General features: G+C 72.4%; 51 protein-coding genes and 1 riboswitch (2 of these 52 running past the window's edge). Of the genes, 34 read left to right on the top strand and 17 right to left on the bottom strand.

The genetic code is table 11. The annotated features are described in order from the left end of the window. On the bottom strand, positions 1-642 hold the beginning of the coding sequence (locus AMK16_RS14370; protein ID WP_073914557.1) for a leucyl aminopeptidase. It extends 894 nt beyond the left edge of the window; 642 of the gene's 1,536 nt are visible here — the first part of the coding sequence; its start codon is at positions 640-642; its stop codon lies off the left edge, out of view. A 346-nt stretch (positions 643-988) separates the two neighbouring features. Between AMK16_RS14370 and AMK16_RS14365 the strand changes: the two genes are divergently transcribed. From AMK16_RS14365 to AMK16_RS14345, 5 genes are all read left to right on the top strand, one after another. After that, the gene (locus AMK16_RS14365) at positions 989-3,016 is read left to right on the top strand and encodes a hypothetical protein (RefSeq protein ID WP_073914555.1); all 2,028 of its coding nucleotides are present in this window, start codon (positions 989-991) and stop codon (positions 3,014-3,016) included. A gap of 101 nt (positions 3,017-3,117) precedes the next feature. Further along, on the top strand, positions 3,118-4,668 hold the full coding sequence (gene pelF, locus AMK16_RS14360; protein WP_073914553.1) for a GT4 family glycosyltransferase PelF: 1,551 nt from the start codon (positions 3,118-3,120) through the stop codon (positions 4,666-4,668). Next, positions 4,665-6,257 carry a hypothetical protein gene (locus AMK16_RS14355; RefSeq protein ID WP_079191504.1) on the top strand — a complete coding sequence of 531 codons (1,593 nt, stop codon included), beginning with the start codon at positions 4,665-4,667 and terminating at the stop codon, positions 6,255-6,257. Before pelF ends, AMK16_RS14355 begins: the two co-directional genes overlap by 4 nt. Positions 6,258-6,307: 50 nt before the next feature. After that, positions 6,308-6,970 (top strand): spherulation-specific family 4 protein, encoded by a 663-nt coding sequence (locus AMK16_RS14350; RefSeq protein WP_073915992.1) that lies wholly within the window; start codon positions 6,308-6,310, stop codon positions 6,968-6,970. Continuing rightward, complete coding sequence (locus AMK16_RS14345; protein ID WP_079191503.1) at positions 6,967-7,872, top strand: endo alpha-1,4 polygalactosaminidase; 906 nt, start codon at positions 6,967-6,969, stop codon at positions 7,870-7,872. The genes AMK16_RS14350 and AMK16_RS14345 overlap by 4 nt, the downstream gene beginning before the upstream one ends. A gap of 80 nt (positions 7,873-7,952) precedes the next feature. Here AMK16_RS14345 and AMK16_RS14340 read toward each other — a convergent pair whose 3' ends face one another. From AMK16_RS14340 to AMK16_RS14320, 5 genes are all read right to left on the bottom strand, one after another. Further along, a complete protein-coding gene (locus tag AMK16_RS14340) occupies positions 7,953-9,176 on the bottom strand; it encodes a sensor histidine kinase (protein WP_073915987.1) in 1,224 nt (407 codons plus the stop codon). Positions 9,177-9,308: 132 nt separating this feature from the next. Next, on the bottom strand, positions 9,309-10,028 hold the full coding sequence (locus AMK16_RS36210) for a hypothetical protein (protein WP_073914551.1): 720 nt from the start codon (positions 10,026-10,028) through the stop codon (positions 9,309-9,311). Then, positions 10,025-11,917 carry a phosphatidylglycerol lysyltransferase domain-containing protein gene (locus AMK16_RS14330; protein ID WP_079191502.1) on the bottom strand — a complete coding sequence of 631 codons (1,893 nt, stop codon included), beginning with the start codon at positions 11,915-11,917 and terminating at the stop codon, positions 10,025-10,027. The genes AMK16_RS36210 and AMK16_RS14330 overlap by 4 nt, the downstream gene beginning before the upstream one ends. 115 nt (positions 11,918-12,032) lie before the next feature. After that, complete coding sequence (gene cobT / locus AMK16_RS14325; protein ID WP_073914546.1) at positions 12,033-13,094, bottom strand: nicotinate-nucleotide--dimethylbenzimidazole phosphoribosyltransferase; 1,062 nt, start codon at positions 13,092-13,094, stop codon at positions 12,033-12,035. 103 nt (positions 13,095-13,197) lie between these two features. Next, positions 13,198-14,403, bottom strand: a complete 1,206-nt coding sequence (locus tag AMK16_RS14320; protein ID WP_073914543.1) for a bifunctional adenosylcobinamide kinase/adenosylcobinamide-phosphate guanylyltransferase — start codon at positions 14,401-14,403, stop codon at positions 13,198-13,200. 103 nt (positions 14,404-14,506) lie between these two features. On the opposite strand from AMK16_RS14320, the gene AMK16_RS14315 reads away from it, so the two are divergent. Further along, complete coding sequence (locus AMK16_RS14315) at positions 14,507-14,719, top strand: hypothetical protein (protein ID WP_073914541.1); 213 nt, start codon at positions 14,507-14,509, stop codon at positions 14,717-14,719. Positions 14,720-14,849: 130 nt separating this feature from the next. On the opposite strand, the gene AMK16_RS14310 is transcribed toward AMK16_RS14315, so the two are convergent. Next, positions 14,850-15,593: a class I SAM-dependent methyltransferase gene (locus tag AMK16_RS14310; protein WP_242438725.1), complete on the bottom strand. Its 744-nt coding sequence runs from the start codon at positions 15,591-15,593 to the stop codon at positions 14,850-14,852. Positions 15,594-15,670: 77 nt separating this feature from the next. Then, positions 15,671-16,279: a DUF3043 domain-containing protein gene (locus AMK16_RS14305; RefSeq protein ID WP_107417138.1), complete on the bottom strand. Its 609-nt coding sequence runs from the start codon at positions 16,277-16,279 to the stop codon at positions 15,671-15,673. A 274-nt stretch (positions 16,280-16,553) separates the two neighbouring features. On the opposite strand from AMK16_RS14305, the gene AMK16_RS14300 reads away from it, so the two are divergent. Both AMK16_RS14300 and pspAA read left to right on the top strand, forming a co-directional pair. Next, positions 16,554-17,345, top strand: coding sequence for a PspA/IM30 family protein (locus tag AMK16_RS14300; RefSeq protein ID WP_073914538.1), 792 nt, complete (start codon positions 16,554-16,556; stop codon positions 17,343-17,345). A gap of 13 nt (positions 17,346-17,358) precedes the next feature. After that, positions 17,359-17,637, top strand: a complete 279-nt coding sequence (pspAA, locus tag AMK16_RS14295; RefSeq protein ID WP_073914535.1) for a PspA-associated protein PspAA — start codon at positions 17,359-17,361, stop codon at positions 17,635-17,637. Positions 17,638-17,765: 128 nt separating this feature from the next. Here pspAA and AMK16_RS14290 read toward each other — a convergent pair whose 3' ends face one another. Further along, positions 17,766-18,584, bottom strand: coding sequence for a hypothetical protein (locus AMK16_RS14290; protein ID WP_073914533.1), 819 nt, complete (start codon positions 18,582-18,584; stop codon positions 17,766-17,768). A gap of 85 nt (positions 18,585-18,669) precedes the next feature. Between AMK16_RS14290 and AMK16_RS14285 the strand changes: the two genes are divergently transcribed. From AMK16_RS14285 to AMK16_RS14275, 3 genes are all read left to right on the top strand, one after another. Beyond that, positions 18,670-19,491 (top strand): adenosylcobinamide-GDP ribazoletransferase, encoded by an 822-nt coding sequence (locus tag AMK16_RS14285; RefSeq protein ID WP_073914530.1) that lies wholly within the window; start codon positions 18,670-18,672, stop codon positions 19,489-19,491. Between the two features lie 65 nt (positions 19,492-19,556). After that, entirely contained in the window at positions 19,557-20,279 is a 723-nt protein-coding gene (locus AMK16_RS14280) for a response regulator (RefSeq protein ID WP_073914528.1), read from the top strand. A gap of 145 nt (positions 20,280-20,424) precedes the next feature. Next, positions 20,425-23,565: an efflux RND transporter permease subunit gene (locus AMK16_RS14275; RefSeq protein ID WP_073914525.1), complete on the top strand. Its 3,141-nt coding sequence runs from the start codon at positions 20,425-20,427 to the stop codon at positions 23,563-23,565. A 103-nt stretch (positions 23,566-23,668) separates the two neighbouring features. Here the strand turns inward: AMK16_RS14275 and nadA are convergent, their stop codons facing one another. Beyond that, on the bottom strand, positions 23,669-24,856 hold the full coding sequence (gene nadA, locus AMK16_RS14270) for a quinolinate synthase NadA (RefSeq protein WP_073914523.1): 1,188 nt from the start codon (positions 24,854-24,856) through the stop codon (positions 23,669-23,671). Positions 24,857-25,150: 294 nt separating this feature from the next. On the opposite strand from nadA, the gene erpA reads away from it, so the two are divergent. Next, positions 25,151-25,507: an iron-sulfur cluster insertion protein ErpA gene (gene erpA, locus AMK16_RS14265; protein ID WP_030010511.1), complete on the top strand. Its 357-nt coding sequence runs from the start codon at positions 25,151-25,153 to the stop codon at positions 25,505-25,507. Positions 25,508-25,582: 75 nt separating this feature from the next. On the opposite strand, the gene AMK16_RS14260 is transcribed toward erpA, so the two are convergent. Both AMK16_RS14260 and AMK16_RS14255 read right to left on the bottom strand, forming a co-directional pair. Further along, entirely contained in the window at positions 25,583-27,028 is a 1,446-nt protein-coding gene (locus AMK16_RS14260) for a hypothetical protein (RefSeq protein ID WP_073914520.1), read from the bottom strand. Positions 27,029-27,180: 152 nt separating this feature from the next. Beyond that, positions 27,181-27,417: a hypothetical protein gene (locus AMK16_RS14255; protein ID WP_073914518.1), complete on the bottom strand. Its 237-nt coding sequence runs from the start codon at positions 27,415-27,417 to the stop codon at positions 27,181-27,183. Positions 27,418-27,550: 133 nt separating this feature from the next. Here AMK16_RS14255 and AMK16_RS14250 point away from each other — a divergent pair, with 133 nt between their 5' ends. Next, positions 27,551-28,525, top strand: coding sequence for a carbohydrate kinase family protein (locus AMK16_RS14250; protein ID WP_073914515.1), 975 nt, complete (start codon positions 27,551-27,553; stop codon positions 28,523-28,525). A 45-nt stretch (positions 28,526-28,570) separates the two neighbouring features. Here AMK16_RS14250 and AMK16_RS14245 read toward each other — a convergent pair whose 3' ends face one another. Further along, positions 28,571-29,953 carry a cysteine desulfurase/sulfurtransferase TusA family protein gene (locus tag AMK16_RS14245; protein WP_073914513.1) on the bottom strand — a complete coding sequence of 461 codons (1,383 nt, stop codon included), beginning with the start codon at positions 29,951-29,953 and terminating at the stop codon, positions 28,571-28,573. A gap of 362 nt (positions 29,954-30,315) precedes the next feature. On the opposite strand from AMK16_RS14245, the gene ctaC reads away from it, so the two are divergent. The 4 genes from ctaC to AMK16_RS14225 all read left to right on the top strand — a co-directional run bounded on the left by ctaC (position 30,316) and on the right by AMK16_RS14225 (position 34,790). Continuing rightward, complete coding sequence (gene ctaC, locus AMK16_RS14240) at positions 30,316-31,290, top strand: aa3-type cytochrome oxidase subunit II (RefSeq protein WP_073914510.1); 975 nt, start codon at positions 30,316-30,318, stop codon at positions 31,288-31,290. Further along, positions 31,287-33,023, top strand: a complete 1,737-nt coding sequence (gene ctaD / locus AMK16_RS14235; RefSeq protein WP_073914508.1) for an aa3-type cytochrome oxidase subunit I — start codon at positions 31,287-31,289, stop codon at positions 33,021-33,023. The genes ctaC and ctaD overlap by 4 nt, the downstream gene beginning before the upstream one ends. Next, entirely contained in the window at positions 33,020-33,418 is a 399-nt protein-coding gene (locus AMK16_RS14230) for a cytochrome c oxidase subunit 4 (protein ID WP_073914505.1), read from the top strand. Before ctaD ends, AMK16_RS14230 begins: the two co-directional genes overlap by 4 nt. A 124-nt stretch (positions 33,419-33,542) precedes the next feature. Then, positions 33,543-34,790: a L,D-transpeptidase gene (locus tag AMK16_RS14225; protein ID WP_073914504.1), complete on the top strand. Its 1,248-nt coding sequence runs from the start codon at positions 33,543-33,545 to the stop codon at positions 34,788-34,790. A 120-nt stretch (positions 34,791-34,910) separates the two neighbouring features. Here the strand turns inward: AMK16_RS14225 and AMK16_RS14220 are convergent, their stop codons facing one another. Beyond that, the gene (locus AMK16_RS14220; RefSeq protein WP_073914501.1) at positions 34,911-35,315 is read right to left on the bottom strand and encodes a hypothetical protein; all 405 of its coding nucleotides are present in this window, start codon (positions 35,313-35,315) and stop codon (positions 34,911-34,913) included. Positions 35,316-35,514: 199 nt separating this feature from the next. Here AMK16_RS14220 and ctaE point away from each other — a divergent pair, with 199 nt between their 5' ends. From ctaE to AMK16_RS14190, 6 genes are all read left to right on the top strand, one after another. Further along, entirely contained in the window at positions 35,515-36,135 is a 621-nt protein-coding gene (gene ctaE, locus AMK16_RS14215; protein WP_008738823.1) for an aa3-type cytochrome oxidase subunit III, read from the top strand. A gap of 76 nt (positions 36,136-36,211) precedes the next feature. Continuing rightward, complete coding sequence (qcrC, locus tag AMK16_RS14210) at positions 36,212-37,021, top strand: cytochrome bc1 complex diheme cytochrome c subunit (protein WP_073914500.1); 810 nt, start codon at positions 36,212-36,214, stop codon at positions 37,019-37,021. Next, positions 37,018-38,076 (top strand): cytochrome bc1 complex Rieske iron-sulfur subunit, encoded by a 1,059-nt coding sequence (qcrA, locus tag AMK16_RS14205; RefSeq protein WP_073914497.1) that lies wholly within the window; start codon positions 37,018-37,020, stop codon positions 38,074-38,076. The genes qcrC and qcrA overlap by 4 nt, the downstream gene beginning before the upstream one ends. Then, positions 38,073-39,704, top strand: coding sequence for a cytochrome bc1 complex cytochrome b subunit (gene qcrB / locus AMK16_RS14200; RefSeq protein ID WP_073914495.1), 1,632 nt, complete (start codon positions 38,073-38,075; stop codon positions 39,702-39,704). Before qcrA ends, qcrB begins: the two co-directional genes overlap by 4 nt. Before the next feature lie 201 nt (positions 39,705-39,905). Continuing rightward, entirely contained in the window at positions 39,906-40,970 is a 1,065-nt protein-coding gene (gene trpD, locus AMK16_RS14195; RefSeq protein WP_073914493.1) for an anthranilate phosphoribosyltransferase, read from the top strand. Positions 40,971-41,135: 165 nt separating this feature from the next. After that, positions 41,136-41,252, top strand: a riboswitch (SAM riboswitch). A gap of 215 nt (positions 41,253-41,467) precedes the next feature. Next, positions 41,468-42,889, top strand: a complete 1,422-nt coding sequence (locus AMK16_RS14190; RefSeq protein ID WP_073914491.1) for an aminotransferase class V-fold PLP-dependent enzyme — start codon at positions 41,468-41,470, stop codon at positions 42,887-42,889. A gap of 97 nt (positions 42,890-42,986) precedes the next feature. Here the strand turns inward: AMK16_RS14190 and AMK16_RS14185 are convergent, their stop codons facing one another. Together AMK16_RS14185 and AMK16_RS14180 are read right to left on the bottom strand one after the other, a co-directional pair. Continuing rightward, positions 42,987-43,268 (bottom strand): Lrp/AsnC family transcriptional regulator, encoded by a 282-nt coding sequence (locus AMK16_RS14185; protein ID WP_073914489.1) that lies wholly within the window; start codon positions 43,266-43,268, stop codon positions 42,987-42,989. Next, on the bottom strand, positions 43,265-43,999 hold the full coding sequence (locus tag AMK16_RS14180) for a rhomboid family intramembrane serine protease (RefSeq protein ID WP_073914487.1): 735 nt from the start codon (positions 43,997-43,999) through the stop codon (positions 43,265-43,267). Before AMK16_RS14180 ends, AMK16_RS14185 begins: the two co-directional genes overlap by 4 nt. A 113-nt stretch (positions 44,000-44,112) precedes the next feature. Between AMK16_RS14180 and AMK16_RS14175 the strand changes: the two genes are divergently transcribed. From AMK16_RS14175 to AMK16_RS14150, 6 genes are all read left to right on the top strand, one after another. Then, positions 44,113-44,352 (top strand): hypothetical protein, encoded by a 240-nt coding sequence (locus tag AMK16_RS14175; RefSeq protein WP_073914485.1) that lies wholly within the window; start codon positions 44,113-44,115, stop codon positions 44,350-44,352. A 40-nt stretch (positions 44,353-44,392) separates the two neighbouring features. Next, entirely contained in the window at positions 44,393-45,757 is a 1,365-nt protein-coding gene (locus AMK16_RS14170; RefSeq protein WP_073914482.1) for an NYN domain-containing protein, read from the top strand. A gap of 252 nt (positions 45,758-46,009) precedes the next feature. Further along, the gene (locus tag AMK16_RS14165) at positions 46,010-47,038 is read left to right on the top strand and encodes a C40 family peptidase (protein ID WP_073914480.1); all 1,029 of its coding nucleotides are present in this window, start codon (positions 46,010-46,012) and stop codon (positions 47,036-47,038) included. Positions 47,039-47,259: 221 nt separating this feature from the next. Next, positions 47,260-48,303 (top strand): C40 family peptidase, encoded by a 1,044-nt coding sequence (locus tag AMK16_RS14160; RefSeq protein ID WP_073914478.1) that lies wholly within the window; start codon positions 47,260-47,262, stop codon positions 48,301-48,303. Positions 48,304-48,426: 123 nt separating this feature from the next. Next, positions 48,427-49,554, top strand: a complete 1,128-nt coding sequence (locus AMK16_RS14155) for a hypothetical protein (protein ID WP_107417137.1) — start codon at positions 48,427-48,429, stop codon at positions 49,552-49,554. A 35-nt stretch (positions 49,555-49,589) separates the two neighbouring features. Continuing rightward, the gene (locus AMK16_RS14150) at positions 49,590-50,732 is read left to right on the top strand and encodes a glycosyltransferase family 4 protein (protein ID WP_073914476.1); all 1,143 of its coding nucleotides are present in this window, start codon (positions 49,590-49,592) and stop codon (positions 50,730-50,732) included. Positions 50,733-50,908: 176 nt separating this feature from the next. Here the strand turns inward: AMK16_RS14150 and AMK16_RS14145 are convergent, their stop codons facing one another. Continuing rightward, a complete protein-coding gene (locus tag AMK16_RS14145) occupies positions 50,909-52,705 on the bottom strand; it encodes an AMP-dependent synthetase/ligase (RefSeq protein ID WP_073914473.1) in 1,797 nt (598 codons plus the stop codon). 230 nt (positions 52,706-52,935) lie between these two features. Between AMK16_RS14145 and AMK16_RS14140 the strand changes: the two genes are divergently transcribed. From AMK16_RS14140 to AMK16_RS14120, 5 genes are all read left to right on the top strand, one after another. After that, positions 52,936-53,751: a metallophosphoesterase family protein gene (locus AMK16_RS14140; RefSeq protein ID WP_443333565.1), complete on the top strand. Its 816-nt coding sequence runs from the start codon at positions 52,936-52,938 to the stop codon at positions 53,749-53,751. 106 nt (positions 53,752-53,857) lie between these two features. Further along, entirely contained in the window at positions 53,858-54,301 is a 444-nt protein-coding gene (locus AMK16_RS14135; RefSeq protein ID WP_073914469.1) for an SRPBCC family protein, read from the top strand. Positions 54,302-54,323: 22 nt separating this feature from the next. Beyond that, positions 54,324-55,523 carry an ArsA family ATPase gene (locus AMK16_RS14130; protein WP_073914468.1) on the top strand — a complete coding sequence of 400 codons (1,200 nt, stop codon included), beginning with the start codon at positions 54,324-54,326 and terminating at the stop codon, positions 55,521-55,523. Positions 55,524-55,628: 105 nt separating this feature from the next. After that, entirely contained in the window at positions 55,629-56,093 is a 465-nt protein-coding gene (locus AMK16_RS14125) for a DUF5304 domain-containing protein (protein WP_073914465.1), read from the top strand. 61 nt (positions 56,094-56,154) lie between these two features. Beyond that, positions 56,155-56,568, top strand: partial view of an ROK family glucokinase gene (locus AMK16_RS14120; RefSeq protein WP_073914464.1) — the 5' portion only. Its footprint extends 528 nt past the window's final position; the window shows 414 of its 942 coding nt (coding positions 1-414); its start codon is at positions 56,155-56,157; its stop codon lies beyond the right edge, outside the window.

Raw genomic sequence — 56,568 nt, 5'->3', positions numbered from 1 at the left:
CGCGACGGCGGCGAAGGCCTCGGGGGTGAGGTCGTTCGGCGGGGTGTTGATCAGGTCGCGGGCGATGTTGACCTCGGTCGCGACGACCGTGGCGCGCTCCGCCGCGGCCTTGTGCTCCTTGTCGCGCGGCTTGGCGCCCAGCAGGACCACCTCGGCGAGCGGCTGCTTGGGACCGGCGGCCTTGTCGCCGCCGGCCTTCTTCTCGCCGCCCTGGTAGGCGGTGAAGGCGTAGGCGCCCAGCAGGGCGCCCTCGGCGACGGCGGTGACGGCCGAGGCGTCGTCCAGGGGGAGGGCGAAAGCGGCCTTCTTGGTTCCGTGCAGGGCGCGGGCGGCGGCGCCGGCGGCGCGGCGCAGCGCCTCCTCGTCGAACGACTCGTCCTGCTCCGGGACGGAGCCGAGCCCGACCGCCAGCACGACCGGGACCTTCAGGCCAGCCGGGGCCGGCAGCTTGGTGATCTCGCCTTCGACGCCCGAGGCACCGAGCGCGTCGAGCACGGCGGCGAGCTTACCGTCGTACGCCTTGTCCACGGCCTCGGCTCCTGCGGCCACGACCGGGCCCTTGGGGCCCTTCGCGACACCGACGACGAGGGCGTCGGCGCGCAGCGTCGCCGCGCCGGCAGTGCTGAGAGTCAGAGCAGTCACGGTGGTGAAGTCTCGCTTCCGTTTGTAAGTGTGGGCCGAGTGGGTGGACGGCCATCCGCAGCGATCGTATTCGGGGCCCGACGGCCGCCGGAAACGAGCCTACGCGCACGCACTCATCCGTACGCCACTCGAAGGTTTGGCAAGTTGTTCGATCAAGAGGCCACCGGGTTCACCCGTCCGTGGACTCTGCTCCAGGTTTGCCCCGTAGACCGGAGGACGTCCGAGAGACTCGGTCCACTCTCGCAAGGGGACGCGGGGTTCCTTTGCATGATTTCCACAGAGCCTCCCCGGCCCGGCCGACCGCCACAGGCCGTGTCGAGGGATGCCTGCGGGGGGAAAGGCCGAAATGGTCAACAAGAACCGGATGAACAGGGTCGCCGCCGCCATGGCAGCGGCAGCCCTGGTGTCCGTGGCAGTACCCGCCGCGACCGCCCAGGCGGCCACGGCTCCGCGCATCGACCTGAAGGTGCTGGTCGTCGACGACGGCGGCAGCTCGGTCGAGGCGATCACGACGGAACTCCGGGACACCGGGGTGCCCTTCACCCGCGTGGCGCTGGGCACGGCGAACCGCCCGGTCATCGACGCCGCCTACCTCGCCGACACCGTGGACGGCCGCCCGCGCGCCAAGTACCAGGGAGTCGTCCTGCCCAACGAGAACCCCTTCGGGGAGGGGTCGGCCGAGATGGTCGCGCTCACCGCGTACGAGACGGCCTACGGGATCCGCCAGGTCGACGCCTACACCTGGGCCCACCCCGGCGTCGGGCTGGAATACACCGACAACGGCGGCTTCAGCGGGCAGCTCGACGGCACCCGGGCCGCGGTCACCGCGGCCGGCACGGCGGGCCCCTTCGGCTACCTCGGGGGCCAGGTCGCCTTCGAGGACAACTCGCCCCTCGTGCCCGAGAGCTTTGGGTTCATGGGCAAGCCCCGGGCGGGCTACACCAGTTACCTCGACGCGCCCGTCGGGTCCGGCCGGGCCTCACTGGTCGGCGAGTACGCCCACGACGGCCGCAGCGAACTCGTGGTCACCTTCGGCTACAACCAGTACCAGCAGCAGTTCCGGCTGCTGGCCCGCGGCATCGTCGACTGGCTCACCCAGGGCGTCCACCTCGGCCAGAGCCGCAACTACTTCGCGGTCCACGTCGACGACGTCTTCGCCCCGGACGCCCGCTGGAGCAAGGAGCTCAACTGCACGCCTGGCGACTACGCCTGCCCGGGCGGCGAGGGCAAGGAGAGCACCATCCGGATGACCGCCGCCGACGCCCGCTACCTGGCGCAGTGGCAGCAGACCAAGGGCTTCAAGCTGGACCTGCTCTTCAACGCGGGCGCCGGGGAGGAGTGGAAGACGCAGAACGGCGGCACCGACGCCCTCACCGCGCAGCTGGTCGCCGACCGGGCCGGGTACCGCTGGATGAACCACACCTACACCCACCCCTTCCTCGGCTGCGTCCAGAACACCGACACCGTTCCCTGGACCTGCACCAGGAACGCGCAGGGCGCGGTCAACTGGATGAGCCGGGCCGAGATCTCCGCGCAGATCCGCGACAACAACAACTGGGCCGCGGCCAAGGGCATCACGACCGACCGCTCCGAGCTCGTCACCGGTGAGCACTCGGGCCTCAAGACGGCCCCGCAGCAGCCCCAGGACAACCCCAACCTGGCCGGCGCGCTCGCCGACAACGGCGTCAAGTGGGCGGGCAGCGACAACTCCCGCGAACCCGCCCAGCGGGCGGTCGGCGCCGCCCTCACCGTGCCCCGTCACCCGATGAACGTGTACTACAACACGGGCACCAACGCGGAGATGGCGGACGAGTACAACTGGATCTACGCCGCCCGCGCGGCCGGCGGCAGCGGACTGTGCGAGGACAACCCCGCCACCTCCACCTGCCTGCCGGCCGCGCTCGACGTGAACACCGGCTACCTGCAGTACATCGCCCCGCAGGAGGCCCGCACCGCCCTGCGCCACGTGCTGGCCAACGACCCCCGCCCCCACTACGTCCACCAGTCCAACCTCGCCGAGGACCGCACCCTCTACCCCGTGCTCGACCAGGTCCTCGACACCTACCGCGCCCTCTACGCTCCCAGCGCGCCGCTCGTCAACCAGAGCATGAAGGGCACCGGCGTCGAGCTGAGCCGCCGCACCGCCTGGGACAAGGCGCTCGCGGACGGCAAGGTGACCGCCTACCGCATCGGCACCGCCGTCACCGTCAAGGCGCCCTCCGGGACCGTCGCCCCGGTGACCGCCCCCAACGGGACCAGGAAGCAACTGCTGCTCGGCACGGCCGACTTCGGCACCGCCTACGCGGGCACCCGCTCCACCTGGACCGCACCCGAGCCGCTGCAGAGCGCCGTCACGCTCAGGCTGCCCGGCTGACCGTCCGGGTCATCCCGCAAGCAGTCACCGGTACCACCTAGCGCCGGCGCTCCGCGAACAACGGGCGCCGGCCCCTTTTCCGTCCTGGGGGGACACACCGCATGAGCCATGGGCGTCATGTCACCATGCTCACCGAAGGCACCTACCCGCACGTCCACGGGGGCGTCAGCACCTGGTGCGACCAGCTGGTCCGCGGCATGCCGGAGGTCGACTTCAACGTCATAGCCCTGACCGGCTCCGGACGCGAGCCGGTCACCTGGGAACTGCCGCGCAACGTCTACCGCCACACCGCCGTCCCGCTCTGGGGGCCGCCCCCCTCACGCGGCCGGCGCGGGCGCCGCCCGGCCCTGCGGGGCCGGACCCACCGCCGCTTCACCGAGACCTACGAAGCCTTCCTGCTCTCCCTGCTCGACCCGCGCCGCGGCGGCTTCTCCGAAGCCCTGCGCGAACTGACCCTCCTCGCCCGGGCCGGCCGCCTCGCCCCGGCCCTGCGCTCCGAGTCCGTCCTGCGGCTGCTGATGAGCGTGTGGACCCGCCCCGCTCTCGGCACCGCCGCCGCCCAGCCCACCATCCACGACGCGCTCACCGCCACCGACCTGCTCGAACACGCCCTGCGGCCGCTCAGCGTGCGCATCCCGCCCGACAGCGTCGCGCACGCCGTCAGCAGCGGCCTCGCCACCCTCCCGGCGCTCGCCGCCAAGTACCTCGACGAGGTCCCCTTCCTCCTGACCGAGCACGGCATATACCTGCGCGAGCGCTACCTCGGCTACCGCAGCGCCGCGCAGCGCTGGCCCGTCAAGGCCCTCCTCCTCGGCTTCTACCGCGAGCTCAACTCCGAGGGGTACCGGCAGGCCGACCTGATCACCCCCTGCAACCAGTACAACCGCCGCTGGGAGGAGCGCGGGGGCGCCGACGCCGACCGCATCCGCACCGTCTACAACGGCGTCGACCCGCACGCCTTCCCCGAGGCCGGGCCCGAACCCGAGGTGCCCACCCTCAGCTGGTGCGGCCGCATCGACCCCATCAAGGACCTGGAAACCCTCATCCGCGCCTACTCCTTCATGCGCCGGGAACTGCCCGCCCTGCGGCTGCGGCTCTTCGGGCCCGTCCCGGCCGGCTGCGAGGAGTACCGGCTGCGCCTGGAAGAGCTCGCCACCGAGCTCGGAGTGAGCGACGGGATCACCTACGAGGGCCGCATCGAGCAGGTCGCGCAGGCCTACGCGGCCGGCAGCGTCGTGATGCTCTCCTCCATCAGCGAGGGCTTCCCCTTCAGCATCATCGAGGCCATGTCCTGCGGCCGCACCACCGTCTCCACCGACGTCGGCGGGGTGCGCGAGGCCGTCGGCGACACCGGACTCGTCGTCCCGCCGCGCGAACCCGAGACCATGGCCCGCGCCACGCTCGCCCTGCTGCGCGACGGCGAACGCCGCGCCGAGCTCGGCCGGTTGTCCCGCAAACGGGTGGTGGAGAAGTTCACCCTGCACCGGTCCGTGGACGGCTTCCGGCACATCTACCGGGAACTGGCCGGCCAGCCCCTCCTGCCCGTCCGCGACGGCGACTACTGGACGCAGCGGCTCGCCGACCCCTGGTACCGCGAACTGGCCGCGCTGGGGCGCCCCCGGACGGACTCCGCCGAAGGGAGCCGCCGGTGAGCGGGTCCCTCTGGCTCGAACCGCCCGGCCCCGCAGCGGCCTGGGTACCCGTCGGCCACGCGGGCGCCGGGCGCCGCCCCGCGCGGCCGGCGCGCATCCCCAGCGACACGCTCCCGGCCGTCCCCAGGCAGCGCCGCGGGGAGCCTGCGGCCGACCCGATGGAGGAACTCGCTGGCCGGCTCGGCGGGTTCATCGCCGCCGCCGTCCACCCGGACGAGATCGCCGCCGTCCTCGAATCCGACGGCATGACCGACGAGTACATCCGCCTCACCTACGGCCGCCACGACTCCTTCGCCCTCGCCGAGGAGCTCTACGCCAAGGTGCCGCGCTCCTTCCTCGAGCCCGACGTCCCCGACCCCTGGAGGGTGTCCCTCACCGCCTGTCTGCTGCGCGGGGTGATCTTCGCGCTGCCCGGCCTGGCCTACGTCCTCGGCGCGCCCCTGTTCGAAGGCCCGAAGGACCGGCTCGGTCTGCCCGCCGGCACCCTGACCCTGCTCGCCGGGGCGCTGATCGGCTGGGTCTGGGACCAGACCCTCTCCCACCGGGCCTACTCCTGGCTGGGCCTCGGCGACCGGGCCGCCGCCGGGCGGACCCTGCTCGTCGGAGCCCCCGCCGGATCACTGCTGGGCACGGCCGCCGCACTGGCCGTGCCCGGCGGACCGCCCTTCTCCTACGTCTTCGCCGCCGGACAGGCCCTCTACGTCGGGGCCGCCACCGTCCTGCTCGTCCTCGGCCGGGAGCGGGTGCTGCTCGCCGCACTCGGTCCGATGGCCGCCGGCGCCCTGCTCGCGCTCTTCGTGGACCTGCCCGTGCCGGTGCGCGTGACGCTGCTCGCGGTGTCCCTGCTGGCCGCCTGCGCCCTGGCCGTGCGCCGGCTCCCGGTGGCCGAGGGCGCACGCGCCGCAGCCGCCCGCCTCCGGGACCGGACGGGGCGCCGCCCCGGTACCGGCTCGGTCCGCTGGCGGATGCTGCGCGGCGCCGAGGAGGAGTACGCCCCGCGCGGCCCCCGGCTCGCGGACTCCGTCCCGTACGGGGTCTTCGGCCTCGGGACCGGTCTGCTCGTGCTGTACGCCGCCCTCGGCGAGGTCCTCGCGGGCGGTCCCGCCGAGGCCGTCGCCGCCCCCTCGGCCGTGGCCCTCACCCTCAGCATGGGACCAGCCGAATGGCTGCTGCACCGTTTCCGCAGCGGCAGCCTCGCCGGGCTGCGGGCCGCCCGCTCGCCCGGCGCCTTCCGGCGGCGGATGCTCGCCACCCTGGGCCGGTGCCTCGCCGCCTACCTCGCGGTGCTGCTGGCCCTCGGGCTGGCCGGAACCCTCCTGTGGCCGGGCGCCCCGGGCCTGGGCGGGGCCCGGGTCGCGACCCTGCTCCTGCTCGGCGCCGTGATGTGGACCGGGCTGCTGCTCCAGTCCTTCGGGGCCGTCCGCCCGGCCGCCGTCGTCTGCGCCTCGGCCGCCGTCGCGCAGAGCCTGGCGCTGCTGACGGGGGTGGGCCAGCCCCGCGCGGTCCAACTGGTCGTGGCGGCCGCCGCCGCGGCCGCCCTGGCCACGCTGGTCTGCCTGCTCCTCGGCCGGGCGACGGCGCACCGGTGAACCACGTGACACCGTACGAACGGTACGGACCGGACGAGAAGAAGGACCCCATGCTGCTGGTGCCCCTCTACGAGCACCCCGCCGACCGGCCCGAAGCCTGGGACCGGCTCATCCGCTCGGCCGACCGCCTGCACTCGGTGGTGCTCAACCCCGACAGCGGTCCGGGCGAGGCCCCCGACGAGCGGTTCGCCCTCGTCGCCGAGAGGCTGCGCGCGGCCGGAGTGCCCGTCCTCGGCTACGCCGACACCGACTACGGGCGCCGTCCGCACGCCGAGGTGGTCCAGGACCTGCTGCGCCACCGCGACTGGTACGGCACCGACGGGACCTTCCTCGACCAGGCCGCCTCCGAGCCGGCGCTGCTGCCCCACTACGAACGGCTCGCCGTCGCCGCGCGCGCCGCGGGCGCCCGCACCCTCGTCCTCAACCACGGGGTGCACCCGCATCCCGGTTACGCCGACCTCGCCGACCTCCTCGTCACCTTCGAGGGCCCCTGGGACGCCTACCGGAAGGCGGGCGCGGCACCGTCCTGGACCGCCGACCACCCCGCCCAGCGCTTCTGCCACCTCGTCTACGCCGTCCCCCCGGGGGCCACGGCCGCCGGGATCGCCGAGGAACTGGTCACCGAGCGGGGGGCCGCGGTGTACTGCGCGGTCCCCGGCACGGGTGCGCACCCGTGGGGGACCCTCCCGTACGCCCTGGAGGAGGCGGGATGAGGACGATGAACCCGTGGCGCCCGGCGCGTGCGCACGGCCCCGGCCGCCCGGCTCCCCGGCGGCCGCGGCGGCGGCCCGGCGGCCCCGGGAGGCTGCTGCGGGTCGCGCTGCTCGTACCGCTCCTGCTGCTCGCCGCCTGCACGGCGCAGCCGCAGGACGACGAGGAGGACGGCCGCCACCCCCGGCCCGGCCAGGCGCCGGGGGAGCGCTGGCAGCCCGCGCCCGGGGTCGGCTGGCAGTGGCAGCTCAGCGGCAGGCTCGACACCTCGGTGAACGCGCCGGTGTACGACATCGACGGGTTCACCACCACCAAGGAGCAGGTGACGGGGTTGAAGGGAGCCGGGCGGAGGACCATCTGCTACCTCTCCACCGGCGCCTGGGAGGACTTCCGGCCCGACGCCCGGGACTTCCCCGAGGACATGCTGGGGCGGGGCAACGGCTGGGACGGCGAGCGCTGGCTGGACATCCGGCGGACGGCCGAGCTGGAACCGCTGATGACCAGGCGGATCGACATGTGCCGCGACAAGGGCTTCGACGCGGTGGAGCCGGACAACATGGACGCCTACGACAACACCTCGGGCTTCCCGCTCACCGCCGGGGACCAGCTGCGCTACAACCGGCTGATCGCGGGGCTCGCCCACGACCGGGGCCTGGCGGTCGGCCTGAAGAACGACCTCGACCAGATCCCGCAGCTCGTCGGCGACTTCGACTTCGCGGTCAACGAGCAGTGCGCGCAGTACCGCGAGTGCGAGCGGCTGAGCCCCTTCGTCCAGGCCGGCAAGGCCGTCTTCCACGCGGAGTACGAACTGGGCCCGGACCGTTTCTGCCCGCGCTCACGCGCGCTGAGGCTGAGCTCCTTGCAGAAAAAGTACGAATTGGACGCCTGGCGCCGCACGTGTTAGCCCGGTCCCGCGCCCGGCCGTCCGCCCGCCGTCACCGATCACAGGTCAGGGGTCACGGGTCACGGGTCACGGGTCAGGGGTCACACGGGAAGGACGGCGTGCACCCGGTAGCCGCCGCCGTAGCGGGGCCCGGCGAAACAGGAACCGCCCAGGGCGCCGGCCCGTTCGCGCATGCCCAGCAGGCCGTGGCCGCCGCCGGGGCCGTCCGGCTCCGCGGGCCCGTCGCCCGGCCCGTCGTCGGGCGCGCCGGTCTGCGCCTCGGCCGCCGGACCGTCAGGGGTGCCGCCGTCGTCCAGCACGGTCACCTCCACCGAGGACCCGATCCGCACCACGCTGACCTCGGCGCGCGCCCCCGGCGCCGCGTGCTTGCGCACGTTGGTCAGCGCCTCCTGCACGACCCGGTACGCCGCCAGGTCGACGGCCGCCGGCAGCGGATCCCGCTCGGGACCCAGCTGGACGATCACCTCCACCGGCAGTCCGGCGTGCCGGAAGGTGTCCACCAGCCCGTCCAGGACCGCCAGCCCCGGCGCGGGCTCGGTCGGCGCCTCCGGGTCGCCGGACTGGCGCAGCAGCCCGACCGTGGCGCGCAGCTCGTTCAGCGCCGAGCGGCTCGCGTCCCGTACGTGGGCCAGCGCCTCCTTGGCCTGGTCGGGGCGCTTGTCCATGACGTGCGCGGCCACTCCCGCCTGCACGTTGACCAGGGCGATGTGGTGGGCCACCACGTCGTGCAGGTCCCGGGCGATCCGCAGCCGCTCCTCGGCGACCCGGCGCCGCGCTTCCTCGTCCCGGGTCCGTTCGGCCCGTTCGGCCCGTTCCCGGATGGCGTCGACGAAGGCCCGCCGGCTGCGCACGGCGTCACCGGCGGCCGCGGCCATCCCGGTCCAGGCGAAGATCCCGAGGTTCTCCTGCGCGTACCAGGGCAGGGGCCCGGCGAGCATGGCCACGCCGGTCAGCCCGGCCATCGTGAGCAGCCCGACCCGCCACGTCGTGGGCCGGTCGGTGCGCGCGGCCACCGTGTACAGGGCGATCACCGTGCACATGGCGACGGGCGCCCGCGGCTCCCCGGTGGTCAGCTCCAGCAGCGAGAGGCCGCAGGTGACGGCGAGCACGGTGCGGGGGCGGCGGCGCCGCAGCACCAGCGAGGCGGCGCCGAGCAGCATCAGCAGCAGGGACAACGGCTCGGGGGTGCGCGTGCCGAAGGCGGGGCCGTGCGGGCCGTGGGGATCGGCGAAGGAGCCGACGACCATGGAGAGGAACGCCCCGGACGCGAGCAGGGCATCGGTGGCGAGCGGATGGGCGCGCATCCACTGCCGGGTGGGAGCGAACGGCCCGAGGTCTGTCGTCACCCCGATACGGTACGTGCTGCCCCGGCGGCCCCACTCCCGGCGGCCCCACTCCCGGCGGCCCCACTCCCGGCGGACGCCCGGCGGCCGGGTTCACCCGCGGCGGACGTCCGGGGGGTGCGGGCGCCGGCCCAGCGGCGTGCGGGAGCGTTCGGGCCCCCAGCGCGCGCGGACCACGCAGACGGCCATCACGGCGGCGATGGCCGCCAGGTGCTCCTTGCCCGCCAGGTTGTCCTTGACCAGGACCTCGCCGATCATCACCAGCACCACCACGGCGCCGGTGAGGTAGGCCCGGTAGCGCCAGCAGACGTAGAGGGCGAGGCCGACCACGGCGGCGGAGGGCCCGGTGTCGTTGACGATCCGGTCCGACACCGGCAGGCCCAAGGGGTGGCCGGGTCCCAGCGAGAGCCCGACGCGGGCGTAGGTGGTCCCGGCGAGGGTGGCGACGTAGCCGATGACCAGCGTGCGCCACCAGCCGATGCAGATCTCCGAGATGCCGAAGACGAGCAGGACCTGCGCGAGCGCCCCCCACACCGGCAGGTCCAGGGCGGGGACGAACAGCGACAGCGGGGTGCGCAGCAGGGCGAGCCAGAACGGGTCGACGGCTTTGACCGATCCGAGGTTCTGGACCGGCAGGAAGCCCCAGGAGGTGTTCTGCACGATCTGGAAGACCGAGGTCAGACAGACCGCCCCGATGGTCATCGGGACGGCCCGCCACCTCTCGTGGACGAGCGCGTCCCGGACGGTCCGGAACAGGGGCCCCCACTCGCGGCGGGCGAACCGCCGCGGTGAGGAGGTCGTCCACGCTGTCAACGGCGGGTCTCCAGGTGTCTGCGGTGCAGCCACTTCGGCAGGCCGGGGGCTTCCAGGAAGCCCTCGGCCCGGCCCGCCGCGATGCCGATCCGCAACAGGTCCGAACTCTTCTCGAAGAGCATGAACCGCGGTTCCCAGATGGGCCGGTATTTGGCGTTGGCCCGGTAGAGGGACTCGATCTGCCACCACCGCGAGAAGAAGCTCAGCAGGGAGCGCCACATCCGCAGCACCGGACCGGCGCCGAGCCGCGACCCGCGCTCGAAGACGGACCGGAACATCGCGAAGTTCAGCGAGACCTGGGTGACCCCGATCTCCTTGGACCGTTCGAGGAGTTCGATCACCATGAACTCCATCAGGCCGTTCTCGGAGTCCCGGTCACGGCGCATCAGGTCCAGCGACAGGCCCCCCGGTCCCCACGGTACGAAGGACAGCACGGCCCGCAGGTCGCCGTTGCCGTCGGTGCACTCCAGCATCACGCACTGGCCGTCCGCGGGATCGCCCAGCCGGCCCAGTGCCATGGAGAAGCCGCGCTCGGTCGCGCCGTCGCGCCAGTCGTCGGCGCGCCGCACGAGCTCGTCCATCTCCTCGGCCGGGATGTCGGCGTGGCGGCGGATGCGGACGGTGTAGCCGGCGCGCTTGACGCGGTTGAAGGCCTGCCGGACGGTCCGCATGGCGCGGCCGTCCAGGGTGAACTCGGCGGTCTCCACGATCGCCTCGTCGCCCAGCTCCAGCGCGTCCAGGCCGTGCCGGGCGTAGACCTGTCCGGCCTCCTCGCTCGCGCCCATGACCGCCGGCACCCAGCCGTGCTCGCGGGCCTCGGCCAGCCACGGCTCGATGGCGCCGGGCCATGCCTCGGGGTCGCCGATCGGGTCGCCGGAGGCCAGCGAGACCCCGCCGACGACGCGGTAGGTGACGGCGGCCTTGCCGGTGGGGGACCAGATGACGGACTTCTCGCGGCGCAGCGCGAAGTAGCCGAGGGAGTCGCGGTCGCCCTGCTTGGCGAGCAGCACCCGCAGCCGCTCCTCGTCCTCCTCGGAGAGCGGGTCCACGACGCGGCGCGAGCGGAAGGCCGCGAACAGCACGGCGAGGAGCAGCAGCATCGACACCACGTTGACGAAGACGTCCACCCAGGCGGGCGTGGTGATCGTGCTGGAGGCCCTGGCGTCCGGATCCAGGGTGATCAGCCGCATGGCGCCGTACCGCCACCGGGTCAGGAAGGTGGCGTCGGCGCGGTCGGCGGCGGTGTTGGTGGCGCCGACGAGGAGCGCCGCGACGAGCGAGGTGACCAGCAGGCCGACGGCGGCCACGACGGTGGCGAGCGCCGGGTTGGAGCGGTCGCCCTTGGCGTAGAACTCCCGGCGGCCCAGCAGCAGGGCGGCGACGAAGGCCGCCGTCAGGGCGAGGGAGACCCAGTTCTGGGCGTGCTCGCGGAACTCCGGGTAGCACAGGCCGGGGGACCAGTTGGTGCACGGGGCGAACGCGGCGCGGGCGAAGTCGAGCAGCAGCATCCCCCCCAGCACCAGGTTCAGGATCCAGGCGGCGCGCTTGCGGCGGCCCATGGTGACGGCGAGCAGCAGCGAGAACAGGCCGGAGGCGAAGCCGGCCGTGAGCAGGTACGGGGTGTAGAAGTCCTCGGCGTTGTGCTGGCGCAGGTCCTGTCCCAGGGACACCCACACCGCGCTGAGGAAGTTGACGAAGGTGACGGCCCGCAGATACCAGACCGCGAACCCGGCGCTGCGCCGTGAGCGGGTGCTCCCCCGGCCGGTCTCCCGGCCCCCCGCCGTCCTGCCGGCGGGGTCGCCGCCGGTCACTTTCCTGCCGGATGCCGGTCCGGGCGCCGGTACGGTGCCGCGGCCGGTCTCTACGCTGGTCAAACGGACCTCTCCCATAAAAAGCGATCATATGGGGCGTCGCTGTCCGTAGTGGGCGTGTCCGGGAACCGCGGCCTGGTCATGGCCGTGGGCCCCGGGGGCTCACTCCGTCGGCTCCCGCGCCGCCCCTCCGTCAGACGTCGTGCGAGGCCGCGCCCGGCGGGAGTTCCGCCGCGAGCGCGGCGGCCGCCTGGACGAGGGGGAGCGCCAGCAGGGCCCCGGTACCTTCCCCCACAATGACGCCGTGGTCGAGCACAGGGTTGAGCGCCATCCGGTCCAGGGCCTTCGTCTGGCCGGGCTCGCCGCTCGCCTGACCGGCCAGCCACCAGTCGGGGGCCCGGAACGCGGCGCGCTGGGCCACCAGACCGCAGGCCGCCGAGACGACGCCGTCGAGGATGACCGGTGTGCGGCGCACCGCGCACTGGAGCAGGAAACCGGTGATCGCGGCGACATCGGCGCCGCCGACCGCGGCCAGCAGCGCCACCTGGTCGCCGAGGACCGGCCGGGCCCGGCGCAGCGCGTCGCGGATCGCCGCGCACTTGCGCATCCAGGTCAGGTCGTCGATGGGCAGCCCGCCGCGGCCGGTGACCACGGAGGCGTCGGTGCCGCACAGGGCCGCGACGAGGGTGGCGGCGACCGTGGTCCCGCCCACGCTGAGGTCGCCGAGGACCACGAGGTCCGTACCGGAGTCGGCCTCCTCGTCGGCGATCCTGATCCCCAGTTCGAGGGCCGCCCGGGTCTCCTCGACGGTGAGCGCGTCCTCCACGTCGATCCGGCCGCTGCCGCGCCGGACGCGGTGCCTGACCACGTCCTCGGGGAGCAGCGCCGGATCGCAGTCCAGCCCGGCGTCGACGATCCGTACGGTGGCGCCGAGCCGTCCGGCCAGGATGGCGACGGGGCTGGCCCCGTCGAGCACGGACCGCACCAGCTCGTGCCCGGTGGAGGCGGCCCGCGCCGACACGCCCCCGGAGGCGATGCCGTGGTCCGCGGCGAACAGCACCACACGGGGGTGCTCGACCGGTCTGACCGGCACCCGGCCCTGTGCGGCGGCGAGCCACTCGGCGAGCTCGTCGAGCCGGCCCAGCGCACCGGGCGGCACGGCCAGCCGTTCACGGCGTTCCTCGGCATCACGCCGGACGCCCCCGTCGGGGCGCTCGATCAGATCGGAGAAGTCGTCGAGATTCAGCGTGCTCATCTGCCAGAGCGTACAGCCGGTGAGGCCCTCCCCAAGCCCCCTTCCACCGCCGGTGGAACGGGGGTTGAGGAGGGTGCCGCTCCGCTCCCGGTCCGCTCCGGCATCAGTCCTTGAGGACCAGCGGCAGACCGGCCACCACCAGCAGGACGTGCTCGCACTCGGCCGCCACCGCGCTGTTGAGACGGCCCAGTTCGTCGCGGAAACGGCGGCCCGAGGCCGTCGCGGGCACGACACCGGAGCCGACCTCGTTGCTGACCAGCACCACCCGGCGGGGGGTCGCGCGTACGGCCGCCGCCAGCGCGGCCGTACGCTCCCGCAGCTCCCGGTGTCCGCTCCTGGCCCACACCGCGTCGTCCCAGGCGCCGGCCCGGTCCATCGCGTCCGTCAGCCACAGCGCCAGACAGTCGATCAGCAGCGGCGGGCCCTCCTCGGCCAGCAGCGGGAGGAGGTCGCAGCTCTCCACCGTCCGCCAGCTCGCCGGCCGCCGCTCCCGGTGCAGGCCGATGCGCTGCGCCCACTCCGCGTCGCCGTCGCGGGCGCCGCCGGTGGCCACGTAGACCACCCCGGGGAAGGACTCCAGCCGCCGCTCCGCCTCGACGGACTTCCCCGAGCGGGCCCCGCCCAGGACCAGGGTCCGGTGCGGCAGTCCGGGACCCGCGTGGTACTCCCCGACGGTCACGGTGGTCCCGTCCGGCACAAGCCTCACCCCGGCGGCCGCGCACCGGCGCTCCAGCTCGCGGCCGGGCGGGGTGTCGTGGTCGAGGTGGACGGCGATCACGTCCGTGGCCGGTCCCGCCGCGCCGCTCGACCGCAGCCGCGCCAGCGCCTCGGGCCGGCCCAGCACGTCGGCGAGGACCATGTCGTACGGGCGCTGCCCGTGCAGTGCGCCGGTCCCCGCGGGCGCTCCGCCGGGCGGCAGGTACAGCAGCCGTGCGCCGTCCGGACCGGTCACCTCGTACCCGGTCCCCGGCGCGTCCATGGGCACCGCCCGCACCCGGTGTCCGGAGATCACCGAAAGCTCCTGCCCGTCCGGCACCCGCCCGGCGGCCGGCAGCCCGGGCGGCAGCTCCACCGCGGGACCGTCGTGCGGGTGGGTGAGCAGCACCTGGCGCACACCGGCCAGCGAATGCCCGGCCCGCGCCCCGGCCAATACGGCCCCGGGGGTCAGGTCGAGCAGCAGCGCCCCGTCGACGAGGACGGCGGTGGCGGCGCGCGAGCACGGGCCGACGGAGCGTGCGCAGGCCGCGCAGGGACAGCCGGGGCGGGGCAGGCCCTCGGGTGTGCCGGTTCCGAGCAGAGTGAGTTCCACAGGATGATCCTCCCGCGTCGCCGGGAGTGGTGCGCGCCCGGCTACTCTGCGGGCAGACTCAAGGCGAGAAGCGTGCAGCAGCGGACGAGCAACGGAGGCGGACATGGCGTGGACGTGGCGGTTCGAGACGGCCGAGGGCACCGAGACGGCACCGTCGGTGGTGCCGGAGGAGTTCACCACGCAGGGGGACGCGGAGTCCTGGATCGGTGAGTACTGGAAGGACCTGCTGGAGGGCGGCGTCGAGCAGGTCAAGCTGTCCGACGACGGCGGAACCGAGCTCTACACGATGAGCCTGCGCGCGGCCCTGGACGCATAGGCCGTCCGGCCGGTGACCGGCCGCCGGGTTCGCCCCGCGGCCGGGGTCCCGCGCCCCGGCGCCCTGCGCGGTGCGGGAGCCGGGAGCGTGTGTCCCGGCCCCTGCTCGCAGGCGGCGCCCCGGACCGTGCTCAGCCCCGTACGCCGCACAGGTGCAGCAGCGCGGCCACGCCGCGGTAGGGGTCGGTGCGCCCGGCGCGCTCCTCGGCGGCCAGCAGCCGCTCCAGCTCCTCCTCGGGCGGCAGACCCTCGCCGGCCTCGGTGCCGTCGGTGAAGACGCGTACCCCGTACCAGGCCTGGAGGGGTGCTCCGATCCCGGAGAAGGTGGACGTCAGCCCGGCCAGGCGGTCGGCCCGGACGTCGAGGCCCAGCCGGTTCGTGTAGGCGACGCCGTCGAATGCGTCCAGCGCGGCGTCCCAGTCGCCGCTCAGGCCGGGACGCATGGCGAGCGCGTCGCCGTTGCGCACCAGCAGGGACAGCAGTCCGCCCGGCGCGAGCATGCGGGCGAGCCCGGCGAGCATGGCGTCCGGCTCGGGCACATACATCAGCACCCCGTGGCACAGCACCACGTCGAAGCTGCCCGGCAGGAAGTGCGCGCCGGTCTCCCGGCCGTCGCCCTCCATGAGGCTGACCCGGTCGCGGATCCCCGCGGGTTCCGCGTCCAGCGCCTCCCGGGCGACGGCCAGCATCCCCGGGTCCTTCTCCAGGCCGGTCACCTTGTGCCCGGCCCGGGCGAGGCGCAGGGCCTGGGTGCCCTGGCCCATGCCGACGTCAAGGACGCGCAGCCGCTGCCCCACCGGGAAACGGTGCACGATCTGCTCGTCCACCTGCCGCCCCACGAGCTCCTGGCGGACGGCGTTGCGCAGTCCGCCCAAGCCCTCCAGCCACCGGCGGGCTCCCCCCGGGCCCCCCCAGGCGAAGCCGTCCCCCGACGCTCCGGGCGTCTCTGCGCTCAGGGTCGTTCCCCGCGCTTGACCTGCGGCTTCGGCAGACGGAGCCGGCGCATCTGGAGGGTGCGCATGAGACCGTAGGCCACGGCGCCCCGGCGGGGCTCGTCCGCGAAGCGCGCGTCCAGCGCCTTGCGCAGGCGGAAGACCAGGCCGATGGAGTCGAGGATGATCAGGACGATCACGCCCATCCACAGCATCAGGGCGATGTTCTGGATCTGGTTGACCCGCACCATGCTCAGCACCAGGATGATCACTGCCAGGGGCAGGAACATCTCGGCGACCGAGAAGCGCGAGTCGACGAAGTCCCGGACGAACTTGCGCACCGGGCCCTTGTCGCGGGCGGGCAGATAGCGCTCGTCGCCGTTGGCCAGCGCCTCGCGCTGCTTGGCCATCTCCACGCGACGGCGCTCACGGGCTCGCTTGGCATCCTCCTTGCGGTTGCCGGTCGAGGCCACCACGGTCTTGCGCTGCGACTGGGCCACAGCACGCTTCGGCGTAGGGCGGCCCTTCGGGGCCTGCGGGTCACGGGGCTGCGAGAGGTCGGCGCTCACCTTGTCGGTGGCGGCGGCCTTCTCTTCCTTGGAGGAGCGGCTACCAAACACAAAACCCAAGCCTACGTGGTTGCGGGCATGGGCCCCACCCCGCCGGGGAACGATCCGGCAACGGCGGGCGTCCTTCCCTTTGCACGGTCCGGTCCGCGGGGACCGCTCTTCGTACCGCTCGGGGGCCCACCTACTCCTTGCGCCTGATACGGCGCGGGTGCAGTCGTCCTGGAGGAGGAGCGCATCCGTACTCGAACAGTGCGGTAATGGAGACAGGGCCCGTACTGTGGGTCCTGTCGGTGACCTGGAGCACAGTCCGTCTAGAAGGGGGCGCGCGAAGCCCATGAGCGGTGTCATGAAGCGTATGGGGATGATCTTCCGCGCGAAGGCGAACAAGGCCCTGGACCGGGCCGAGGACCCGCGCGAAACCCTCGACTACTCGTACCAGAAGCAGCTGGAACTGCTGCAGAAGGTACGCCGCGGTGTCGCCGATGTCGCGACGTCCCGCAAGCGCCTGGAACTGCAGCTCAACCAGCTCCAGGGCCAGTCCGCGAAGCTGGAGGACCAGGGCCGCAAGGCGCTCGCCCTCGGCCGCGAGGACCTGGCCCGCGAGGCCCTCTCCCGCCGCGCCTCGCTCCAGCAGCAGGTCAGCGACCTGGAGGTGCAGCACCAGACCCTCCAGGGCGAGGAGGAGAAGCTGACCCTCGCCGCGCAGCGCCTGCAGGCCAAGGTGGACGCCTTCCGGACGAAGAAGGAGACCATCAAGGCCACCTACACCGCGGCCCAGGCGCAGACCCGGATCGCGGAGTCCTTTTCCGGCATCTCGGAGGAGATGAGCGACGTGGGCCTCGCCATCCAGCGGGCGGAGGACAAGACCGCCCAGCTCCAGGCCCGCGCCGGCGCGATCGACGAACTGCTGGCCTCCGGTGCGCTGGACGACCAGAGCGGCCTCGCGAGGGACGACATCCAGACCGAGCTGGACCGCCTGTCGGGCGGCACGGACGTGGAGCTGGAGCTCCAGCGGATGAAGGCCGAGCTGGCGGGCGGCCCGTCCGCGCAGCAGCAGGCCATCGAGGGCGGCGCCCCGGGCACCGACCGGCAGCCGCAGAGCGGTCACCGCTTCGACAAGCAGTAGGACGGGGCCCGTCATGATTGTCCGCATCATGGGGGAAGGCCAGGTGGAGATGGCCGACGGCCACCTCGCCGAGCTGGGCAGGCTGGACGACGAGCTGCTCGCCGAGATGCAGAGCGGTGACGAGGAGGGTTTCCGGCGCACGCTGGGCGCACTGCTCGAAGCCGTACGGCGCCTCGGCCGGCCGCTGCCCGACGAGGCGCTGGAGCCCTCGGAGCTGATCCTGCCCGGGCCGGAGGCGAGCCTGGACGAGGTCAGGGAGATGCTCGACGGCGACGGTCTGATCCCGGACTGACGCGGCGGTGGACGGCGGGCCCGCCCCCCGCCGCGGCGGGGGGCGGGCCCGCCGCCGTCCGTCCCCAGGTGCGTGCGTCTCCGGGTGCCCGCCTCTCCGGAGGCCCGCTTACTCGGGTGCCCGCGTCCTCAGGTGCCCGCGTCCTTCGGGCCGTCCGGTCCTGAGTGCCCCGGCGGCCCCGGCGGCCGCTCCAGGGCGGCGGCCGGCCGCTCCGGGTCGGGGGTGCCGCCGATGAAGTTCTCGAAGCTGCGGCGCGGGCGCGCCCACCGCCGGTCGTGGTGGAAGGCGCGCAGCTTGGACTTGGCGCGGGCCCGCGGGCGCTTGGCGTAGAACCTCCTGGCGAAGGGCGATCCGGGCCGAGCCAGCCGGACCGCCCCGATCAGCGCCACGAAGGGGATGACCGTGCCGAAGAACGCGGTGCGCGCCTTGCCCTTCCACAGGGCGATCAGGGCCAGGAAGAAATTGGTGGCGGTGTTCATGACGACCAGCCCCCGGCTGTGGCGCTCGTCGGAGGTCAGGTCGTTCACCCCGAAGGGCAGGAAACCGCCCAGGACCAGCGCCACCAGGGCGGCCGTCAGGACCACGATCTCCACGCTCTTGCGGCCCTGCTCGCTCCAGTAGACGTCGTCGAGGTGCAGGATCAGCGCGAACTCGTCCAGCACCAGGCCGGCGCCGATCCCGAAGACCACGGCCGAGAGCCCGGCGCCGAAGCCGTGCCGGCCGCTGCCGATCGCCCCGAAACCACCGATGATCACGAGGATCACCCCCGGCACCACGTGGTGGATGTGGATGCCGCCAGGGGTCACGTTCTTGAACGGTCCCCGACCGGCCCGGATCATCCGGGTGATCACCCGGGTGACGAGGAACGACGTCACGAAGGAGAGCAGGGCCAGCAGCAACGGCAGCTTCCCCGGTTCGACGACGTTGCGGTACCACCAGTGACCCATCGCACCCCTTCCCCAGCCGTGAGCTCCCCTTTTGACAGGTAATGGGTAATTTACCGCTCAGGTCGAGCGGGTAGCGTTCGCGCCGATGACAGATTCGTTCGAAGATCCGCTCCAGACGCCCCCCCCGGAACGCGCCTCGTTCCAAGACGGCGTCCGCTTCGCGTTCGGCACCCTGACCGTGCTGCCCGCCCGCATCACCCGCTGGGACCGTCCCGCCGCCCGCACCGGAATGGCCTGCGCCCCGCTCGCCGGTCTGGTCGTCGGCGTGCTCGCCGCCGCGCCCGGGGTGCTCCTGCTCCTGCTCGGCGGCGGCCCGCTGCTCGCCGCTGCCGCCAGCGTCGCCCTGCCGGCCGCCCTCACCCGCGGGCTGCACCTGGACGGACTCGCCGACACCGCGGACGGCCTGGGCAGCGCCAAGCCGGCCGACGAGGCGCTGCGCATCATGAAGCAGTCCGACATCGGCCCCTTCGGCGTCGTCGCCCTGGTCGTCGTGATGCTCCTACAGACCGCCGCGCTGTCCGACGCCTACGCCGACAGCTGGCTCCGCGGCGCGCTCGCCGCCGTGGCGGCCGCCGTCACCGCCCGCCTCGCCATGACCCTCGCCTCCCGCGAGGGCGTCCCGGCGGCCCGCCCCGGAGGGCTCGGCGCGGCGGTCGCAGGGGCCGTCCCGCGCCGCGCCGCCGCCGCCGTCGCCGCGCTCACCGTGCTCCTGGCCGCGGCCACGGCCCTCCCGCTGGGCCCGGCGGCCGCCGGGCGCCAGGCGGCCGCCGTCCTGGCCGGCCTGCTCGCCGCCGAATTGCTGCTGCGCCGCTGCGTCCGGCGCTTCGACGGGGTCACCGGTGACGTCTTCGGAGCCCTGGCGGAGGTCGCGGCCACCACCGCCCTCGTCGTCCTGGCGCTGGGCTGACCCGGCGCCACCGGCCGGACCCCCGCCCCCACCGGCCGGACCCCCGGCCGCCGTAGGCTCATCCCGTGGACCACACTGCGACGGACCCGACCCCCGCCGCGCCCATCAGGGTGCTGCTCGCCGACGACCAGGCCCTGCTGCGCAGCGCCTTCAAGGTGCTCGTCGACTCCGAGCCCGACATGGAGGTCGTCGGGGAGGCGTCCGACGGCGCCCAGGCCTACGCCCTCGCCGCGCGGACGCGCGCCGACGTCGTGCTCATGGACATCCGGATGCCCGGCACCGACGGGCTCGCCGCCACCCGAATGATCAGCGCCGACCCGGAACTCGCCGCCGTGCGCGTCGTGATGCTGACGACCTTCGAGGTCGACGAATACGTGGCCTCGGCCCTGCGCGCGGGCGCCTCCGGCTTCCTCGGCAAGGGCGCCGAACCCGAGGAACTCCTCAACGCCATCCGTGTCGCCGCCGCCGGCGAGGCCCTGCTCTCCCCGGCCGCGACCAAGGGGCTCATCGCCACCTTCCTCGCCCAGGGAGGGGGCGCCGACCCGGCCGCCACCGCGGCCGGCCCGCACGCGCAGCGGCTCGCCGCGCTGACCGTGCGCGAGCGCGAGGTCCTCGTCCACGTCGCCGCGGGCCTGTCCAACGACGGGATCGCCGGACGGCTGGAGGTCAGTCCGCTCACCGTGAAGACCCACGTGAACCGGGCCATGGCCAAGCTCGGCGCCCGCGACCGGGCCCAATTGGTCGTCATTGCCTACGAATCGGGACTGGTCCGGCCCCGGGCCGAGTAGCGCGCGGCACCGCGCAGTACCGCGGACTACTGCGGACGCGGTACGCCGCGGACAAGGACGGCACCTGGGAGCGACGCAGCGCCGCACCGGCAGGGGGGAGGCTGAGGGGCCCCCGCGTTCGTCACTGCAGAGAGATCCCATACCCATGTCGTGGCTGTCCCGCTTCAGCCTTGCCCAAAGAGCGCTGATCGGCCTGGTGTCGATCGTCGCGCTCCTCTTCGGCGCCATCGCCGTTCCGCAGCTCAAGCAGCAGCTGCTGCCCTCCATCGAACTGCCGATGGTCTCCGTGCTCGCGCCGTACCAGGGCGCCTCGCCCGACGTGGTGGAGAAGCAGGTCGTCGAACCGATCGAGGCCACCCTCAAGGGCGTCGACGGCATCACGGGCATCACCTCCACCGCCAGCGAGGGCAACGCCCTCATCACGGCCACCTTCGACTACGGCGACAGCGGCACCAAGCAGCTCGTCGCCGACGTCCAGCAGGCCGTGAACCGCGCCCGCGTCCGGCTGCCCGCCGACGTCGAACCGCAGGTGGTGGCCGGCTCCACCGACGACATCCCCACCGTCATCCTCGCCGTCACCTCCGACAAGGACCAGCAGGCACTCGCCGACCAGCTGGAGCGCTCGGTCGTCCCCGTCCTGTCGGACATCACGGGCGTCGGACAGGTCACCGTCGACGGCGTCCAGGACCTCCAGGTCACCGTCACGCCCGACAACGCCAAGCTCGCCGCCGCCGGCCTCGACGGCGCCACCCTCGCCCAGGGCCTCCAGGCGGGCGGCGCGAGCGTGCCCGCCGGCTCCTTCGACGAGCAGGGCAAGAACCGTACCGTCCGCGTCGGCGCCGGCTACACCTCGCTCGCCCAGCTGGAGGACCTGCGCCTGAGCCCCGGACCCGGCGCCGCCGGCCGGAGCCCGGTGCGCCTCGGCGACGTCGCCACCGTCAGGCAGGAGCCCGCCAGGGCCGTCTCCCTGACCCGCACCAACGGAAAGCCCAGCCTCGCCCTCGTCCTGACCATGGACAAGGACGGCAGCGCCGTCGCCATCTCCGATGCCGTCAAGGACGCGCTGCCGCAGCTGCGCTCCACCCTCGGCGCCGGCGCCGAGCTGACCGTCGTCAGCGACCAGGGCCCGGCCGTCGCCAAGTCCATCTCCAGCCTCACCACCGAGGGCCTGCTCGGGCTGCTCTTCGCGGTGATCGTGATCCTGGTCTTCCTCGGCTCGCTGCGCTCGACGCTGGTCACCGCGGTCTCCATCCCGCTCTCGGTCGTCCTCGCGCTCATCGTGCTGTGGACGCGCGACCTGTCGCTGAACATGCTCACGCTGGGCGCGCTCACCATCGCCATCGGCCGCGTCGTCGACGACTCGATCGTGGTCCTGGAGAACATCAAGCGCCACCTCGGCTACGGCGAGGAACGCGAACAGGCCATCCTCACCGCCGTCCGGGAAGTGGCCGGCGCGGTCACCTCCTCCACGCTCACCACCGTCGCCGTCTTCCTGCCGATCGGGCTGGTCGGCGGCATGATCGGCGAGCTCTTCGGCTCCTTCTCGCTCACCGTCACCGCCTCCCTGCTGGCCTCGCTGCTCGTCTCGCTCACCGTCGTGCCGGTCCTGTCGTACTGGTTCCTGCGCGCTCCCAAGGGTGTGAGTGCCTCCGACGCCGAAAGCGCCGCGAAGGCGCGGCGCGAGGCGGAGGAGAAGGAGGCGCGCAGCCGCCTGCAGAAGCTCTACGTCCGCGTCCTCGGCTTCGCCACCCGGCGTCGCCTGACCAGCGTGTCGATCGCGGTCGTCGTCCTGACCGGCACCTTCGCGATGACCCCGCTGCTGAAGACGAACTTCTTCGACCAGGGTGAGCAGGACGTCCTGACGGTCAAGCAGGAGCTGGCCCCCGGCACCTCCCTGGCCGCCTCCGACGAGGCCGCCCACAAGGTCGAGAAGGTGCTCGCCTCGGTCGAGGGCGTCAAGAGCTACCAGGTCACCGTCGGCTCCTCCGGCTTCCTCGCGGCCTTCGGCGGCGGGACGGGCTCCAACCAGGCCTCCTACCAGATCTCCCTGAAGGACGCGGGCGACGCGGACGCCGTCAGGAAGGACATCGAGAAGGGCCTGGCCGGCCTCGACGGCATCGGCGACACCAGGATCTCGGCGGGCGGCGGCTTCGGCAGCCAGAACCTCAGCGTGGTGGTCAAGGCCGGGGACGCAGACGTCCTCGCCAAGGCCGCCGAACAGGTGCGGGCCGAGGTCGCCGGGCTGGCGGACGTCACCGACGTCCAGAGCGACCTGTCGCAGTCCGTGCCCCGCATCTCGGTGACCGCCACCCCCAGGGCCGCCGAGGCGGGCCTGAACCAGGCCGCGCTCGGCGCGGTCGTCGCCCAGGCCGTACGCGGCAACCCGGCCGGCAAGGCCGTCCTGGACAACACCGAGCGCGACATCGTGATCAAGTCCGCGCAGCCGGCCACCACCCTGGCCGAACTCCAGGCCCTGCCGGTCGGTCCGGTCAGGCTCGGCGACATCGCCGACGTCAAGGTGGTCCCCGGCCCGGTCGCGATGACCCGGATCGACGGCGCCCGCGCCGCCACCGTCACCGCCAAGCCCGTCGGCGACAACACCGGCGCGGTCAGCGCCGAGCTCCAGACCAGGCTCAAGGCGCTGGACCTGCCGGACGGCGCCACGGCCTCCATCGGCGGCGTCTCGCAGGACCAGGACGAGGCCTTCGGCTCGCTCGCCCTGGCCATGCTCGCGGCCGTCGCGATCGTGTTCATGCTGCTGGTCGCGACCTTCCGCTCGCTGATCCAGCCGCTGATCCTGCTGGTCTCCATCCCCTTCGCGGCGACCGGCGCGCTCGGCCTGCTGCTGGTCACCGGCACCCCGATGGGCGTCCCGGCGATGATCGGCATGCTGATGCTCATCGGCATCGTCGTGACCAACGCGATCGTCCTGATCGACCTGGTCAACCAGTACCGCGCGCAGGGGCTGGGCGTCGTCGAGGCGGTCGTCGAAGGCGGCCGGCACCGGCTGCGCCCGATCCTGATGACCGCCCTGGCGACGATCTTCGCGCTGCTCCCGATGGCGCTGGGCGTCACGGGGGAGGGCGGCTTCATCTCGCAGCCGCTCGCGGTCGTGGTGATCGGCGGCCTGGTCAGCTCGACCCTGCTGACGCTGCTCCTGGTGCCGACCCTCTACACGATGGTCGAGCTCCGCAAGGAGCGCCGTCGGGCCAAGCGCGCGGCGCGCGCCGAGACCCGGCTGCGGGTGGTCCCGCAGGGCCGGGACGAGACGCCGGCCGACGCCTGATCCGGCCGACGCCTGATCCGGCAGTACGCCGAAGGGGCGGACCCGTACGGGTCCGCCCCTTCGGGCAAGAGGAGGGCGGGGCCGCGGGGCGCCCGCCGCCGTCCTACGGGAGGGCCAGCATCCGCTCCAGGGCGAGCTTCGCGAAGCTCTCGGTCTCCTTGTCGACCTGGATCCGGTTGACGAGGTTGCCCTCGGCCAGCGACTCCAGGGTCCACACCAGGTGGGGGAGGTCGATGCGGTTCATCGTGGAGCAGAAGCAGACCGTCTTGTCGAGGAAGACGACCTCCTTGTCCTGCGCGGCGAATCGATTCGCCAGGCGGCGGACCAGGTTCAGCTCGGTGCCGATGGCCCACTTGGACCCGGCCGGGGCCGCCTCCAGCGCCTTGATGATGTACTCCGTCGAGCCGACGTAATCCGCCGCGGCCACGACCTCGTGCTTGCACTCGGGGTGGACGAGGACGTTCACGCCGGGGATCCGGGCGCGCACGTCGTTGACCGAGTCCACCGAGAAACGGCCGTGGACCGAGCAGTGCCCGCGCCACAGGATCATCCTGGCGTTGCGCAGCTGCTCGACGGTCAGGCCGCCGTTCGGCTTGTGCGGGTTGTACAGGACGCAGTCGTCCAGGGACATGCCCATGTCGCGGACGGCGGTGTTGCGGCCCAGGTGCTGGTCCGGGAGGAAGAGCACCTTCTCGCCCTGCTCGAAGGCCCACTCCAGGGCCTTCTTCGCGTTGGAGGACGTACAGATCGTGCCGCCGTGCTTGCCGGTGAAGGCCTTGATGTCGGCGGAGGAGTTCATGTACGAGACGGGGACCGTCGCACCGGCGACGCCGGCCTCGCTCAGCACGTCCCAGCACTCGGCGACCTGCTCGGCGGTGGCCATGTCGGCCATCGAGCAGCCGGCGGCCAGGTCCGGCAGGACCACCTTCTGGTCGTCCGAGGTGAGGATGTCCGCGGACTCGGCCATGAAGTGCACGCCGCAGAAGACGATGTACTCGGCCTCCGGCTTGGCGGCGGCGTCCTTGGCCAGCTTGAAGGAGTCACCGGTGACGTCGGCGAATTCGATGACCTCGTCACGCTGGTAGTGGTGGCCGAGGATGAAGACCTTGTCCCCGAGCTTCTCCTTCGCCGCACGGGCGCGCGCCACGAGGTCCGGGTCGGACGGCGAGGGCAGGTCACCGGGGCATTCCACCCCGCGCTCGCTCTTGGGGTCGGCCTCACGGCCGAGCAGCAGCAGGGCGAGGGGCGTCGGCTGGACGTCCAAGGGCTGGGCGGTGGTCACGACACGCACCCTTTCTGTTCTGCGACAAGGGGGGGACTGGAGGCATCACTTCGACTTCTCGTCTATTTGACGCTATCTATCATAACCGCTTCACGTCACTTTGACGATGGCCATAGTGTCAATGTGACGAATGAGCCGACCGCCGGACAGCGGCCGCCTCGGCCCGCGGTGTGCGAGCATGAATGTCTGAAACAAGCGTCGGGTCCCGGAATGAATCCGCGGCCCCGCTCGTTGCCACCGACGGCAAGAGTCCGACGTTTCCCTGCTCCGGCGGGGAGCCGCCCACTTCGGGAGTGAATGCAGATGTCCGTACAGGACGACAAGACCACCGTGAGCGACGGCATCCTCCTGTCCGACGCCGCCGCCGAAAAGGTCAGGACCCTGCTGGAGCAGGAAGGCCGCGATGACCTGGCGCTCCGCGTCGCCGTCCAGCCCGGCGGCTGCTCCGGCCTGCGCTACCAGCTCTTCTTCGACGAGCGTTCCCTCGACGGCGACGTGGTCAAGGACTTCGACGGTGTGAAGGTCGTCACCGACCGGATGAGCTCCCCGTACCTCCACGGTGCCTCCATCGACTTCGTCGACACCATCGAGAAGCAGGGCTTCACCATCGACAACCCGAACGCCACGGGTTCCTGCGCCTGCGGCGACTCCTTCAGCTAAGCCCGCCGCCCCGCACGACGAGGGCCCGCCCCCGGTCGCATCCGACCGGGGGCGGGCCCTCGCGCACGTCCGGCGTCACCGCCCGGGCAGCGCCTTGCCCGTCGTGGCGTCGACGACCTTCCGGTCGCCCAGCGGCTGCTGGAGCGTCGCCGTCAGGGACCTCTCCTCGGCCAGCATGATGCAGGCCCGGCCCGGCTTGTCCGGGGTATCGGTGATCTTCACCATGACCGCGGCGGTCTCCTCGCGGACCTCCAGCGCGTAGGTGCTGCACGCCCCGCCCCAGAAGTTCACCGTCAGCTGCCGGTCGGCCTGCGCGTACGAGAATCCGGGCACCGTGCGCCCGCCCCCGGGAGCGGGCGCGTCCTCCTCGCCGGCCGGCTGCGCCACCGTGTGACCGGGAGCACCGCCCTGCCCCGCCACCTCGAACAGCCAGGCCGGAACCAGACCGCGGGAGCCGTCCACCGACCCGGGGACCAGGCCGAGAGCCGCGCCCTTGACCGTCTCCGTACGCGGGGGCTTCATCGGCCGCGGCTCCGGATTGCACGGCGGAGTGTCCGTCGCGCCCACCGGGTGGTCCGGGTCCAGCGGCACCGAGGTCGCGCAGCCGCTCGGCCCGGGGCCCGTGCCGTCCGAACCGCCCGACTTCGCGTTCAGCCGGGCCAGCGCCTCGGTCGCCCCGACCACCGGCTGGTCGGACGCCCGCACCGGGGCCTTCAGCTCGCCGCTGCCGGCCAGCACCGCACCGTCCCCGGCCACGCTCACCTTGGTGGACCAGCCCTGTGTGGGGAGCCCGCCGACCACCGGGTCCGCCGTCACCACCCGCACCGAGCCCTGAAGAAGCCGGGCGTCCAGCCGGGCCCCCGACTGGCCGGCGGCGGCCAGCACCGGAGCGGCAGCCGCCTTGGCGGCCTCCTCGGACACCGGCTCGCCGGCGCCCGCCTCCCCGTTCCCGGAGCCCCCGGGGAGCGTGGCGGGCCCGCAGGTGTCCTTGCCGCGCACGCAGGCATCCCCCGCGCCGCTGCCCGAACCGTCGCCGCGCCCCTGGAAGCGGCTGAAGCTCCAGGTTCCCGGGGCCGTACGGGTCACCGTCAGCCGCGGGCCGGAGCCGTCGGCACCCTCCCCGGCCAGCCAGCCGTCACCGCTCTGCCGCGGTTCGCCCTGGATCCCGAGGGCCGCCGCGAGACGGGCCACCTCCGCCGAGGTGACCTCCCCCGACGCGCTGAAGCGGGGCGCCGAGGCCGGGGCCTGCGGGAGCGCCACGTCCGCCCGGTAGACCACACCGCCACCGGACGGGTCGGGCTCCCCGGGCGCGATGCCCGGCCCCGAAGGGCTCCCGGCGTCACGGGCCGCCGAGGCCGCGCCCTTTTGCGTACCGCGGCCCGACCCGGCGTCGCCGTAGGCCGTGGACGCCCAGTACGCGGTACCGCCGCCCGTCAGCAGGACGGCGGCCGCCACCGCGCCGACGGCCCAGGGCGGCCGCCGCCGTGCGCCGCGTGATGTGTCGGGTTCTTCGCTGGTCACCGCATCGCTCCTTCACCTCTCACGTCCTGCCTGACGCGGGTGTGACGGAACGCGGGCCCAACCGGTTCCCCCGGCCCGGCGCGCCGGGCCTGTCGTCACACTCCCGGCCGCAGGGCCGCCCTCCGGGCGACGACGCACGTGTGACGACAGGCTCAGTCGCCGTAGGCCACGGTGGAGGCGATCAGCCGCGCCGAGGCCGGCGGGACGCTGATCCCGTGGATCTGCGAGGGAGTCACGCGCACCGGCCGCGGACCCTGCGGAGCCGCCCAGTGCGGGGCCATCCGGGCGCAGTCGCCCAGCAGCCGCGCGAAGCCGGGCTGCCGCGCAGCTTCCGCGCCGCGCGTGTCGGCGGTGTACTCGGTGGAGCCGAAGCCGTCGGTAGAGGTCATGAAGGCACCGTAGGCACCGCGCCGCGCGGGAAGAAAGAGCTACTACGGGGTAGTTTCGTCCGGTCGGCCCGGGGCCGTCGACCGGGTAGTTTTGACTGTCCCCCTTGCCGTCCTCCGCAGGAGCGTCCACGCCGTGCGCATCGCAGTCACCGGCTCCATCGCCACCGACCACCTCATGACCTTCCCCGGCCGTTTCGCCGACCAGCTGGTCGCGGACCAGCTGCACACGGTCTCCCTCTCCTTCCTCGTCGACAACCTCGACGTCCGGCGGGGCGGTGTCGGCCCGAACATCTGCTTCGGCATGGGGCAGCTCGGCAGCCGCCCGATCCTGGTCGGAGCGGCCGGATCCGACTTCGACGAATACCGCGCCTGGCTCGAGCGGCACGGCGTCGATACCGAGTCCGTCCGGATCTCCGAGGTGCTGCACACCGCGCGCTTCGTGTGCACCACCGACGCCGACCACAACCAGATCGGCTCCTTCTACACGGGCGCCATGAGCGAGGCCCGCCTGATCGAGCTCAAGGCCGTCGCCGACCGGGTGGGCGGCCTCGACCTGGTCCTCATCGGCGCGGACGACCCCGAGGCGATGCTGCGCCACACGGAGGAGTGCCGGACGCGGGGGATCCCCTTCGCCGCCGACTTCTCCCAGCAGATCGCCCGCATGGACGGCGACAACATCCGCACCCTGATGGAGGGCGCGACCTTCCTCTTCTCGAACGAGTACGAGAAGGGCCTGATCGAGTCGAAGTCCGGCTGGTCGGACGCCGAGATCCTGTCGAAGGTCGGCACCCGCGTGACCACCCTGGGCTCCAACGGCGTCAGGATCGAGCGGACCGGCCAGGAGCCGGTCGTGGTCGGCTGCCCGGAGGAGACCGCGAAGGTCGACCCGACGGGTGTCGGCGACGCCTTCCGCGCCGGGTTCCTGACCGGCCTGGGCTGGGGCGTCGGCCTGGAGCGGGCGGCGCAGCTGGGCTGCATGCTCGCCACCCTCGTCATCGAGACGCTCGGCACCCAGGAGTACACCCTGGCGCGCGCCCACTTCATGGAGCGCTTCACCAAGGCCTACGGGGACGAGGCGGCCGCCGAGGTCCGGGCGCACCTGGCCTGACCGCGCCCCTCCCGCCCGGGCGTCCGGGCGGGGGCTGCGGCCGGGTCAGCGCAGACGCCGGACCGTGTAGGCGACGCCCGCGGGCCGTTCGGCCTCGCCGAGGTAGGCGTGGCCGCGCATCGCGCACCACGCCGGAATGTCGAGCCGGGCCACCTCGTCGTCCGACACGACGGTCACCGTGCCGCCCACCGGGACGGTGACGACGGCCCGGGCCAGCTCGATCACCGGCTGCGGACACCGCAGCCCGAGCGCGTCCAGTTCCAGGGAGTCCGCCACCGGCGGCACCTGCGGGCCGGGCTCGCGCACCCCGAGGCGTTCCCGTACTCCCGCCACCACGCCCGGCAGCACCTCCAGGAACGCGTTGACCTCCTGCGCGGTGGTCCCCGGAGGCAGGGAGACCCGTACGTTCCCCTCCGACAGCACCCCCATCGCCCGCAGGACGTGACTGGGGGTCAGCGTCGAGCTCGTGCACGAGGAGCCGGAGGACACCGAGAACCCGGCCCGGTCCAGCTCGTGCAGGAGCGCCTCGCCGTCGACGTAGAGGCAGGAGAAGGTGACCAGGTGCGGGAGCCTGCGCTCCGGGTCCCCGACCACCTCCACGTCCGGCACCAGCCGCGCCACCCGCCGCCGGATCCGGTCCACCAGGACCCGCAGCCGGGCCGCCTCCGCGTCGGCCTCGGCCCGTACCGCCCGCAGGGAGGCGGCCGCCGCCACGATCGCGGGGAGGTTCACGAAGCCGGGGGAGCGGCCCGACTCCCGCTCGTCCGCCGGGCCTTGGGGCGAGAAGCGCACCCCCTTGCGGACCGCCAGCAGGCCGACCCCCGGCGGGCCGCCCCATTTGTGCGCGCTGGCGGCCAGGACGGACCAGGGGCCCTCCACCGGCCCCCAGCCCAGTGACTGCGCCGCGTCCACCAGGAGCGGCACCCCGGCCTGCGCGCAGAGGCCGGCCACCTCCGCCACCGGCTGGACCGTGCCCACCTCGTGGTTGGCGGACTGCAGGCAGGCCAGGGCGGTGGTGGCGCCCAGCGCCTCCCGGTAGCCCGCCGCCTCCACCGCGCCCGTCCGGTCCACCGGGACCTCGCTCACCGTCCCGCCGGAGGCCTCGTGCACCTGCGCCGCATGGAGTACGGAACTGTGTTCGACCGCCGACACGACCAGGTGGCCGCCCACGCGCCGGCGCCCCGCCAGGACCCCCGAGACCCCCGCGTGAACCGCGTGCGTCCCCGAAGGAGTGAACACGAGCTCGTCGGGACGGCAGCCGACCGACTCCGCCGCCGCCTCCCGCGCCGCGTCCAGCAGCAGCCGCGCCCGCCTTCCCTCCCGGTAGAGCCGGGCCGGATCGGCCCAGCCCTCGTCCAGGGCGGCCTGCAGCGCCTGCCGGGCCACGGGGTGCAGGGGAGCGGCGGACGCGCTGTCGAAGTACGGCATCCGGCCACCGTAAGGGAGCGGCGGCGTGCGCCGTCCGGCCGGCCGCAGTCCGGGGCCCTGCGAGGGCGCGGCTCCCGGGGGCCGCGGACCGGGCGGCGACCGGCCGGCGCCCGGGGTCAGTGGTCGTCAGATGCCCGCGGAAGGCGCCGTTCAGGGCCGCTTGCCCCGTCCCCCGGACGGCGGATCCATCCCTTCGGGGGCAGTAGCGGCGCGTTGGGCACCCTCCCCGCGCGACCCCAAATAGCGTCCAGTAGGGTTTGGTCCGCATAAACATCCAAACCCCTGCCTGCGTCAGGGCCGGCGACCGACCCGAACACGGCCGCGGCCGGCCGCGCGGGCCGAGACTCTCGGGAAGGCGCTACGTGAGTCCCTACGGCTCCGACCGCTCGCCGCGGCGCCCGATGCGGCGGAAGCTGCTGCAGGCGCTGACTGCGGGCGCGGTCCTGGCGACCGCCACTGGTTGCTCGTCCAACTGGAAAAATTTCCCCCGCCTCGGTATGCCCACTCCGGTCACCGAGGAGGCGCCGCGCATCCTCTCCCTGTGGCAGGGCTCCTGGGCTGCCGCGCTCGTCACGGGCATCCTCGTGTGGGGCCTGATCATCTGGAGCGTCATCTTCCACCGGCGCAGCCGGACGAAGGTGCAGGTCCCTCCGCAGACCCGGTACAACATGCCCATCGAGGCGCTGTACACCGTGGTCCCGCTCATCATCGTCTCGGTGCTCTTCTACTTCACCGCGCGTGACGAGTCCAAGCTCCTCGCCCTCACCCCGAAGCCGGCGCACACCATCAACGTGGTCGGCTTCCAGTGGAGCTGGGGCTTCAACTACATCGAGAACGTCGACGGCGACGGAGCGACTCCGAAGGCGGGCGAGGTCCCCAAGGAGCTCGCCAACATCCCGGACCGCTTCACCAAGGACTTCCCCGCGGGCGCCGAAGGCGTCTACCAGAAGGGTGTCCCCGGCGACCGGAACCCCCAGACGGACAACCCGGGGCCGACCCTGGTGCTGCCCAAGGGCGAGAAGGTCCGCTTCATCCTGTCGTCGAACGACGTCATCCACTCCTTCTGGGTGGTCCCCTTCCTGTTCAAGCAGGACGTCATCCCGGGCCACACCAACGTCTTCGAGGTCACCCCGACCGAAGAAGGCACCTTCATGGGCAAGTGTGCCGAGCTCTGCGGCGTCGACCACTCCCGGATGCTCTTCAACGTCAAGGTCGTCTCGCCCGAGAAGTACCAGGCGTACCTGAAGGAGCTGGCGGAGAAGGGGCAGACCGGTTTCCTCCCGGCCGGCATCAAGCAGACCGACCCGGCCCGGAACGCGGAGACGAATAAACTGTGAGCATCCTCAACGAACCCCAGGGTGCCGCCGCAGCCGACTCGTACGAGAACGAGCTGCCGGTACGGCGCAAGCAGCCGGGCAACGTGGTCATCAAGTGGCTCACCACCACCGACCACAAGACCATCGGCACGATGTACCTGGTCACCTCGTTCGTGTTCTTCCTCATCGGCGGCGTGCTCGCGCTCTTCATGCGCGCCGAGCTGGCCCGTCCGGGCACGCAGATCATGTCGAACGAGCAGTTCAACCAGGCGTTCACGATGCACGGCACGATCATGCTGCTGATGTTCGCGACGCCGCTGTTCGCCGGATTCGCCAACTGGATCATGCCGCTGCAGATCGGCGCGCCCGACGTGGCGTTCCCGCGGCTGAACATGTTCGCGTACTGGCTGTACCTCTTCGGCTCCAGCATCGCGGTGGCCGGCTTCGTCACGCCGAACGGCGCCGCCGACTTCGGCTGGTTCGCCTACTCCCCGCTGTCGGACGCCGTCCGTTCGCCGGGCATCGGCGCCGACATGTGGATCATGGGTCTGGCCTTCTCGGGCTTCGGCACGATCCTCGGCTCGGTCAACTTCATCACCACGATCATCTGCATGCGCGCACCCGGCATGACGATGTTCCGCATGCCGATCTTCACCTGGAACGTCCTGCTGACCGGTGTCCTGGTCCTGCTCGCCTTCCCGGTGCTCGCCGCCGCGCTCTTCGCGCTGGAGGCCGACCGGAAGTTCGGTGCGCACGTCTTCGACGCCTCGAACGGCGGAGCGCTGCTCTGGCAACACCTCTTCTGGTTCTTCGGCCATCCAGAGGTGTACATCATCGCGCTGCCGTTCTTCGGCATCGTCTCGGAGATCATCCCGGTCTTCAGCCGCAAGCCGATGTTCGGCTACATCGGCCTGATCGGCGCGACGATCGCGATCGCCGGCCTCTCGGTGACGGTGTGGGCCCACCACATGTACGTCACCGGCGGCGTGCTGCTGCCGTTCTTCTCCTTCATGACCTTCCTGATCGCGGTACCGACCGGTGTGAAGTTCTTCAACTGGATCGGCACCATGTGGAAGGGCTCGCTGTCCTTCGAGACCCCGATGCTCTGGACGATCGGCTTCCTGGTCACCTTCACCTTCGGTGGTCTGACCGGCGTCATCCTGGCCTCGCCCCCGATGGACTTCCACGTCTCCGACTCGTACTTCGTCGTCGCGCACTTCCACTACGTCGTCTTCGGCACCGTGGTCTTCGCGATGTTCGCCGGCTTCCACTTCTGGTGGCCGAAGTTCACGGGCAAGATGCTGGACGAGCGCCTGGGCAAGATCACCTTCTGGACGCTGTTCGTCGGCTTCCACGGCACGTTCCTGGTGCAGCACTGGCTGGGCGCCGAGGGCATGCCGCGCCGGTACGCGGACTACCTCGCGGCCGACGGCTTCACCGCGCTGAACACCGTCTCGACGATCAGCTCGTTCCTGCTCGGCATGTCGATGCTGCCCTTCATGTACAACGTCTGGAAGACGGCGAAGTACGGCAAGAAGATCGAGGTCGACGACCCCTGGGGCTACGGCCGTTCGCTGGAGTGGGCGACGTCCTGCCCGCCGCCGCGGCACAACTTCATCACCCTGCCGCGGATCCGTTCCGAGTCCCCGGCGTTCGACCTGCACCACCCGGAGATCGCGGCCCTCGACCACCTCGAGGACCACACCGCCGGTGGCACCAAGGCGCTCACCGGTGACAAGGAGGCCGGCAAGTGAAGATCCAGGGCAAGATGTTCCTCTGGCTCTCCTTCTTCATCCTGATCATGGCCGTCGTGTACGGCGTGTGGTCGAAGGAGCCCGTCGGCACCACCGCGCTCTTCCTGGCCTTCGGCCTGAGCGTCATGATCGGCTACTACCTGGCCTTCACGGCCAAGCGCGTGGACCAGATGGCCCAGGACAACCTGGAGGCCGATGTCGCCGACGAGGCGGGCGAGCTGGGGTTCTTCTCCCCGCACAGCTGGCAGCCGCTCTCGCTGGCGATCGGCGGCGCCCTCGCCTTCTCGGGCGTCATCTTCGGCTGGTGGCTCATGTACTTCTCGGCTCCGGTCATCCTGATCGGCCTGTGGGGCTGGGTGTACGAGTACTACCGCGGCGAGAACGCCAACCAGTAGCGCATCCCCCGCGGCCCTGCCGCGCGGCAACCTGGAGCCCGGACACCTCTTCGGAGGGGTCCGGGCTCCTCGTTTGCAGTCATCCCGCGCGCCGGAATTGTCATACCTTCATAGCGTTGACTCCATGAAGCACTCACCGCGTCTTTGGACGGTACTCAGCTGCTCCCTGCTGGTCGCGTCCCTCGGGGCCGGCGCCACCGCATGCGGGTCCGGCGAGAAGAACCCGCTGTCAGCCCGCCCGTACGACGCGGGCGAGCAAGTCGCCTTCAACCAGGCGGCCGGGGGGCGCCCCGTGGACCCCGACAAGCCCCTCGAAGTCACCACGAAGGGGGGTGAGGCACGCATCACCGACGTCACGGCCGTCGACACCCACGGCCGCCGCCTGGCCGGCGAGCTCTCCGCCAAAGGGGACCGCTGGCACAGTACGGTCCCCATGGCCGCGGGCGTCCGCTACACGGTCACCGTCACCACCGAGAACGGCGATGGCGCCCCCGGGCAGCGCACGCTCGCCTTCGACACCACCCCGGCCAAAGGCGTCCTGAGGGTGGAATTCGGCCCGGACGAGGGCAAGTACGGCGTCGGACAGCCCCTCACGGCCGAACTGAGCGAACCGGTCAAGGACAAGGCCGCCCGGGCCGTCGTGGAGCGGGGGCTGGTCGTCACCGCCCCCGCCGGGGTCGAGGGCGCCTGGTACTGGGTCGACGACAAGAAGCTCCACTACCGGCCCAAGGATTACTGGCCCGCCCACACGGAGGTCTCCGTCCGCAGCAACCTGGAGGGCGTGAGGATCGCCGACCACCTCTACGGCGCCGCGGCCAAGCCGCTGAAGCTGGAGATCGGCGACCGCGTCGAGGTCACGACGGACGCCTCCTCGCACTACCTCACGTTCAAGCGCAACGGAGAAGTGATCAACACCATTCCGGTGACCACCGGAAAGCCCGGCTTCTCCACCCGCAACGGGGTCAAGGTGGTGCTCGGCAAGCAGTACTTCGTCCAGATGCGGGGCGACACCGTCGGCATCGGCGGCAGCGAGTACTACAACCTGCCCGTCTACTACGCCACCCGGGTCACCTGGAGCGGTGAGTACGTCCACGCCGCGCCGTGGTCCGTCGGATCGCAGGGCTACGAGAACGTCAGCCACGGCTGCACCGGCATGAGCACCGGCAACGCCGCCTGGTTCTACGAGAACATCACCGAGGGCGACATCGTCAAGGTGATCAACAGCATCGGCGACGACATGGACACCTTCGGCAACGGCTTCGGCGACTGGAACATGGACTGGAAGGAGTGGCGCGAGGGCAGCGCCCTCCTCAAGGGCACCCGGGAAGGCCACTCCACGATCGACCAGACCCGCCTGCGGCCGACCGTCTGACGCCCGCCCGCCCGTCCACCCTGCGCCCTACCCGTCCCGTTCACCCGCCCGTGCGTCCCGCGCACGGGCGGTGGGCTTGCGGGAGCGCCCGTACGGGTGACCCCGCGCCCGCTCCGGCGGTCAGGCGGCCGAGGAGGACAGCCGGGACCGCAGGAGGGCCGCCAGGGCGTCCGGGAAGGCCACCGGGTCCACCGGAAGGGTCACCGCGGCGTCCGCGCGGCTCCAGGTCGCCAGCCAGGCGTCCTGGGGGCGCCCCATCAGCAGCAGCACCGGGGGACACCGGAAGATCTCGTCCTTGATCTGCCGGCACACGCCCATGCCCCCGGCCGGAACCGCCTCGCCGTCCAGCACGCACGCGTCGATGCCGCCCGCGTCCAGCGCCGTCAGGACCGCAGGCAGGGTCGCGCACTCCAGGAACTCCACCGGCGGCAGGTCCGCGGCCGGCCTGCGCCCGGCCGCCAGCCGCACCTGCTCCCGGGTGCCCGCGTCGTCGCTGTAGACCAGAACCCGCGCAGTCGCCCGCATTTCGTTCCTCCACATGGCATGTGAATCACGTTGGTGTTGCGCGGGATGCTACTCCTCCCGATGCGCTGTCAACATCGGTTCGCGCAGCCCCGCACCCCCTCCCGGGAGCCTCGTCTGATGGGCCGTTCGGGCCTTGCACACCCCTCGGACACTCCGAACGGCACCCCCCGGGGTGAGGGCGGGATAAGCGACCGACATAATGTCGGTCGTGGCGACAGCAACGACAGTAGATACCGGGCACGCGCACCCGACGGTCAACCGGCCGAACCTCGTCAGCGTCGGAACCATCATCTGGTTGAGTTCCGAGCTGATGTTCTTCGCGGCCCTCTTCGCGATGTACTTCACCCTGCGATCCGTGACGGGCGCCGAGTACTGGACAGAACAGGCCTCGGCCTTGAATCTGCCCTTCTCGGCGACGAACACGACGATCCTGGTGCTTTCCTCGCTCACCTGCCAGCTCGGCGTATTCGCAGCCGAGCGCGGTGACGTGAAGAAGCTCCGGACGTGGTTCATCATCACGTTCGTCATGGGTGCGATCTTCATTGGCGGCCAGGTGTTCGAGTACACCGAGCTGGTCAAGCACGAGGGCATGAGCCTCTCGTCCGGTCCGTACGGCTCGGTCTTCTACCTGACCACCGGGTTCCACGGTCTGCACGTGACGGGCGGTCTCATCGCCTTCCTGCTGGTCCTCGGCCGGACGTACGCGGCCAAGAGGTTCACCCACGAACAGGCCACGTCGGCCATCGTCGTGTCCTACTACTGGCACTTCGTCGATGTCGTCTGGATCGGCCTCTTCGCCACGATCTACCTGATCAAGTAGCGAACACGTCACCGGGCACGACCCGGCACTCCATCCAGAAACACCGACGCAGAAGATCCTGACACCGGGGTAATCCGTGAAAAAGCTCTCCGCACGACGACGCCATCCGCTGGCGGCGGTCGTCGTTCTACTCCTCGCGCTGGCGGCCACTGGGGGGCTGTACGCCGCCTTCGCCCCCGCGGGCAAGGCGCAGGCCGATGAAACCGCCCAGTCCCTCGCCATCGAGGAGGGCAAGAAGCTGTACGCCGTGGGTTGCGCAAGCTGCCACGGAACCGGCGGTCAGGGTTCCTCTGACGGCCCGAGCCTGGTCGGCGTCGGCGCCGCGGCCGTCGACTTCCAGGTGAGCACGGGCCGCATGCCCGCGCAGCAGCCTGGCGTGCAGGTCCCGAAGAAGCCGGTCATCTACACGCAGGCGCAGATCGACCAGCTGGCCGCGTACGTCGCGTCCCTCGGCGCCGGCCCCAGCGTGCCGACCGAGAAGCAGTACGACCCGAAGGGCGCCGACATCGCCGCTGGTGGTGAGCTGTTCCGCAACAACTGCGCGCAGTGCCACAACTTCACCGGCGAGGGCGGCGCGCTGACGAACGGCAAGTACGCCCCGAACCTCGAGGGCGTCGAGCCGAAGCACATCTACGAGGCCATGCTCACCGGCCCGCAGAACATGCCCTCCTTCCCCGACAGCACCATGCCGGAGAAGCAGAAGAAGGACATCATCGCGTACCTCCAGAACGTCAACGGCGAGAAGTCGGTCAGCCCCGGCGGCCTGAAGCTCGGTGGCCTCGGCCCCGTCTCCGAGGGTCTGTTCGGCTGGATCTTCGGACTGGGTGCGCTGATCGCTGTCGCCGTCTGGGTCGCGGCCCACACCGCTAAGGCCAAGAAGTCATGAGTAGCCAAGACATTCCCGAAGACAAGCACCTGCCGAGCGAGCAGGGCGACGCGCACCACGGTGCCGTAGCGGTCGCGGACGACCCGTTCGCCGACCCGGGCCTTCCGGTCCACAAGCCGCGCATCCAGGACATCGACGAGCGTGCGGCGAAGCGCTCCGAGCGCACCGTCGCGATGCTGTTCACGCTCTCGATGCTGGCCACGATCGGCTTCATCGCGTCCTACGTGACCTTCCCGGTCGACAAGATCGTGTACATCTTCCCGATCGGGAAGGTGAGCGCGCTCAACTTCTCCCTGGGTCTGACCCTGGGTACGGCCCTCTTCTGCATCGGCGCGGGCGCGGTCCACTGGGCCCGCACCCTGATGTCCGACGTCGAGGTCGCCGACGAGCGCCACCCGATCGCCGCCGAGCCGGAGGTCAAGGCGAAGGTCCTGCAGGACTTCGCCGATGGCGCCAAGGAGTCCGCGATCGGGCGCCGGCCGCTGATCCGCAACACGATGCTGGGCGCGCTGGCCATGCTGCCGCTGTCCGCCGTCATGATCCTGCGCGACCTCGGCCCGCTGCCCGAGGTGAAGCTGCGCAAGACCGTGTGGGCCAAGGGCAAGCTGCTCATCAACCAGAACACGATGGAGCCGCTGCGTCCCGAGGACGTGGTCGTCGGTTCGCTGACCTTCGCCATGCCGGAAGGCCTGGAAGAGGAGCAGCACGACTTCCAGGTCCAGATCGCCAAGGCCGCCCTGATGATCGTCCGTATCCAGCCGGAGGACATCAAGGACAAGCGGGAGCTGGAGTGGTCCCACGACGGCATCGTGGCCTACTCCAAGATCTGCACCCACGTCGGCTGCCCGATCAGCCTGTACGAGCAGCAGACGCACCACGTGCTCTGCCCGTGCCACCAGTCCACCTTCGACCTCTCCGACGGCGCCCGTGTCATCTTCGGCCCGGCCGGTCACGCGCTCCCGCAGCTGCGGATCGGCGTGAATGACGAAGGCTTCCTCGAAGCGCTCGGCGACTTCGAAGAGCCCGTCGGCCCTGCATTCTGGGAGCGCGGATGAGCACTGCCACTGAAACCAACTCGGCGCGCAAAGCGCCGGCCGGCGAGCGCGTAGCGGACTGGGCGGACGGACGCCTCGGCATCTACAGCCTGGCCAAGTCCAACATGCGCAAGATCTTCCCGGACCACTGGTCCTTCATGCTGGGTGAGATCTGCCTCTACAGCTTCATCATCATCATCCTCACGGGTGTGTACCTGACGCTGTTCTTCCACCCGAGCATGAACGAGGTCGTCTACCACGGCTCGTACGTGCCGATGCAGGGCGTCACGATGTCCGAGGCCTTCGCCTCGACGCTGGACATCAGCTTCGACGTCCGCGGCGGCCTGCTGATCCGTCAGATCCACCACTGGGCCGCGCTGATCTTCGTCGCGGCGATGCTCGTGCACATGATGCGCGTCTTCTTCACCGGCGCGTTCCGCAAGCCGCGCGAGGTCAACTGGATCTTCGGCTTCCTGCTGCTGGTCCTCGGCATGTTCACCGGTTTCACCGGTTACTCGCTGCCGGACGACCTGCTCTCGGGTACCGGTGTCCGCTTCATGGAGGGCGCGATCCTGTCCGTGCCGGTCGTCGGCACGTACCTGTCGTTCTTCCTCTTCGGCGGAGAGTTCCCCGGCGGCGACTTCGTCGCGCGGTTCTACTCGATCCACATCCTGCTGCTGCCCGGCATCATGATGGGCCTGCTGGTGGCCCACCTGATCCTGGTCTTCTACCACAAGCACACCCAGTTCCCGGGCCCCGGCAAGACGAACAACAACGTCGTCGGCATGCCGCTGCTGCCGGTCTACATGGCCAAGGCCGGAGGCTTCTTCTTCCTGGTCTTCGGTGTCATCGCGGCCATCGCGGCGCTCGCCTCGATCAACCCGATCTGGGCCCTGGGGCCGTACCGCCCGGACCACGTGTCCACCGGCGCGCAGCCCGACTGGTACATGGGCTTCTCCGAGGGCCTGATCCGTGCCATGCCGGGCTGGGAGATCAACCTGTGGGGCCACACCCTCGTCCTGGGTGTCTTCGTCCCGCTGGTGATCTTCCCGCTGGTCCTGGCCACGATCGCGGTGTACCCGTTCATCGAGTCCTGGGTCACCGGTGACAAGCGCGAGCACCACCTCCTGGACCGCCCGCGCAACGTCCCGACCCGTACGGCCTTCGGCGTCGCCTGGCTCACCTGGTACGTGATCCTGCTGATCGCCGGTGGCAACGACATGTTCGCGCAGTACTTCCACCTGTCGATCAACTCGATCACCTGGTTCGCCCGCGTCGGCTTCTTCGTCGGTCCGGTCATCGCCTTCATCGTCACCAAGCGGATCTGCCTCGGCCTCCAGCGCCGGGACCGGGACAAGGTGCTGCACGGTCGTGAGACCGGCATCATCAAGCGCCTGCCGCACGGTGAGTTCGTCGAGATCCACGAACCGCTGCCGCAGAGCCAGCTGCACACGCTGACCTCGCACACGCAGTACGAGCCGTACGAGGTCGGCCCGACGGTCGACGAGAACGGCGTGGAGCGCAAGGTCTCCATGGGCGAGAAGCTGCGGGCGAAGCTCAGCAAGGGCTACTACGCCGAGGACAGCCAGATTCCGAAGCCCACGGTGGAGGAGTACAAGGAGATCCAGAGCGGCCACGGCCACCACTGACCTCCCGCACGACCGCACGACCGCACGACCGCACGACCGCATGAGGGACTGATTTCGGTCAGTCCTGGTGTCGCCACGGCGAGAGCCCCGTCCAGTGTCCGGACGGGGCTCTTTGCCGTCCCCAGGGCTGGATAGGCTGAAGCCCTTCCCATTCGACGTGGGCGGCGAGTACGGGGCGGCCCACTAGCGCAGGAGCGGACCATGAACGTTGTGACCCCGGCGGGCGGCGACAGCGTGGCGGCCCGCGGCTGGCCGGGCGTCCTCGACGCCCTGCTGACCGGGCGGGACCTGAGCGCGGACGACACCTCCTGGGCCATGGACCGGATCATGCGCGGGGAAGCCACCGACGCCCAGATCGCCGGCTTCGTGGTCGCGCTGCGGGCCAAGGGGGAGACGGTCGCCGAGATCAACGGCCTGGTACGGGCCATGTACGCGCACGCCAACCTGATCGAGGTGCCCGGCCGGACCGTGGACATCGTCGGCACGGGCGGCGACGGGGCCAAAACGGTGAACATCTCCACGATGTCGGCGATCGTGGTGGCGGGTACGGGCGCCAAGGTGGTCAAGCACGGCAACCGGGCCGCCTCCTCCGCGAGCGGGGCCTCCGACGTGCTGGAGAAGCTGGGCGTCAACCTCGACCTCACCCCGGCGCGGGTGGTCGAGGTCGCGGAGGAGGCCGGCGTCACCTTCTGCTTCGCGGTCAAGTTCCACCCGGCGCTGCGGCACGTGGCCGCGGCCCGCAAGGAGCTCGGCATCCGGACCACCTTCAACTTCCTCGGCCCGCTGACCAATCCGGCGCGGGTGCGCGCCCAGGCGACCGGCGTGGCCGACGCCCGGGTGGCCCCCATCGTGGCGGGCGTGCTCGCCGAGCGGGGCTCCTCCGCGCTGGTCTTCCGCGGCGACGACGGCCTGGACGAGCTGACCACGACGGCGACCTCGCGGGTGTGGTGGGTACGGGACGGCGGGGTCGCGGAGCAGTCGTTCGACCCGCGCGACATCGGTATCCCGCTGGTGGACGTGTCCGCCCTGCGCGGCGCGGACGCCTCGTACAACGCGGACGTCGCCCGCCGGCTGCTGGCCGGCGAGACCGGCCCGGTCCGTGACGCGGTCCTGCTCAACTCGGCTGCGGCGCTGGTGGCCCTGGACCCGGGTACGGGCACGCTGGAGGAGCAGCTCGCGGCCGGCATCGCCCGCGCCGCGCAGGCCGTGGACTCGGGCGCGGCCCTGGCCGCCCTGGAGCGGTGGGTGGCCGCCAGCAACGCGTAGCGCCGGTGCGCCGCGCACCGGTCGTGCCGCGTGCGGTGGCCGCGGGGCGCGTCCGGGGTCGTTCTGCGGCGCCCGGACGCGCCCGGTCGTTCCGGGCCAGGACCCCGGTCCACGATGCGGACCGGGGTCTTGCGTCCGGAGGATCATGTGGCAGGATGCTGAGCAGGTCACGAGTGACAGCGTTCAGGCCCCGGCTTGCTGTCCGGCAACCCTCCTTCCGTGGCGGGGTGCCCCGGGTGATGACCAGGCCGTAGGCAGCGAGGTCTACGGCAAGCGCGGATCCCTCGACACCAGGGGTCCTGGTTTCTCGAGGAGCGTTTTTCCGTGAGCAAGCGAATGCGATAGGGCGACTCGCCCCCTCTTCACCCCCTCGGACCAGGGTCACTTCCGCGTACCCGGTCGCTCCGGGGGGATCTCCGTACCCCGCACGGCGCGCACGCCGCGGCCGCGTACGGCACACCGAAGCCATTCACCCCTGCCTGCCGGGAGATTCCGCCATGTCCGCATCCCTGAACGCCACCGCGACCGCCGCCATCGCCACCGCAGCCCCGGCCGACCCGGCCTGTGCCCGGCCGCTGCCGGTCCTCGGGCGGGACGTCACCGTCCCCCTGGTCACCGGCGGCGAGGTCACCTACGCGGCCCTCGACTACGCGGCCAGCGCCCCCGCCCTCCAGCGGGTCTGGGACGACGTGGCCGCATACGCCCCCTACTACGGCAGCGTCCACCGCGGGGCGGGCTACCTCTCGCAGCTGTCCACCGACCTCTTCGAGCAGAGCCGGGCCACGGTCGCCGAGTTCCTCGACTGCCGGCCCTGCGATCAGGTGGTCTTCACCCGGTCCACCACCGATTCGCTGAACCTGCTCGCCGCCGCGCTCCCCGCCGGCTGCCAGGTCTTCGTCTTCGAGACCGAGCACCACGCCTCGCTCCTGCCCTGGACGAACGCGCAGGTCACCTACCTGGACGCGCCGCGCACCCCGGCCGAGGCGGTCGCGACCCTGGAAGGGGCGCTGGCCGGGCGCGAGCCCCACGGCCCGGCGCTGGTGTGCGTCACCGGCGCGTCCAACGTCACCGGTGAGCTGTGGCCGGTCAGGGAGCTCGCCGCCGCCGCGCACGCCCACGGCGCGCGAATCGTCCTGGACGCCGCCCAGCTCGCCCCGCACCACCCCGTCTCCGTGCAGGAGCTGGACGTGGACTGGGTCGCCTTCTCCGGGCACAAGCTGTACGCCCCGTTCGGCTCCGGTGTCCTCGCCGGCCGCGCCGACTGGCTGCAGCAGGCCGAGCCGTACCTCGCGGGCGGTGGCGCCTCCCGCACGGTCGCCCGGCGCGAGGACGGCGGCGTGGACGTCGAGTGGCACACCACCGCCGCCCGCCACGAGGCCGGCTCCCCGAACGTGATCGGCGTCTACTCCATCGCCTCCGCCTGCAAGGCGCTGACCGAGGCCGGCTTCGAGGGCCTCGTCGCCCGCGAGCGCCACCTGATCGACAAGGTCCGCGAGGGGCTGGCCGGCGTCCCGGCCGTCCGCGTGCTCTCGCTGTTCGGGGACGACGCGCCGCGGGTGGGCGTCATCTCCTTCGTCGTGGACGGCTGGAACAGCTCCCACTTCGCGGCCGCCCTCTCCGCCGAATACGGCATCGGCGTCCGCGACGGCCTGTTCTGCGCCCACCCGCTGGTACGCACCCTGCTGGGCAGCGAGCCGCAGGACCCGGGCGAGTGCGGAGGGCCGGACGCGGCGCCGGGAGAGCCTGCCCGGACCTCGTCCGGGGGGAGCGCCGGGCTGAACGCGATCCGCGTCAGCTTCGGAGCGGGCACACCCGACGAGCACGTGGAGCGCTTCGTCCGCGCGGTGCGGGAGCTCGTCGAGGACGGCGCGAAGTGGCAGTACCACACGGAGGGGGGCCGCTGCGTCCCCACGTCCTGAGGCACCACGACGCCCCCGGCCCGAGGGCGGATTCCGGGGGCCGGGGGCGTCCGCGTGCCGGTGGCGCGGGCCCGGGCGACGGCCCGGGGCCCGGGTGTCAGGCGTCGAGGCCGATCGCGAACGCCGCCTCCAGGTCGTGCTGCGAGTACGTGCGGAACGCCACGTGCGTGTCCGTCGCCTCCACGCCCGGGATCTTGCTGATGCGGCCGGGGATGACGTCGGCCAGGTTCTCGTGACGGGCCACGCGGACCATCGCGATCAGGTCGTAGGTCCCCGTCACGGAGTAGACCTCGCTGACGCTGTCCAGCGCGGCGATGGACTCGGCGATCTCGGGGATACGGTCCACGCTGGTCTTGATGAGCACGATCGCGGTGATCACGGCTGGCTGTCTCCCTCGGTGGCCGTCGCTGGTCGCCTCACTCTAGTCGTACGCCGATAGCGGGCCCACGCGTACAGGAAGCCCACCGAGAAGCCCACCACGTGGGCGAGATAGGCGACCCCCGGCCCGCTGCCCGCCCGGTGCGCGGCCACCCATTGCAGGGCGAACCAGAACAGCAGCACGAGCCAGGCCGGGAACCGCAGCGGCAGGAAGAACAGGAAGGGGAACAGGCTCGTCACCCGGGACCGCGGGAGGAGGTAGAGGAAGGCGCCCAGCACCGCCGAGATGGCTCCCGACGCCCCGACCAGGGTCTGCGAGGAGCCGGTGTTGGCCGCCGCGTAGGCCGCCAGGGCCACGTACCCCGTGCAGAGGTAGAAGACGAGGAACGCCGGACGGCCCATCCGCTCCTCCGCCATCGCGCCGAAGACGTGGAGGAAGAGCATGTTGCCGAGCAGGTGCAGCCAGCTGCCGTGCACGAACAGCGCCGTCAGGGGCGTCAGCCAGGCTCTCGGGGTGTCCGTGAACAGCTCGTCCGGGACCACCCCCCAGCGCCGGAAGTAGTCCGTCCCGGCGGCGAGCAGCTGCTCGCCCGTGCCGTGGACCGGGTTCAGCCCCGAGGCCGGGCCCAGTACGAACACCAGGGCGCAGCCCGCGATCAGCGTGCGGGTGACCACCGGTCCCCGGGCGGCCCCGCGAAGGGCCTGCCACCTTACGATCATGTGACAGAGCATGACGCAAGCGGCCCCGCCTGAAGCGGTGGCAGGCCGTAGGGTTACGAGCTGCGGTCTCCCGGACCGGCGCAGACGGCTTTGATTGAATCAGCTACGAAGGAGTGAGCGGCCTGATGACGGTTCCCCTGCCGACCGACAGCACCCGGTGGCGCTGCACCTTGTGCGGCAACCTCACGCGGTTCGATGTCACCCGTTCGTCGAAGGTCGTGGAGTACGTCCATCTGGACCTCGCCGGTGAGCCCAAGGTCGAGGAGCGCGAGGTGGTCAATGAGACCATCGAGTCGGTCCGCTGCCGCTGGTGCAACGCGGTGGACCAGATCGAGCTCGTGGACAGGCCGGGCGCGGACTCCTGAGGGAGCCGGGCCCGCAGGTAGATCACGGTAGGGGTGACGGATTGTGGAGCCAGCAAGCGGCGCTGAGCCGGCCGACGCGGCCGGCGACGCCGCCGAGGTGCTCGACCGCCCGCTGCCGGAAGGCGTGCGGCGCCGGGTCGTCGCGCTCGTCTCGGACGCCTTCGGCGGGCTGACGGTCGCGGACCTCCCGGCGCAGCTGCGCCAGTATGCCCGTTTCACCCCGACCCGGCGTGCCAAGTTCGCGGGCAACGCCATGGCCGCGGCGGTCGAGAGCGATCCCGTGTTCCGCGGCAGGGTGGCCGAGAAGGTGCGCGAGGCACAGGTGGACCTGGCCGGGGCGCTGGAGTCCGGGGCCCCGCCCGCCGCAGCCGATCCGCTGGACGTGGCGGCTGCCGCGTACGTCCTGCGGCCGGCCGGCTGGGTCAAGCTGGTGGCCGCCGCGGGCGAGGAGGCGCAGCGCGCCGACGCCGAGCGGGTCGGCGAGGAGACCCGGCGCGAACTGGACCGGCTCCGCGAGGAACTGGTCCACCTGCGGGAGACGCAGCGCACGGGCGGCGAGCAGGTGCGGGCCGATCTGGAGGCCGCGCGCAGGGAAGCGGAATCGCTTCAGCGCAAGCTGCGCAGCGCGCTCAGCGACGTCAAGCGCGGTGAGGCGGCCCTGCGCAAGGTGAACGCCGAGGTCGACGGCATCCGCGGTGAGGCGGCCGCCCGGGTGGCCGCCGCCGAGAGCGAGTCCCGCCGGCTCAAGTCCCGGCTCGCGGAGGTGGAGTCGTCGCTGGAGACCTCGCGCCGGGCGACCCGCGAGGGGCGCAGCATCGAGGACATGCGGCTGCGGCTGCTGCTGGACACCGTGCTGGACGCGGCCCAGGGGCTGCGCCGCGAGTTGGCGCTGCCGCCGGTCTCGACCCGGCCCGCGGACACCGTGGAGGCGGTGGAACCGGGCCGGATGACGCCGAAGGACATCGCGGCGCGCGCCCTGTCGGAGACCGATCCGGCGCTGCTGGACCAGCTGTTGGCGCTGCCCCAGGCCCATCTGGTGGTCGACGGCTACAACGTCACCAAGACCGGCTATCCGACGATGCCGCTGGAGAAGCAGCGGCTGCGGCTGCTGGGCGGGTTGTCGATGCTCGCCGCGCAGACGGGCGCGGAGATGACCTGCGTCTTCGACGGGGCGGAACTGGCGGCGCCGGTGCTGCTGGCCCCGCCGCGCGGGGTGCGGGTGCTGTTCTCCAAGGCCGGGGTGACGGCGGACGAACTGATCCGCCAGCTGGTGCGCGCGGAGCCGCCCGGCCGGCCGGTGGTCGTGGTCTCGACGGACCGCGAGGTCGCCGACGGGGTGGCCAAGGCGGGTGCCCGGCCGGTGACGTCCGCATTGCTCCTGAAGCGGCTTTCGCGCGTTTCGTAACTCCTGTCCGCCTTGCCGTAATTGGCAGGGCGGTAGGGGAACGGTCCGTCAAGTGGTTGGCACACAGCGTGCGCTGCGGGTAAAGAACCTGGTCGGGGACCGAAGTTTTTCGCGGCAGGATTTGAACTGATCACAGGAAGGTCACTAGGGTCTGTTCAAACCTTCGTGCGGTAGATCACTCATTCGGGGTGGCGGCGAAGGTGCTGCCGAGTTGCGTTCTTCGGCGGCTCTAGGAAGAAGGAGCTCGCCTCCGTGGCGTCCCACCGTCGACCCAAGCAGCCGAACCGTGCTCGTGTGACCGTGCTCACCGCCACTGCGGCCGCGGTCGTCGCCCTGTCCGCCCAGAGCGCCTCCGCCGCTCCGGCGAAGCCGGGCAAGGACGAGGTCAAGAGCCAGGTCGACGCGCTCTACGAAGAGGCGGAGCAGGCCACCGAGAAGTACAACGGGGCCAAGGAGCGCCAGGAGAAGCTCGAAAAGGAGATCGGGTACCTCCAGGACCAGGTCGCGCGCGGCCAGGGTGACCTCAACGAGCTGCGCAACACGCTCGGTTCGATGGCCAGCGCCCAGTACCGCAGCGGCGGCATCGACCCCTCCCTGGCCCTCCTCCTCTCCGAGGACCCCGACGGCTACCTCGACAAGGCCTCCTCCCTGGAGCACCTGACCGGCAATCAGGTCGAAGCGGTCCAGAAGATCCAGGCCAAGCAGCGCACCCTCGCGCAGCAGCGCCAGGAGGCCGCCGGCAAGCTCGCCGACCTCGACGCGACCCGCAAGGAACTCGGCGAGAAGAAGAAGATCTCGACGGACAAGCTCACCGCGGCCCAGGCCCTGCTCAACAGCCTGACCACGCAGGAGCGTGCGGCGCTCAAGGACGAGGAATCGCGAGCCAGCCGCAGCGACAGCTCCCGCGTCGACCTCGGCGACGTCAAGGCCTCCGGCCGTGCCGGAGCGGCTCTGGCGGCCGCGAAGACCAAGCTGGGCGGCGCTTACCAGTCCGGCGCCACCGGCCCGAGCGCCTTCGACTGCTCCGGGCTGACCCAGTGGGCCTACAGGCAGGCCGGCGTGAACATCAGCCGCGTCACCTTCACCCAGGTCAACGACGGCACCCGCATCAGCCGCAGCCAGCTCCAGCCCGGCGACCTGGTCTTCTTCTACGACGACCTGCACCACGTCGGCCTCTACGCGGGCAACAACATGACCCTGCACGCCTCCAACCCGCGCAGTGGCATCAAGTACGAGTCGATGGACAACATGCCCTTCCAGTTCGGCGTCCGCGTCGGCTGACGCGCCGCACACCGCCCATCCGGGCGAATTGCGGGGCCCCGCTGTGACCCCACGCCCCGCCGGTGACCTGCGTCTGCGGCGGGGCGTCACCCTGCGTGCCCGCCGGCGGTCGTTGGCCGGTGACCGGTGGCGCCGCTACTGTCTGCCAGCGCGGAACCCGGCACACGGCCGTCCACGGAGGGCGGACCCGGGCCCCGCGCAGCGGAAGGGAGCGGTTCCACGTGGCGTCCCATCGCCGGCCCGGGCTCAACGGCCTCGACCGGAGCACGAGATTCACCGTCCTCACCGCCGCCGCGGCGACCGCCGCGGTCGCCATGGCCGGGGCGCCCGCGAGTGCCGCCCCCGGCCTCCGGCAGGACCCCGCCGTGGGAGCACGTGCCCAGGTCGACCGGCTCTTCGAAGAGGCCGAGCGGGCCACCGAGCACTTCAACGAGGCGGGGGAGAAGGCCGACCGGCTGCGCGCCGAGGTCAGCCGGGCCCAGGACGCCGTCGCCCGCGGCCAGGAGCGCATCAACACGATGCGCGGCATCCTCGGCACCTTCGCCGGAGCCCAGTACCGCAGCGGCGGCATCGACCCCGCCGTCGGCCTGATGCTGTCCGAGGACCCCGACGCCTACCTCGAACAGGCCGCCGCACTGGCCCGGTTGACCGGCCGCCAGGCCCGCCAGCTGGACGAACTGCGCGAGGAACAGCGCCGCCTCGGCCAGGAGCGCCGGGAGGCATCGCGCAAACTCGCCGAACTGGACGCCCTGCGCGCCGACGTGGCCCGGCACAAGCGCGCCGTCACCGCGAAGCTGGCTGCCGCCCGCCGGCTGCTGGCCGCCATGCCCTCCGCGGAGCGGGCCGCATTCGAGCGCACCTCCCGCTCGGCGGGCCGGGCCGACGCGCTGCCCGACCCCTCCGCCGGGGGCCTGCCCGCCGGCCGCGCCGCGACCGCCGTGATGGCCGCCCGCTCGGCGGTCGGCCGCCCCTACGTGTGGGGCTCCACCGGCCCCTCCGGCTTCGACTGCTCGGGGCTCATGGTCTGGTCCTACCGCCAGGCGGGCGTCTCACTGCCGCGCACCTCACAGGCGCAGCGGTACGCCGGCCGCCGGGTGCCGCTGTCGCAGGCACGCCCCGGCGACCTGGTCACCTACCGCTCGGACGCCAGTCACGTCGCCATGTACGTCGGCAACGGCCAGGTGGTCCACGCCCCGTACCCGGGGGCCCGGGTCCGCTACGACCCGGTCGGGATGATGCCGGTCTCCTCGGTGACCCGGCCCTGACCGGGCGTCCTGAGATCCGGGCGTCCTGAGCGGGGCCATGCCGGGGCCCTGACCCCGGGGGAGCCCCGGCGGCGGAACCCGGGGCCGGACCGGGGCGCGTCCGGCCCTGCGTACGATCGGCGGATGCTTTCCGGTCGTCATCTCCTGCGGGCACTGCCGCTCCTGCTGTGCGCCCTGCTCGCCGTGGCCGGATGCGCCGGGCGGGCCCCCGGCGGCGACGGCCCGGCCGAGCGGGACGTCCGCCGGGCCGTCGCCGACTGGGCGCGGGCCGTGCCCGCCCCGCTCGCCGGGATCCCGCTCCAGGACTGGGCGTACGAGGTCGCCTCGGTGCGGCGGGAGGGCGCACGGGCCGTCGTACGGGCGCAGCTGCGCTACCGGCTCACCGGTTACGACACCGCTCCCGCCGGCTCGGCCCGCGAGCTCGAACTGACCGGGCAGGACGGGAACTGGCGCGTCCGCACGGACCGGCCGGCCCCCGGCGCGCCGCCGCAGCTGTGGGACCAGGGCCCGGTGTCGGTGGTCCCCGGCGCGCATTGCCTGGTCCTCGGCGGCGCCGGGCAGAGCCGGGAGACCCTGCGGGAGATCGCGGACGAGGCCGACCGGGCGGTGCCCGCCGCGAGCGCCGCCTGGCCGCGGCCGTGGGCGGGCCGGGCGGTGGTGCTGGTCCCCGGCTCCCTGGACCGGATGGCCGAGCTGCTCGGCGGGCGGGCCGACACCTACCGCGGGCTGGCAGCGGTCACCACCGGCCGGGTGGGCGCGGTGCCCGGGCCCGCGGACCGGGTGGTGGTCAACCCGGAGGGGTACGCCGAACTGGGCGGGACGGGCCGGCGGATCATCCTGGCCCACGAGGTCACCCACGTGGCCACCCGGGCGGCGACCACCGCGACGACCCCCCTGTGGCTCTCCGAGGGCTTCGCGGACTGGGCGGCGTACCGGGGCGGCTCCACCACCCCCGCGCAGGGCGCCCCCGCGCTGGGCCGGGCCGTACGGCGGGGTGAGGTGCCGGCGCAGCTGCCCCCGGCGGAGGCGTTCGCCTTCGGCGGCGACCCGCAGGCCGCGGCCCGCGCCTACGAGGGCGCGTGGCTGGCCTGCCGGCTGATCGCGGAGAAGTGGGGCGAGGAGGCGCTGGCCGGGCTCTACGAGCAGGCCGGGCGGGAGGCGCTGGGGGCGGCGCTGGAGCGGACGCTGGGCGTGGACCCGGCCGGGCTCACGACGGCCTGGCAGGAGGACCTGCGGGCCGAACTGCGCTGAGTGCGTCCGCACGCGTCCGGTACTGTCGGCAGGCGATGCACAAGACGCTGATCGTGACCAACGACTTCCCGCCGCGACCGGGCGGTATCCAGGCATTCCTCCACAACATGGCGCTGCGGCTGGATCCCGACCGGATCGTCGTCTACGCCTCCACGTGGAAGCACGGCGCGGAGGGTCGCGAGGCCACCGCGGCCTTCGACGCCGAGCAGCCCTTCCCGGTGGTCCGCGACCGTACGACGATGCTGCTGCCGACCCCTCGGGTGACGAAGCGTGCGGTAGGCCTGCTGCGCGAACACGATTGTGAGTCCGTGTGGTTCGGGGCGGCGGCCCCGCTCGGGCTGATGGGCCCGGCGCTGCGCCGGGCCGGAGCCCGGCGGATCGTGGCGACCACGCACGGGCACGAGGCGGGCTGGGCCCAGCTGCCGGCCGCGCGGCAGCTGCTGCGGCGGATCGGCGAGGGCACGGACACGCTGACCTACCTGGGGGAGTACACGCGCTCGCGGATCGCCTCGGCGGTGACAAAGGGGGCGGCGGCCCGGATGGTGCAACTCCCGCCGGGGGTGGACGAGAAGACCTTCCACCCGGATTCGGGCGGGACGCGGGTCCGGGCCCGGCTGGGGCTGGCCGGCCGGCCGGTGGTGGTGTGCGTGTCGCGTCTGGTCCCGCGCAAGGGACAGGACACCCTGATCGAGGCGATGCCGAGGATCCTGGCGGCGGTGCCGGAGGCGGTGCTGCTGATCGTGGGCGGCGGGCCGTACGAGGCGGACCTGCGGAAGCTGGCCGTCGCCACGGGGGTCGCCGGATCGGTGGTCTTCACGGGAGCGGTCCCGTGGTCCGAGCTGCCGGCCCACTACGGAGCCGGGGACGTCTTCGCGATGCCGTGCCGGACCCGGCGGGGCGGACTGGACGTGGAGGGGCTCGGGATCGTCTACCTGGAGGCCTCGGCGACGGGTCTGCCGGTGGTCGCAGGAGACTCCGGTGGGGCGCCGGACGCGGTGCTGGACGGGGAGACCGGCTGGGTCGTCCGGGGCGGCGCCCCCGATGAGGCGGCGGACCGCATCGCCACCCTGCTGCTGGACCCGGCCCTGCGGGAGCGGATGGGCGCGGCCGGCCGGGCCTGGGTCGAGGAGAAGTGGCGCTGGGACCTCCTGGCGGACCGCCTCCGCGAACTCCTCTGACCGACCGCCGACCGCCGACCCGCCGACCGCCGGGTGCGGGTCGCCCGTCGACGGCTCCCTGGTCCCCGGCTCGCTCGGCGTGAACCCGTTCCTCACGATCACCGCCCTCGCCGAGCGCAACATGGCCCGGATCCTCGCCGAGGACCCCCGCTAGGGGGCCGGGCGCCGGGGGACGCTCAGCCCCGGTACAGCGCCTCGATCTCGTCCGCGAAGTCCTTCGCCACCACGTTGCGCTTCAGCTTCAGCGACGGCGTGATGTGGCCCGACTCCTCCGTGAACTGGGAGCCGAGAATGCGGAATTTCCGCACCGATTCCGCCTTGGAAACCGCCGCGTTGCCGTCGTCCACGGCCTTCTGCACGGCGGCGAGCAGCTCCGCGTCCTCCCGCAGCTCCGCCGCCGTCACACCGGCCGGCTTGCCGTTCTCCACGGCCCACCGGCCGAGGAACTCCTCGTCGATGGTGACCAGCGCGGCCACGAACGGCCGCCCGTCACCCACCACCATGCACTCCGCGACCAGCGCGTGCGCCCGGATCCGGTCCTCGATCACGGCGGGGGCGACGTTCTTGCCGCCCGCGGTGACGATGAGCTCCTTCTTGCGGCCGGTGATCGTGAGGTAGCCGTCCTCGTCGAGGGTGCCGACGTCGCCGGTGTGGAACCAGCCGTCGGTCAGCGCCTCGGCGGTCGCCGTCTCGTTCTTCCAGTACCCCGAGAAGATCTGCTCGCCGTGCAGCAGCACCTCGCCGTCGTCCGCGATGCGCACCACGGAGCCCGGCATGGGCTGGCCGACCGTGCCGATCTTCTGCTTGTCCCACGGGTTGAAGGTCGTCGCCGCGCAGGACTCGGTCAGGCCGTAGCCCTCCAGCACCGTGAAGCCGATGCCGCGGAAGAAGTGGCCCAGCCGCTCGCCCAGCGGCGCGCCGCCGGAGATCGCGTACTCGCCGCGACCGCCGAGGACCGCGTGCAGCTTGCTGTAGACCAGCTTCGTGAAGACCTTGTGCCTGAGCTTCAGCCCGAAGGACGGGCCGCGCGGGGTGTCCAGCGCACGGCTGTACGCGATGGCGGTGTCGGCCGCGGCGTCGAAGATCCTGCCCTTGCCGTCGGCCTGCGCCTTGGCGCGCGCCGAGTTGTAGACCTTCTCGAAGACCCGGGGGACACCGAGGATCAGGGTGGGGCGGAAGGACTGGAGTTCCTCGGTGAGGTTCTTGATGTCCGGTACGCAGCCCAGCCGGATCGGCGCCAGGACCGCCGCCACCTCGACCAGGCGGCCGAAGACGTGCGCCGCCGGGAGGAAGAGCAGGACGGAACACTCGCCGGTCTTGAACAGCGGCTTCAGGCGCTCCACCGCGTTGCCGCACTCGGCGAAGAAGTTGCGGTGGCTCAGCACGCAGCCCTTGGGGCGGCCGGTGGTGCCCGAGGTGTAGACGATGGTGGCCGGGTCGTCGGCGCCCGCGAGGCTGCTGCGGGCGTCGACCTCCGCGTCGGTGACCGCGGAGCCCGCAGTCCTGAGCTCCGCCAGGTCGCCCCGCTCGATCTCCCAGACCTCGCGCAGCTCCGGCAGCCGGTCGCGCAGCGCGGCCACGGCCTCGCTGTGCCCGGGGCTCTCGACCACCGCGGCGACCGCGCCGGAGTCGCCGAGGATCCACTGGATCTGCTCGGGGGAGCTGGTCTCGTAGACGGGGACGGTGACGCCGCCCGCGCTCCAGATCGCGAAGTCGACCAGCACCCACTCGTAGCGGGTGCGGGAGATCAGGGCGACCCGGTCGCCGGGCCGGACGCCGGCCGCGATCAGGCCCTTGGCCACCGCCCGGACCTCGGCCAGGAACTGCGTCGCGGTCACGTCCTGCCACCGGCCGTCGACCTTGCGGCTCATGACGGCGGTATCGGGATGCTGAGCGGCGTTGCGGCGGATGAGATCCGTCAGGTTCCCGTCCGACGGGACCTCGTACAGGGCCGGAAGGCTGAACTCGCGCAAGACTGCTGCTCCTCTGGGCGCCATCGCCACCATGTGGACCGACCGGACGTTACCCACCGGTAGTGGGTTCCCGATAGAGGGAACCGGCCAGATGTTCGGTGCGTCACACGTCGCGGCACTGTCCGGCCGACACTAGTCGACCGCCTCGGCGACGCGGAAGTAACCGCAGGTCCGGCCGCCTCCGCGACCCCCTCTACCCGCGTCCACCCGCTCCCCCTAGGGTGGAGCGCATGGCTGGCAGCATGAGGGACGGGATGACGGGCAAGAGCGGATCGAGCCGCACGCGCGTCCACGTCGTGAGCGACGTGCACGGCAACGCGCAGGCCCTCGCCAAGGCGGGAGACGGCGCCGACGCGCTGATCTGCCTCGGCGACCTCGTCCTCTTCCTCGACTACGCCGACCACTCGCGCGGCATCTTCCCCGACCTCTTCGGCGTGGAGAACGCCGACCGGATCGTCGAGCTGCGCACCGCCCGCCGCTTCGCCGAGGCCCACGCCCTCGGCCGGCGGCTGTGGTCCGGGCTGGACCGCGAGCGGCTGATCGAGGGCGCGGTGCGCCGCCAGTACGCCGAGATGTTCGCCGCCTTCCCCACCCCCACCTACGCCACCTACGGCAACGTCGACATCCCCGCCCTGTGGCCCGAGTACGCCGACCGCCCCGGCATCACCGTGCTCGACGGGCAGCGCGTCGAGATCGGCGGCCGCGTCTTCGGCTTCGTGGGCGGCGGACTGCCCTCGCCCATGCGGACCCCCTACGAGGTGGACGTGGAGGCGTACGCGGCCAAGGTCGAGGCGCTGGGCGAGGTGGACGTCCTGTGCTCGCACATCCCGCCCGAGGTGCCCGAGCTCTGCTACGACACCGTCGCCCGCCGGTTCGAACGCGGCAGCGAAGCCCTGCTGGCCGCCATCCGCCGCACCCGCCCCCGCTACGCCCTCTTCGGACACGTCCACCAGCCGCTCGCACGGCGGATGCGCATCGGGCGCACGGAGTGCGTGAACGTCGGCCACTTCGCCGCGACCGGAAGGCCCTGGGCCCTGGAGTGGTGAGCTCCGCACGCACGGTAGCCTTCCAGCGGCGGCCCCAGGCCGCACACTTCCCCGAACTCCCCCAGCTGCCGCTGGGAGGTACCCCCGGCCCGGAGGAGCGACCGCGATGGCGGAACACACCAGCTCAAGCATCACGATCGACGCCGCCCCGGCCGACGTGATGGCCGTGATCGCCGACTTCGCCCGCTACCCCGAGTGGACCGGCGAGGTGAAGGAGGCCGAGGTGCTCGCCACCGACGCCGAGGGACGGGCCGAAAGGGTCCGGCTGCTGCTCGACGCCGGCGCGATCAAGGACGACCACACCCTCGCCTACACCTGGAAGGGCGCGGACGAGGTCAGCTGGACCCTGGACAAGTCCCAGATGCTGCGCCAGCTGGACGGCTCCTACCGGCTGGCCCCGGTGGAGGGCGGCACGCGCACCGAGGTCACCTACCAGCTGACCGTGGACGTCAAGATCCCCATGCTCGGCATGATCAAGCGCAAGGCCGAGAAGGTCATCATCGACCGCGCCCTCGCGGGCCTGAAGAAGCGCGTCGAGTCGACCGGCTGACCCGACCCGGAGCGCACGCACCATGCACACCTTGCTGATCACCGGCCCCGGCGGCGCCGGCCGGACCACCGCGGCCGCGGCCACCGCCCTCGCGGCGGCCCGGGAGGGCCGGCGGGTGCTGCTGCTGTCCGCGGACCCCGGCGACCCGGCCGCCGCCCTCGTCGGAGGGGCCACGGGGCAGATCGCCGACGCCGCACCCGGACTGCGGGCCCTGCCGGTGGCCGACGGGCTGAGGGTGGCCCGGGTGGACTCCGGCGAGGAGTTCCGCGAGGAGCTCGTCGCCCTCCAGGCGCGCGGCTCCGCCCTCCTCGGCATGGTCGGCGCCCGCCCGCTCGGCGCAGAAGAACTCACCGAACTGCCCGGCGCCGAGCAGTTCGCCCTGCTGCGCGCCCTGCGGCGGGCCGCCGCCGCGCCCGGCACCGACCTCGTCGTCGTCGACATGCCGCCGGTCCACCAGACCGTGGCCACCCTGGCCCTGCCCGCCCAGCTGCGCCGCTACCTCACCCGGCTGCTCCCCGCCGAGCGGCAGGCTGCCCGCGCCCTGCGGCCCGTACTGGCCCAGCTGGCCGGTGTGCCCATGCCCGCGCAGTGGCTCTACGAGGCCGCCGCCCGCTGGGACGAGGAGCTCGCCGCCGTCCAGGCCGTCATCGAGGACGACGCCACCGAGGTGCGGCTGGTCGCCGAACCGGGACCCGCCGCCGACGACGCGCTCCGGCTGGGCCGGCTCGGACTCGCCCTCCAGCAGCTGCCGGTCTCCGCCCTCCTCGCCAACCGCCTCCTCCCGCAGGACTCCGCGGACACCTGGCTCGCCGGGCTCGCCGCCCAGCAGGAGAAGTACGCGGCCCAGTGGGCCGCAGAGCTCCCCGTGGTCCGGCTCGGCCACCTCGGCAGGGACCCGCGCGGCCCGCAGGACCTGCGGGCGCTCGCCGCCGCCGGACTCCTCCCCGGCGCGCCCGCGCCACGCCCGGCCTGGCAGGTCGAGGACCGGCTCGCCGCGGACGGCGTGCTCGTCTGGTCCGTGCCCCTGCCCGGCGCCCGCAAGAGCGACCTCGACCTGATCCGCCGCGGCGACGAGCTGTTGCTCACGGTCGGCCCGTACCGCAGGATCGTCCCCCTGCCCGCGGCGCTGCGCCGCTGCACGGTCTCCGGCGCCGCCCTGGCCGAGGACGTCCTGCGCATCCGCTTCACCCCGGACCCGGGCCTGTGGCCCCGCACGCCCTGAACCCGCCACGCGCACGTCCCGGCACCTGAACCCCGTACCCCCGTTCGGGTACCGTCGAAGGTAGCCCGTACCGCACGCACAGCAGCTGCCGCAGGAGAGTCCGCCATGAGCGAGGCCACCGACCGCCCCACCGACGACGACGCCTGGGCCAGGGCCTGCGCCGAGGACCTCGCGGCCGAGAAGGAGCGACTGCGCGGGCGGGGCGGGGCGGGCGGCGCCGCCACCGGCACCGCCGCCGAGGAACTGTTCAAGCTCTTCGGAGCTGTCGCCGACAAGGTCTCGGGCCTGAACAACCCGCTCCTCGGCGCCACCGCACAAGAAGCCGTACGCCAGTTCGTCAACCAGGCCAAGACCGCCGCCCAGCCCGTCATCGAGCGCAACCCCGAGGTCTTCGACCACCTCGCGGCCGCCGGATCCGAACTGCTCGCCGCCTACCGCTCGGCCGTCGAGGGCCACGAACGCCGCTGGACGCGCGACGAGCCCCCGCCGCCCCGCCGGGCACCCGAGGAGGGCGGTCCCCGCAAGGAGGGCCCCGGTGAAGGCCCGACCGAGCGGATCGATCTCGACTGAACCCCGGCCGCCCTCGGGTACGGTTGGCCGTGGCGGGGTTTGACCGGAAACCGAGGGACTAATGGGACTCACCATCGGCGTCGACATCGGCGGCACGAAGATCGCGGCCGGCGTGGTCGACGAAGAGGGCACCATCCTTGAGACGTACAAGGTGCCCACCCCGCCGACCGCGGACGGAGTGACGGAGGCGATCTGCGCCGCCGTCTCGGAAGTCAGCAGCAACCACACCATCGACGCCGTCGGCATCGGCGCCGCGGGTTACGTGGACGACAAGCGCGCCACCGTGCTCTTCGCGCCGAACATCAACTGGCGGCACGAGCCGCTCAAGGACAAGGTCGAGCAGCGCATCGGCCTGCCCGTCGTCGTCGAGAACGACGCGAACTGCGCGGCCTGGGGCGAGTACCGCTTCGGCGCCGGCCAGGGCCACGAGGACGTCATCTGCATCACGCTCGGCACCGGCCTGGGCGGCGGCATC

Source organism: Streptomyces sp. CB00455, from assembly GCF_001905445.1.
GTDB lineage: Bacteria > Actinomycetota > Actinomycetes > Streptomycetales > Streptomycetaceae > Streptomyces.
Note: the sequence above shows the minus strand (reverse complement) of the source record. Positions and strands in the feature narration are given on the sequence as shown.

Excerpts from the sequence above, each read along its gene's own strand:
- AMK16_RS14365 (WP_073914555.1), top strand. The coding sequence starts at position 989 with ATGGTCAACAAGAACCGGATGAACAGGGTCGCCGCCGCCATGGCAGCG.
- pelF (WP_073914553.1), top strand. The coding sequence starts at position 3,118 with ATGAGCCATGGGCGTCATGTCACCATGCTCACCGAAGGCACCTACCCG.
- AMK16_RS14350 (WP_073915992.1), top strand. The coding sequence starts at position 6,308 with ATGCTGCTGGTGCCCCTCTACGAGCACCCCGCCGACCGGCCCGAAGCC.
- AMK16_RS14345 (WP_079191503.1), top strand. The coding sequence starts at position 6,967 with ATGAGGACGATGAACCCGTGGCGCCCGGCGCGTGCGCACGGCCCCGGC.
- AMK16_RS14340 (WP_073915987.1), bottom strand. The coding sequence starts at position 9,176 with ATGCGCGCCCATCCGCTCGCCACCGATGCCCTGCTCGCGTCCGGGGCG.
- AMK16_RS14330 (WP_079191502.1), bottom strand. The coding sequence starts at position 11,917 with ATGGGAGAGGTCCGTTTGACCAGCGTAGAGACCGGCCGCGGCACCGTA.
- cobT (WP_073914546.1), bottom strand. The coding sequence starts at position 13,094 with ATGAGCACGCTGAATCTCGACGACTTCTCCGATCTGATCGAGCGCCCC.
- AMK16_RS14315 (WP_073914541.1), top strand. The coding sequence starts at position 14,507 with ATGGCGTGGACGTGGCGGTTCGAGACGGCCGAGGGCACCGAGACGGCA.
- AMK16_RS14300 (WP_073914538.1), top strand. The coding sequence starts at position 16,554 with ATGAGCGGTGTCATGAAGCGTATGGGGATGATCTTCCGCGCGAAGGCG.
- pspAA (WP_073914535.1), top strand. The coding sequence starts at position 17,359 with ATGATTGTCCGCATCATGGGGGAAGGCCAGGTGGAGATGGCCGACGGC.
- AMK16_RS14290 (WP_073914533.1), bottom strand. The coding sequence starts at position 18,584 with ATGGGTCACTGGTGGTACCGCAACGTCGTCGAACCGGGGAAGCTGCCG.
- AMK16_RS14285 (WP_073914530.1), top strand. The coding sequence starts at position 18,670 with ATGACAGATTCGTTCGAAGATCCGCTCCAGACGCCCCCCCCGGAACGC.
- AMK16_RS14275 (WP_073914525.1), top strand. The coding sequence starts at position 20,425 with ATGTCGTGGCTGTCCCGCTTCAGCCTTGCCCAAAGAGCGCTGATCGGC.
- erpA (WP_030010511.1), top strand. The coding sequence starts at position 25,151 with ATGTCCGTACAGGACGACAAGACCACCGTGAGCGACGGCATCCTCCTG.
- AMK16_RS14255 (WP_073914518.1), bottom strand. The coding sequence starts at position 27,417 with ATGACCTCTACCGACGGCTTCGGCTCCACCGAGTACACCGCCGACACG.
- AMK16_RS14245 (WP_073914513.1), bottom strand. The coding sequence starts at position 29,953 with ATGCCGTACTTCGACAGCGCGTCCGCCGCTCCCCTGCACCCCGTGGCC.
- AMK16_RS14225 (WP_073914504.1), top strand. The coding sequence starts at position 33,543 with ATGAAGCACTCACCGCGTCTTTGGACGGTACTCAGCTGCTCCCTGCTG.
- AMK16_RS14220 (WP_073914501.1), bottom strand. The coding sequence starts at position 35,315 with ATGCGGGCGACTGCGCGGGTTCTGGTCTACAGCGACGACGCGGGCACC.
- ctaE (WP_008738823.1), top strand. The coding sequence starts at position 35,515 with ATGTCGGTCGTGGCGACAGCAACGACAGTAGATACCGGGCACGCGCAC.
- qcrA (WP_073914497.1), top strand. The coding sequence starts at position 37,018 with ATGAGTAGCCAAGACATTCCCGAAGACAAGCACCTGCCGAGCGAGCAG.
- qcrB (WP_073914495.1), top strand. The coding sequence starts at position 38,073 with ATGAGCACTGCCACTGAAACCAACTCGGCGCGCAAAGCGCCGGCCGGC.
- trpD (WP_073914493.1), top strand. The coding sequence starts at position 39,906 with ATGAACGTTGTGACCCCGGCGGGCGGCGACAGCGTGGCGGCCCGCGGC.
- AMK16_RS14190 (WP_073914491.1), top strand. The coding sequence starts at position 41,468 with ATGTCCGCATCCCTGAACGCCACCGCGACCGCCGCCATCGCCACCGCA.
- AMK16_RS14180 (WP_073914487.1), bottom strand. The coding sequence starts at position 43,999 with ATGCTCTGTCACATGATCGTAAGGTGGCAGGCCCTTCGCGGGGCCGCC.
- AMK16_RS14175 (WP_073914485.1), top strand. The coding sequence starts at position 44,113 with ATGACGGTTCCCCTGCCGACCGACAGCACCCGGTGGCGCTGCACCTTG.
- AMK16_RS14155 (WP_107417137.1), top strand. The coding sequence starts at position 48,427 with ATGCTTTCCGGTCGTCATCTCCTGCGGGCACTGCCGCTCCTGCTGTGC.
- AMK16_RS14150 (WP_073914476.1), top strand. The coding sequence starts at position 49,590 with ATGCACAAGACGCTGATCGTGACCAACGACTTCCCGCCGCGACCGGGC.
- AMK16_RS14140 (WP_443333565.1), top strand. The coding sequence starts at position 52,936 with ATGGCTGGCAGCATGAGGGACGGGATGACGGGCAAGAGCGGATCGAGC.
- AMK16_RS14135 (WP_073914469.1), top strand. The coding sequence starts at position 53,858 with ATGGCGGAACACACCAGCTCAAGCATCACGATCGACGCCGCCCCGGCC.
- AMK16_RS14130 (WP_073914468.1), top strand. The coding sequence starts at position 54,324 with ATGCACACCTTGCTGATCACCGGCCCCGGCGGCGCCGGCCGGACCACC.
- AMK16_RS14125 (WP_073914465.1), top strand. The coding sequence starts at position 55,629 with ATGAGCGAGGCCACCGACCGCCCCACCGACGACGACGCCTGGGCCAGG.